We start from the raw sequence: 57,671 nt of genomic DNA, 5'->3' as shown, positions 1-57,671 counted from the left end.
AACGGATGTTGCAAAAAATACAGGCGAACTATTGCAAGAAGCGGGTACTAAAACCACTCAAACGGTTTTAGCACATACCGAGAAATATCATGATGCCTATACCACTATCGACAAAATTGTAGATAGTTTCTGGGAACGTGTACCTTATATTTGCATTGCGATTACCGTTTTTATTATTTTTTGGCTACTGACCAAATTATTTAAATTCTTTGTGCGTAAGACTTTAGAAAATCGCTCTTATACTCGCCAAAATCTGGTTCTTGTTTTAAACCGTGTCGGCAGTACAACAATTTTATTCTTTGGTTTCTTAATTGCTCTCGTCATTATGATTCCAGGGTTCACGCCAGGCCAACTCATGAGTGCCTTAGGTATTGGTTCGGTCGCAATTGGTTTTGCGTTTAAAGATATTTTCCAAAACCTACTTTCAGGTATTTTGATTTTATTAAGCGAGCCATTCCGTATTGGTGATTCGATTGTAGTGAATTCGCTTGAAGGGACTGTTGAAGATATTCAGATTCGTGCAACCTTCTTACGCTCGCCAGATGGCCGTCGTATTGTTATTCCAAACGCAACTGTTTATACAAGTGCCTTAACGGTAAATACAGCCTATCAACAACGACGCTGCGAGTTTGTGGTTGGAATTGGCTATGACGACGATGAGCAAAAAGCGAAACAAATTATTTTAGATATTCTCAATAATGACCGAAATGTACTCAGTCAGCCTGCTTTCTCGGTTAACGTGACAGCTCTAGCCGACTTCTCAGTTAACCTTACGGTACGCTGGTGGATTAATACCACTGAGACAGATATTTCGTCATCTACAAGCACTATTCAAGCCGAAGTAAAACAAGCCTTCAATGCAAATGGCATTAATATTCCTTACCCTATTCAGGAATTAAAAATGGCTGCAAATCATTTGCCATTGAATGCGGAGAACTCAGCTAAATAAACGCCCTAAAATATAAGAAATAGACGTTTCTGTTCTTAAAATACGGTTGCCTAAGCTCACAGCTTGGCAGCCGTTTTTTGTGAGTAAATCAACTTCATAGGGAATAAAGCCACCTTCGGGACCCACGACAATACTGCAAGCATGGTCAATGTTACTTGGCATACTCTGCTCAGCATAAGGATGAGCCACATAGGCAGGAGATGTTTCTGAAATTAGGGTTGGTAAAACGTCTTCGACAAAAGGTTTAAAACGTTTATAGATCTGAACTTCAGGAACGATGGTGTCGCCTGCTTGTTCAAGTCCAAGCGTAACGTATTGATCAATTTGCTGTAAAAAAGGAGTTTGCCAATAGCTTTTATCAACGCGATAACTATGAATTAGGCTTATCTTTTCGACACCTAAAGTCACACTATCCATAATTAAACGGCGTAAAACCTTAGGTCTTGGTAAAGCCACAATTAAATGAACTGGAAGTTTTGCTGGTACTGCTTCTTTAAGAATGGGGCGTACACCAACTTTTTGCTCATCAATCGAAATAATTTCTGTGACATAACGCGCACCATTACGAATACCAACTTTTAGATTCTGGCCGACCGTGATATCAAGATGTTCCCGTAAATGTTGTAACTGGCGCTTTGAATGAATCGACCAGATTTCTGACTGAGTATCTTCAGGTTCTAGTAAAACAATATTCATGGTTTTTCGGCCAAATACCGGTTAATCACCCCAATATGTTTTTGTAATGAACCTTGGTTACGCTGTAATACTTTATGCGCCTGTACCACTAACTGTTCAGTGGCTTCAGGTTCTGCCAGACAAGCCAACCAGATATCAACGACCTGCTGTGCATCTTGAGCAATCAGTACACCATTTTCATCAATGAACTCATCAACAATCGTTTGAAAGTTGAAATAACGAGGTCCAACCACTGTAGGTACATTTAAAACCATAGGTTCTAAAATATTATGTCCACCACCTGGCTCATTTAAAGAACCACCTACAAAACAAACCTGACTTAAGGCGTACCATAACCAAAGCTCACCCATGCTATCGGCCAAATAAACCTGTGTGCTGGCATGAATACTTTGTCCCATACTTCTTCGATGGGTAACTAAATTTAAATTTTGGCAAACTTCAAATACTTCATCGAAGCGTTCAGGATGGCGCGGTACAACTATACATACCAACTCACGATCTGAATTTAAATGAGGAGCCAGCGCCTCCAAAATTTGTTGTTCTTCGGGTGCATGTGTACTGGCAATCGTCACAACCTGACGATTTGCCAAATACCACTGCTGATGCAATTGGGCAGCTTGCTTAATAAAAGCCTCGGGCGCATGAATATCAAACTTAATATTTCCAACAACCTGACTTTTATGCTCGTCTAAACCAAGCTCGACATAACGCTGACGGGTTGCACTATCTTGTGCTAGTACCCAGTCGATTTGCTTTAACATACCAGCAGTTAAACCTGAGACTTTGCTATAACCTTTTGCTGACTTTTCAGATAAGCGAGCATTAAGCAACAAACAAGGCACATGCTGCAACTTGGCTTGATCGATTAAATTTGGCCAAAGCTCTGTTTCAACTAGTGCTAAAAGTCTCGGTTGGTATGACTCGAAAAATTGTTTTAAAAGCGGTTTTTGGTCTACAGGCAAATAAACCGCTTGGAATAAATCTAGATAGGGTTCTTTTAAAAAAAGTGACTTGGCACGAGCCTGACCTGTTTTTGTAGTATTGGTCACTAAAACTGGCTGGCCAAGTTTGAGATAGTGCTCAATGAGTGGCTGTGCAGCATTGGTTTCCCCGACTGAAACAGCATGAAACCAGATGGCTTTTACATTCTTCGGATCTTCAAACGGCCCAAATCTTTCCAGACATTCCTGATGATATAATTCCAGACTTTCTGCACGTCTTTTTATCCGCCAGCGATAAAACGGTTTTAATAAATGGAGTGCTGTGTTGTACCAAAATGGGGTCGCCAAGCGGTTTGCCTCAAATAGTCAAAATTTAAAAACTGGGGAAAATATAACATAGATAAAAAAAATGGCAGAGTTTCGATACCTAAACTCTACCATATACAAAAAAAGTCACTGACTGAACTCACAAAAGAGTAAGTTCAGCAAATAATAAATTTAAATAAAATAATGATTTTATGAAGCTTCTAAAGCAGGATAGTCCGTATAACCTTCAGCTCCTTTAGCATATAAAGTCGTTGGTTGAAGTTCATTTAATGGTAGACTTTGCTCTAAACGTTGTAATAGATCTGGGTTCGCAATATAAGCCTTACCAAAAGATACTGCATCTGCCTGACCTTCACGCAAAATACGTTTTGCTGATTCTGGTGTCAGGTTTTCGTTAGCAATCCATACACCATTAAATTTTTGACGTAATTGCGGACCAATACTATCTGCAGCTTCATATTCACGAGAGAAAATGAAAGCTACCTTACGTTGACTCAATTGCTCAACCACATAACCGAATGTTGCTAACGGGTTTTCATCACCCATATCATGAGAATCGCCACGCGGTGCAATATGTACACCTACTCGGCCAGCGCCCCACACTTCAATAAAGGCATCAACCACTTCTAATAATAAACGAGCGCGGTTTTCAACCGGACCACCATACTCATCATCACGTTGGTTGGTATTACTTTGAAGGAACTGGTCAATTAAATAACCATTTGCAGCATGTAATTCAACACCATCAAAACCAGCTGCTTTAGCTAGTTCTGCTGAATGCTTATATTGAGCTACAACTTCTTGAATTTCTTCAATAGAAAGCGCACGTGGTTTTACATATGGGCGCTTAGGACGTAATAAACTCACTTCACCCGCAGGTTGAATCGCACTTGGTGCAACAGGAATATCGCCATCCAAAAGTTCAGGATCTGATATACGGCCTACATGCCAAAGTTGAACTACAATTTTTGAACCTTGCGCATGAACTGCTTCAATAATCTTGTTCCACGCTTGTGCCTGCTCTTGTGACCATAGTCCAGGAGTGTCTGCATAACCCACAGTTTTTGAACCAATCACTGTTGCTTCAGTGAGAATAAGACCAGCATTTGCACGTTGCTGATAATATTCCACCATTAAGTCGTTTGGAACACGGCTTTCGCCACTACGTGCACGTGTTAATGGGGCCATTACCAGTCGATTTTTAATTTCAAAATCACCAACTGTTAAGGGAGTATTGAGTTCAGCCATGATCGCCTCGACTTACACTTTATTTGTTTTAAAGTGTTTGTTTTAAATGTTCGATATACTGCTGAATCAAAGCTTCGTTACGTGAAAAATAAGACCATTGTCCATATTTCTGGACCTGAATGAGACCGGCCTGCTGTAATACAGACAAATGATTGGACATTGTAGACTGAGCTACTTTACCCAAACGTTCAATATGACCTGCGCAAACCCCTTTTTCAAAACTACCACCACACTCTTCTACCGGTAAATAATGCGCAGGTTCTTTTAACCATTGCAGAATCTGCCGACGCAGAGGATTGGCTAGGGCTTTGCTAATTGCATCAATATCCATAGGCTCAACACGTCTTTTAAACGAACAAAGCTTTGTTCAGCATTTCGAAAACATAATATCGCATTTTCTCGATATTCATATCCATTTTTTTCGATATTCATATCGTATTTTTCCGATTAACTTCCGATCACTGAACTGCTTTGCCGTTTTAATCGCTAAAAATTTAAGAGTTTTAGAGAACTAAAAGTTCAAAAGACTCTTATAACCCCTGCTTTAAACTCGCTTCAATGAAACGATCAAGGTCACCATCAAGAACTGCACCAGTATTTGAGTTTTCAACACCTGTACGTAAGTCCTTAATACGAGAGTCATCAAGTACATAAGAACGAATTTGGCTACCCCAACCAATATCAGACTTCGAGTCTTCAAGCGCTTGAGCGGCTTCATTGCGTTTTTGCATTTCTAGTTCATACAATTTTGCACGTAACTGTTTCCATGCATGATCACGGTTCGCATGTTGTGAACGCTGGTTTTGACACGCAACCACAATACCAGATGGGATGTGTGTCAAACGAACTGCTGAATCTGTTTTGTTAATGTGCTGACCACCTGCACCAGATGCACGGTAAGTATCAGTACGAACATCAGAAGGATTAATATCAATTTCGATATTGTCATCAACTTCCGGTGAAATAAACACCGCAGAGAATGAAGTATGACGGCGGTTACCACTGTCGAATGGTGATTTACGCACTAAACGGTGTACACCAGATTCCGTACGTAACCAGCCATATGCATATTCACCTTCAACACGAATCGTGGCAGATTTAATCCCTGCTACGTCACCATCAGATACTTCCATAAGTTCTGCTTTAAAACCGTGACGTTCAATCCAGCGCATATACATACGTAATAACATTGAAGCCCAATCTTGTGCTTCTGTACCACCTGAACCTGCTTGAATCTCGACATAGCAAGGATTCGGATCCATTGGGTTGCTAAACATACGGCGGAATTCAAGTTTTGCTAATTCTTCTTCGGCAGCGCCAAGCTCAGATTGGACATCTACCAGCAAGCTTTCATCATCAGCTTCAACAGCTAAATCGAGCATTGCTTTGGCATCTTCAAGCTGTGTAGACAAGCCATCTAATACATTAATAACGTTTTCTAGTTCGCCCTTTTCTTTTGCCATTGCCTGAGCACGGTTTTGATCATTCCAGATCGCAGGGTCTTCTAACTCACGTAAAACTTCTTCTAAACGCTCTTTTTTCAGATCGTAGTCAAAGATACCCCCGTAGTGTTTGGCTACGATCAGTTAAGTCTTTCAATTGGTTTAGATAAGGATTAATTTCCACGCGAGTGTTCCCATAAAAACAGATAAACAGTCGAATATTTTATCATAGCTATGGTTATCTTCGAACCTGCTTTAATCTTTAACTCATATTTTCAATTTAAAAGTTTTTTATTTCTTTCAGAAGATTTTAAGCTTTACTCGTAACATCCCCATACAAAATTGGGTACTTTTCCAGCATTTTTGAGTTTCTACACAAAATCTCCTCAATTTTAATAAAATAAAACATTATGTTTTTATATTTAAAAATCAAATACTTAAATTAAATATATTTACAAAAAAAGCACATGGTTACAGTACGGTTACTTGTGCAAGATTGACGGTAAATGATTTTGCTCTAGACTAAAAGTTGTAACAAAACATTTATAAAATCGTTTTTAGAGGGGAGAGATTCCATGAAAAAACTAGCAATTGCATCAGCTCTTTTATCTGCGCTTGCAGTAAGTGGCGCAGCAAACGCTTACCAAGCTGAAGTTGGTGGTTCTTACACTTATCTTGATCCAGATAACGGCAGCAGCGTAAGCAAATTCGGTGTTGATGGGACTTATTATTTCAACCCTGTTCAAACACGTAATTCACCGCTTGCTGAAGCAGCATTCTTAAACCGTGCAAGCAACGTTAACGCACACGTTAACTATGGCGATAATAGCGGTACTAAAGATACTCAATATGGCGTAGGTGTTGAATATTATGTTCCTAACACTGACTTCTACCTTAGCGGTGATGTAGGTCGAAATGAGCGTGAAGTCGACAACACCAATATTGACAGCAAAGTAACTACTTATGCTGCTGAGGTAGGTTACTTACCAGCACCAGGTTTGTTGCTTGCTTTAGGTGTTAAAGGTTATGACGAAAAAGACGGTAAAGATGGCGCAGACCCTACCGTTCGTGCGAAATACGTAACTCAAGTTGGTCAACATGACGTAAACCTTGAAGCTTATGGCGCATTTGGTGACCTTGACGAATATAAAGTTCGTGGTGACTACTACATCGATAAAACTTTAAGTTTAGGTGTGGACTACTACAACAATGACTTAACTGATAAAGACGAATGGGGCATTAATGCTAAAAAATTCTTGAATCAGCAAGTAAGTCTTGAAGGTCGTATTGGTTTCGGTGATAACGACAACACTTATGGTGTTCGTGCAGCATACCGCTTCTAATCTTACCTAGATTAAAAAAAATCCGCTCAATTGAGCGGATTTTTTTTATTGATTTAAATGCACAATTCGCAGCTGTAAGCTCACATTGCCATTAAAAACATTACGGTCTATTTCATAGACCAAATGTACATGGTCACGCATTGGATCAAACTCGAAGCGGCCTGCTGCGTTAAAAGCAATTGCATCGAAACTGTATTGATCTATCGCTAGTCTAAGTTTTAAGTGTGTCTCTTTGAGCCAACGGAAATCGATAACTTTAAAATATCCTTCAAATTGAGGCAGTGGAAATTTTTGTCCCCACGGGCCTAACTGCTCAATCCAGTTTAAGGTATCTAACTGCAAAGCAGAGACAGGTAACTCACCATCGGTCCATAAAGTCGCTTGAAAGATTGATTCATCCATCGCAGCGACACAATCATTAAATACCGTTTTAAAGGCTTCAAAGTTTTCTTTACGTATAGTCAAGCCCGCTGCCGCCGCATGCCCACCAAAATGGCTCACCAATTCAGGATGTTGTTCGGCAACTTGTTCAATGGTATCTCGAATGTGGACACCATCAATTGAACGCGCTGAACCTTTAATATGAATACCATCTTCATCGGGTGCAAAAACAATTGTAGGCCGATGGAACTGTTCTTTTAGACGGCCCGCGACTATACCAATGACGCCTTGGTGCCAATTTTCTTCAAATAGAACAAGCGCCGCAGGAATATCTTGCTGTGAAAGTTGCAAATTATCTAAAGCAGATAAAGCTTGTTGCTTCATCTCCCCTTCAATTTGGCGGCGATCTATATTTAACTGATTTAATTGCTGAGCAATCGGATATGCAGTTTCCATCGTCTCTGCTAATAAACACTCGATTCCGATGCGCATGCTCTCCATGCGCCCTGCTGCATTAATGCGTGGCCCAAGCACAAATCCTAAATCTTGCGCACGTATTGAAGTTGCTTCACGACCAGCAATATCCAGTAAGGCTAAAATTCCAACTCGACACTGATGTTGCTGAATGCGTTTTACGCCCGCATCGACCAATATACGGTTGTTATAATCTAGAACAGCCACATCTGCATAAGTTCCCAAAGCGACTAAATCTAGATATTGAGTGACTTTGCTTGTGCTTTTGCCTTGTCTATTACGTAGACTCGCTAAATTGGCAAGCACATAGAAGGCAACACCAACACCGGCAAGTGCTTTACTTGGAAACTCACAGCCTAATTGATTTGGGTTCACCACCGCTTCAGCAAGCGGGGTTTCTTTAGTCGTTAAATGATGATCGGTAATAATTACTTGCATGCCTAAGGCATGTGCTGCATCAACACCAGCATGGCTGGAAATTCCATTATCTACTGTAATTAATAGATCGGGTTGATAAGTTTGATGAGCAAGCTCAGCAATGGCTGGAGTAAGACCATAACCATATTTAAATCGGTCTGGAACCAAATAGTCGACTTGTGCTCCCATGTCGCGAAGCACGAGCATCATTAAAGCTGTGCTGGTTGCGCCATCAGCATCATAGTCCCCCACAACCACAATTTTTTTCTGTTCATCAATGGTTTGATCCATTAATGCGACAGCAGCATCCAATCCTTTGAGCTCTGGAGCAAGCAGATTCTTAAGTTTTAGCTCTAGTTCTTGTTCAGACTGCACTCCACGTCTTGCCAAAATCTCGGCAATAAACGGAGGCACGCCCTGAAACTGTTCAGGGCGTGTCAATAAAGGTCTTTGTTTAATTTGTATTTTTGTCATTTAAGGCATCAGTCGGTGCAATGTCCATTGACCGTCGATTTTTTCATAACTCAAGCGGTCATGTAAACGATTTGGTCGCCCTTGCCAGAATTCATAATAGTCTGGTTGCAGACGATATCCGCCCCAAAATTCTGGCTTATCGAGTACTTCACGGCTTTGAACTTGTTGTTGCAAGTCTTGGAAACGCTGCTGTAACAACTCTCGACTTTCGATCTTTCCGCTTTGAGGCGTACTGATATGAGCTGCAATCTGGCTATCGCGTGGACGTTTATGGTAATAGTCAGTAGATTCCTGTTCAGGAATTTTTACTACATGCCCGCCCACACGTACCTGACGCTCTAGACTTGGCCAATAAAATAACAGCTCAGCATATGGATTTTCTGCCAAATCTGCCCCTTTCTGGCTGTCATAGTTGGTATAGAAATCATACCCTGCTTCTGTCGCACCACGTAACAATACAGTTCTGACATGCGGACGACCGTTAGCACTTGCTGTGGCCAACGACATCGCATATGGTTCGTGCAAGTTAGCAGCTAAGGCATGATTAAACCAACCTAAGAATTGCTCATGTGGATTGCTAGCTACTTGTGTCTCGTACAATTCACCTTGTTCATAGCTTAAGCGTAATTCACTTAAGTCTTTAATGACATCACTCATGCCATACACCTTATGCGACTTGTGCTTGTGAACGGACTGCATTTGCTAAATGTTCAGCCAAAGCATTCACTTCTTGTTCGTCATCACCTTCAACCATGACGCGAATGACCGGCTCAGTTCCAGACTTACGAACTAAAATACGTCCACGACCTTTAAGTTGCTCTTCTGCTTTATTGAACTCAGTCACTAATGCCGGAATAGAGTATGGATCAAGCATTTGTTCTAAACGTATATTTACAAGTACTTGCGGGAATAATTTAAAGCCCTGAACCAATTCATGGAGCGCTTTATTCTGCTCAACCATGACCGTTAACACTTGAAGTGCTGCAATAATCGCATCACCTGTTGTGCTCTTGTCTAACGTTAAAATATGACCAGATGGCTCACCACCTGTAACCCATCCATTTTCATCTAATGCTTGTAATACATAGCGGTCACCAACTTTTGCACGAACAAAGCCAACATTTGCTTTTTCAAGTGCCACTTCAAGTGCCATATTACTCATGACTGTACCAACAATACCTACTGGCTTATTTTTCGCCTGAGTCGCTAAAATATATAAGATATGGTCACCATCAATTAAGTTACCAAACTTATCAACCATTACGACACGGTCAGCATCACCATCAAAGGCAATTCCTAAATCGGCTTCTTGTTCAACCACTGCTTTTTGTAAGCTTTCTGGATGCGTAGAACCACAGTTTTCATTAATATTTAAACCATCTGGTTCGTTGTAGAGAGCCACAACTTTGGCACCTAACTCACGGAAAACTGAAGGCCCAACGCTATAAGCTGCACCATGTGCACAATCCACAACAATTTTTAAATTATTTAAATCGAAGTGATATGGGAATGTAGATTTACAAAATTCGATGTAACGGCCATTGGCATCGGTCACACGAACACTTTTACCTAAGTTTGCAGTGTCTTCAATAAATAAATCTTTTTCTAATTCTTTATTAATTTCTTCCTGCAATGAATCTGGTAATTTTTTACCTTCACTTGAGAAAAATTTAATCCCGTTATCAAAATATGGGTTATGTGATGCAGAAATAACAATGCCTGCATGGGCATGTAAGGCACGGGTAAGATGTGCAATTGCCGGTGTCGGTAATGGACCAAGCAAATGAACATATACACCAGCCGCATTTAACCCCGCCTGTAAAGCAGACTCTAAAATATAGCCAGATAAACGAGTATCTTTTCCTAATACCACAAGCGGTTTATTTTTTGGACTCGTTCGTTTTAATACCTTCCCTGCGGCAAACCCGAGTTTTAAAGCAAACTCTGGTGTAATCGGCATTTGCCCAAATTTTCCACGAATACCATCCGTTCCAAAATAACTCATAGCTTATCTCATTTTACGCCACTTCAGCCGTGGCTCATTTCATATATGGCCATTCTGCCATATCTCTTTTCATTAGATTTACTTTACACCAAAAACAAAAAGCCGTCAGTGTACTGACGGCTTTCTTGATTGATTTGGTTACCAAAATCTAACCAACACGATAGTTCGGAGCTTCTTTAGTAATCGTTACATCATGGACATGTGACTCAGACATACCCGCTGAAGTAATTTTCACAAATTTCGCATTTTGACGAAGATCTTCAATCACTGATGAACCCGTATAACCCATAGATGAACGTAAACCACCCATCATTTGATGAACAATGTTACCCATTGGGCCTTTATATGGAACACGACCTTCAATTCCTTCTGGTACTAACTTTTCAGCGCCTGCTTTTGAGTCTTGGAAGTAACGGTCAGCAGAACCTGTTGCTCCAGCCATTGCACCTAATGAGCCCATACCACGATATGCTTTGTAGTAACGGCCTTGGAAGAATTCAACTTCACCTGGTGCTTCTTCAGTACCCGCTAGAAGTGAACCAACCATGATTGTGCTTGCGCCCGCACCGATCGCTTTTGCCATATCGCCAGAGAAACGGATACCGCCATCTGCAATTAAAGGAATTTGATCTTTCAGTGCATTAGCAACGCTGTCAATCGCAGAAATTTGCGGCATACCAATACCTGCCACAATACGTGTCGTACAGATAGAACCAGGGCCAATACCTACTTTTACAGCATCTGCGCCTGCATCTAATAATGCTAATGCAGCATCACCAGTTGCGATATTACCGCCAATCACTTGTACTTGAGGGAAGTTTTGTTTTACCCAACGTACACGTTCAATAACACCAGCAGAGTGACCGTGTGCTGTATCAACAACAATAACGTCAACACCAGCTTCAACCAACGCTTCCACACGACTTGGTGTTTCAACGCCTGTACCTACCGCAGCACCAACACGTAAACGACCAAGATCATCTTTACAACTGTTTGGATAACTCTCAGCTTTACGGAAGTCAGTTACCGTAATTAAACCTTTGAGTTCGTTGTTTTCGCCAACAACCAAAACTTTTTCAATGCGATGCTTTTGCAATAATGCTTGAATATTTTCTTTAGACTCGCCTTCACGCACTGTAACCAAACGATCTTGGCCTGTCATGATGTTACTAACAGGTTGTTCCAAGTTAGTTTCAAAACGCGTATCACGGCCTGTCACAATACCAACAACCTTGCCGTCTTTAACAACAGGTACACCGCTAATGTTATTAGCGCCGGTAATTGCAATAAGTTCACGTACTGTAGTTTCTGGGGTTACAGTGATTGGATCTTTCACCATACCCGCTTCGAATTTTTTCACACGGCGTACTTCTGCAGCTTGAGCAGCAATATCCATGTTTTTGTGCAAAATCCCGATACCACCATTTTGCGCCATTGCAATCGCCATACGTGACTCAGTCACTGTATCCATTGCAGCTGAAACTAATGGGATATTTAAATGAATGCCGCGAGTTAAACGTGTCTTTAGAGAGACATCTTTTGGGAGAACAGTAGAGTAGGCAGGAAGTAATAAGACATCATCGAAGGTTAGCGCTTCTTGAACGATGGTCAGCATAACAATCTCACTGGTAAATTCCGTGAGCTATTATAAACAAATTTCAATGCAATTTTCATATTATCTTTGCCTTTTTCAGCAATAGATATTCACCTACTCTAAATATTTCTCACTTATTATCGTGTTAGCTCATATTTAACTCACCTGATCATAGTCATGATCATTTTCTGAATCTGCTGGGCTTACCTCAATTAAAGGGATCAACTGGTGGGCTAGGCGCGCTTTGTTACACTGTTCATCAGCAATCTGTACCTCTCTACAGGTAGAACTACGCACAGCATAGATAGAACAGCCCACCTCTTTACCAATTTCACCCGTCAAAGCCTGACATCGTGGCTGAGCCTGATTGGTTCCACGCATACACGAATAAACGGGTGTCAAAGGTTCAACGAGATGTTCATCTATGAACTCGGCCTCAGCCCAGTAAAATGAAACCCGAAAATGTGCACAACATGCCCCACAGCGAAGGCACTCATCTGGAGTCGCAACTTGAGATAACATTTTTATTCAAATTCTCGTCATCAAAAATTTTTCTGTGACGCAAAATCCTAAAAAAATTTCAAATTGGACTCAAGATATTGAACTTAATTTTTTTATGTTGGACAGCTGAAAATTTGTTCAGTCATTAAATCTACACCGCATGGCAAGGTCTCAATCCAGTCTAAAAACTGGTTAATCATTTCTTTGCCAATAAATGGAGTCCCATGCTGAGGCACAATCATCTCAATATCCATTTGACGAACCATGTTGACCCATAAACGGATGACTTTATTGGAACACATATAACGTTGGTGAAAAGCTTTCATTTTCAGCACATGGGCATCGAAATCTTTGAGAGGCTGACTTGCATCTTCAACAATAGAAGCCCCCATATCACCAGAAAATAAAATTTTGGCAACTGGATCATAAAACTGAAAATTACCCACCGAATGTAGAAAATGTGCCGGAACCATGACAAGCTTTGATTCACCCAATTGAATCACTTGACCACGATCTGGCAACTCAATGAGACGGTCTTCCCAATTTCCTTTCATACGCTCACTCATAAATGATGAATTTAAGTGAGGTAAAAATCGCGCCCATAATTTAGAGGCAACCACTTTAGCATCGGTATAAACCAACCAACGAGGCATTGAAGTAATAATATCTGGGTCTTGATGTGAAGCGATTACATAGTCCAGATTTTTAAGACGAGTATATTTATTAAGTTCCATCGTCAATGGAACATAGGTCAAGTCACCACCTGGATCAATAACAGCTGCCCTTTCATGATCAATAATTAAAAATTGATTGGCTTGTATGCCTTCCCCTTTCACCAAACTGGTAAAACTAATACATTTATGTACGCCATTATCAAATAGTATCTGCGATGTTGTTTTTTCAAACCCCATACAATTCCCCAAAAAAACTTTAAATATTAGATATTTTTATATCCCTACTAAAATAAAGGGATTCTAAAGCACTTGCAATGAATTGATTGATATTTCTCATAATATTTTAAAATTGATTTTACTTTTCTTATTCTATAAATGAATCATCAATAAATTGAGCAACCCTCTAGCATCTCCTTAAATAAACAGTATCGTGAAGTTTAACTACTTAAACACTCAATAAAAAACGCACTCTTAATGAATGCGTTTTTATATAAAGCGAAAAGTATTTTAGAAGAAATAATGTTGTACTAACGTAGAAACACCTACGATAAAGAAAATAGCTGCACCAATTTTATGAATGAGCGAGATAGATAAACGTTCAGCCAATTTATTACCAATAAATACAGCTGGTGCATTCGCGATCATCATCCCTAGTGTTGTACCCAGCATCACCCAGAAAATGCTGTCATAGCGTGCCGCTAAAGCGACAGTTGCAATTTGGGTTTTATCACCAATTTCTGCTAAGAAAAATAAAATAAAGGTTGCACCAAAAACACCAAATTTTTGCCATTTATTAATACTATCAGTCTCATCATCAAGCTTATCTGGAATAAGCATCCAGAACGCCATACCAATGAAACCAACAGCAAGTACCCAAACTAAAATTTCAGGACTGAGCACGGTCGTAATCCACTGCCCAAGCACAGCAGAAATACCATGGTTAATGAGTGTTGCTAAAAGAATCGCAATGAGAATAGGAATTGGCTTACGGAAACGCGCAGATAGTAAAAGTGCCAACAATTGAGTTTTATCACCCATTTCAGCGAGGGCAACAATCGAGGTAGAAATCAGAAATTCTTGCATGTCGGTTCTCTGGCTAGCATAAATGCCTATGACCTACCCCTCCTGCTAGCCAAATATCATAAAATGATTGCAGAGTGGTAAATCAAAGGTCTTGCCAACTCAGGAACGATGAGACGTTTAAGCTATGATGACCATGTTCTGTTGAACAATTATGTTGACCATCACCTATTCACATTTGCTGTGAATAGCGGCTACTCCCCAATGAAGTATGCGTTTATTATATTCAAGTCACTCTATTTTTCAAACATTCATGCAACAAATTTTACCCACGCCCACACCAATAAACGCGCAAGACCTAATAACACTGCAAAATAAGCACTTATATGAATGAAACCAATATGGCTACTGCTCGTTCCAGCCTGATATTCAAAGGGCAAAATCAAAGTAGCGACAAACACCTCAAAACCCATCACCACATAAGTCATCCATTCCCACGGGAAGTGTAAAATACTGACCCATACTCCCATCAATAAAAATACAATCAACAGTAAGGGCAACATAATTTTCAGGAAACCCAACATTTACTATTTCTCCTTTACCTGATAACGAGAAATTTCTCCTCACGCTCAATAAGCCTTGCTTAGCCTGTAGATTAACCCAAAATTTAATTAAAGAGATATCAAAAACAAAACCCCGCCGAAGCGAGGTTTTAGTCAATTATTTCAAAGCATTAGATTAATAAAGTACGAATATCTTTAAGAAGCTTCGTAAGTTTATTTGTAAAGCGAGCTGCATCTGCACCATTAATTACACGGTGGTCATAAGACAATGACAACGGCAACATTAAGCGCGGATCAAAGTCTTTACCATTCCATACTGGCTGCATTGTTGCAGGTGAAATACCTAAAATTGCAACTTGTGGCCAGTTCACAAGAGGTGTAAATGCTGTGCCACCTATTGCACCTAAGCTTGAAATGGTGAAATTCGCACCTTGCAAGTCTTTCGGTGATAATTTCTTATCACGCGCTTTTTGACCTAACACACCCAATTCAACTGCAATTTGCTTAATTGATTTTTGGTCTGGGTTACGAAGTACTGGCACAGTTAAACCATCAGGTGTTGCTACTGCAATTCCCATATGGATTTCATTGCGCAAGAGCACTGATTTACCGTCATCAGATAGATGACCTGCGAACTCACGCTCTTCTTTCAACAAATGCGCAACCGCTTTGATAATGAATGCCATAATCGTCAGGCTGATACCTTCTTTTTTGAAGTTGCCTTTCAGTTCATTACGCCAATCTTCTAACTCAGTAATATCAGCCAAATCAAACTGGGTGACTTGCGGAATAAAATTGTTCAGCGACAATTGCGGAATTGATACTTGCTGCAAACGCGTCAGTACTTTTTCTTCCACGCCACCAAATGCAGTAAAGTCAGGAAGCTTTGGCAAACCTGAAACCGCTGGTGCAGCCGCAGCAACTGGCGCCGCCGCTTGCGGTGCAGTTAAACGACTCTTCACATAAGCAAAGATATCTTCTTTAACAACACGGCCATGCTCACCAGAAGTTTTAACTTGTGACAAAATCACGCCAAGTTCACGAGCCAGCTTACGAACAGCAGGGCCTGCATATACTTTAGCATTTTCAGCTTCTTGCTCTTTTGTTAACTTATCAACACCAGATGTTGATGCTACAGGTGCAGACTGAGTCGCAGCAGGAGCTGCCGCTTTAGGTTCTGCTGTCTGTGGAGCCGGTGCAGCTTCTGCTTTTGCCGCTGGAGCTGCTGCAGGTGCTTGACCTTCAGCTTCAATTGTTGCAAGTAATACGCCTTGGGAAACCTGTTGGCCTGCTTGTAAGTGAATTGCTTTTACAACACCGGCAACAGTACTTGGAACTTCTACCGTTGCTTTATCAGATTCAACCACAACAAGGCTTTGGTCTACATCAACTTTATCGCCAACTTGTACTAAGATTTCAGCAACAACTGCTTTATCTACACCTAAGTCAGGAACATTGATATCAACTGGACCAGATTGAGTAGCAGCGGCCGCTACAGTTTCTTGCTTTGCAGCAACTGGTTCAGCGGCCGCAGCTGGAGCTGCTGTAGAAGCAGAAGCTTCTGCTTGCGCACTTGATGCAGACGTCGTTTTCACTTGAATAAGAACAACACCTTCTTTAACGGTATCGCCTTCTTTCACTTGAATACTTTCTACAGTACCAGCAACACTGCTTGGAACTTCTACAGTCGCCTTATCTGACTCTACAACAACAATACTTTGTTCAACATCAATTTGGTCACCCACTTTAACGAGGATTTCACCAACCAATGCTTTCTCAACGCCGATGTCAGGTACAGTCACGTCAACTGTTGCAGTTGATGTAGCGGCAGCTGGTTGAGCTGAAGCTTGAGTTTGTTGTGCAGGTGCTGGAGCAGCTGGTTTTTCAGCCGCAGGAGCCGGTGTTGGCTCTGGTGCTGCTTGTGCTGCACCTTCTGCTTCGATCTCAATCAAAGCAACACCTTCAGTTACATCATCACCTTGGTTAATCAAGATGCTTTTTACCACACCTGCTGAAGTGCTAGGCACTTCAACAGTTGCTTTATCAGACTCAAGCACAACGATACTGTCGTCAACTTCAACGCGGTCGCCAACTTTTACTAAAATTTCAGCGACGTTTGCTTTATCTACACCAATATCAGGGGTCTTAATTTGCATGCTTAGTTCCCCTCACCTGTTTGCGTTTCATTGTATTCAGCAACTGGCTGAACTTCCGGATGTGCTTGTGGAGCCCATGCAACCGGACGGTCAGTATCTAACTCAAAGTTAGAAATTGCATCTTTCACTAAACGTGCATCTACTTCACCTTCGTCAGCTAGTTTTTTCAACGTAGCAACAACGATATGTGCAGCATCAACACCAAAGAAACTACGTAAGTTCGCACGTGTATCTGAACGGCCATAACCATCTGTACCCAATGCAACAAATGGACGACCATCTGGAAGGTACGCACGAATTTGTTCGCTATAAGCACGCATATGGTCTGTAGCAGAAACTACGATACCTTCTGTACCACGTAACTGCTTAGATACCCAAGATTCTTTCACTTCTTCAGCAAGTGGGTGTAGGCGGTTGTATTCTTCACATGCCATACCATCACGAGACAACTCATTGAAGCTTGTTACACTCCAAACGTTTGAATGGATTTGGTATTCATCACGTAAGATTTTCGCAGCTTTAATCACTTCACGAAGAATTACACCTGAACCAAGTAATTGAACAGTTGCTTTTTCATCTTTTTCGAACAAGTACATACCACGTTTAATGCCTTCCTCAGCGCCTTCTGGCATTGCAGGATGCTCGTAGTTCTCGTTCATTACTGTTAAGTAATAGAACACACGTTCTTGGTTTACATACATACGTTTTAAACCGTCATGTACGATTACAGCTAACTCATAGCCAAAACATGGATCGTAAGATACGCAGTTTGGAATCGTGTTCGCCAAGATATGTGAATGACCATCTTGGTGCTGTAGACCTTCACCATTCAACGTTGTACGACCAGCAGTTGCACCTAACAAGAAACCTTGAGCTTGCGCATCACCAGCTGCCCATGCAATGTCACCAATACGTTGGAAACCAAACATTGAGTAGTACATGTACATTGGAATCATTGGCAAGTTATTCGTTGAATAACTTGTCGCTAACGCAGCCCATGCACTCATCGCACCAGCTTCGTTAATCCCTTCTTGAAGCATGTGACCGTCACTTGCTTCACGGTAATGCATTAACTGTTCTTGGTCTTCTGGAGTATATTTTTGACCGTGAGCAGCATAAATACCAAGCTGACGGAACATACCTTCTAAACCGAAAGTACGTGCTTCATCTGGAACGATTGGCACTACGCGATCTTTAATTGCTTTTTCTTTAAGTAAAGCTGCAATTAAACGCACCATTACCATCGTAGTAGATTGTTCTTTACCACCTGAACCGTTTAATACAGCATCAAATACAGATAATTCAGGAATCGCTAAAGTTTCACTCTCACGACGACGTGCAGGTAGGTAACCACCTAATGCTTCACGACGCGCCTTCATGTACTTCATTTCTGGAGAGTTTTCACTTGGGCGGTAGAATGGGAGCTCTTCTAACTTATCATCTGTAAATGGCAGGTTAAAACGGTCACGTACATATTTCAAAGAGTCAATCTGCATTTTCTTGATTTGGTGAGTTTTATTCACCGCTTCAATTTCTTCAGACAAACCGTAACCTTTAACAGTTTTCGCAAGAATAACTGTTGGTTGACCTTTAGCTTTCATTGCTTCTGCATATGCAGCAAAAACCTTGTACGGGTCATGACCACCACGGTTGAGATTATCGATGTCTTCATCGCTTAAATCTTTTACAAGTTCCGCAGCTTCCGGGTACTTGCCAAAGAATTTCTCACGTGTATATGCACCACCTTTTACTTGATAGCGTTGGTACTCACCATCAACAGTTTCTTCCATTACCGCTTTTAAAGCGCCTGTGCTGTCTTTTGCAAGTAGTGGATCCCAATGACGGCCCCATACCACTTTAATGACACGCCAGCCCGCCCCACGGAATAAAGATTCTAATTCTTGAATAATTTTACCGTTACCACGTACAGGACCATCTAGACGCTGTAAGTTACAGTTAACTACCCAAATGAGGTTATCTAGCTTTTCACGACCAGCAAGTGAAATTGCACCAGTACTTTCTGGCTCATCCATTTCACCATCGCCGAGATATGCCCAGACTTTACGATCTTCTTCTTTGATCAAGCCACGGTTCATCAAATATTTTTGAATGTGTGCTTGATAAATCGACATGATTGGACCAAGACCCATTGATACAGTTGGGAATTGCCAATAGTCCGGCATTAAATATGGATGTGGATAGCTTGGTAAACCGTTACCGCCAACTTCACGGCGGAAATTACTTAACTGTTCTTCAGTTAAACGTCCTTCGAGGAATGAACGTGCATAAATACCAGGAGCACAGTGTCCTTGGTAATAAATCATATCTCCGCCAAAGTTATCACTGTTTGCGCGGAAGAAATGGTTAAAACCTACGTCATATAATGTTGCACTTGATGCGAAACTCGCCAAGTGACCACCTAAATCATCACCTGTTTTATTCGCACGAAGTACCATTGCTAAGGCATTCCAACGAATCAATGCACGAATACGGCGTTCCATATCTTGGTCGCCTGGCATTGCAGGTTGTTCTTCAACAGAAATTGTATTTAAGTAAGGTGTATTGAGACGTTGAATTGGAACATGCTTAGCAATTGCTTGTTGGTAAAGTTTTTCCAACAAGAATGCCGCTCGCTCAGTTCCCATATGTTGTAAAACTGAATCGAATGCATCTTGCCATTCTTGGGTTTCTTGTGCGTCGGAGTCACCGTAAAACGCCATAATTCACCTGTTCCTTGTTCTCTAATCTACTTTGTATTTTTACCACGTTTTGCCCCTCTCAAGTTATTGCCACGGGTGAATGTGAGGGGGCTCTATTATTTTCTGAATGAATAGTCATTGACCGAGCATGAGTCAAAATAACAAAAAAACGCCAATATTGGCGTTTTTTTATACGATCATTGCGTTAAGAAAGGTTTATATTCATTTTCAGATTCACAAATTCAATAACCTTGATCTTTTAAGAAATGCAATTAAGGCAACATTGCTAAGTAAGTTGATGGATTCTTACGTTGACCATCTTTAACTACTTCATAGTGTAAATGGGGTCCAGTACAACGACCTGTACAACCCACATTAGCAATATGGTCACCAGCAGAAACCTGATCACCCACACGAACCATTAAACGTGAAGCATGTGCATAGCGTGTTAAATAACCATTACCATGGTTGATTTCAACATATTGGCCATAACCTGTACCCCAACCTGATTTAGTTACAATACCAGGGCCTGTTGCATAGATTGGTGTACCACTTGGCGCAGACATATCCAAACCACCGTGATGCTCTGCACGACCACCCATGGTACGGCCACCAAAGTTAGAAGAAACACGTACGCTATCAGGAAGAGGATGAGAAACTAGCCAAGAATAAGGATTTGAAGAAGAGGCATTGAAAGAGCTTTTAGCGGTCGTATGACCATATTTTTTTGCCAGTGAGTCATTGTTGAGCTCAACTGTTTTTGGGCGTAAAGTGACTGAAACTTTAGCACTTGCCGGAAGATCTAAATCATCAGGATGCGTATATGAACCTTGAGATAATGTTTTTGATAACTGTTCCAATCGATCTGAGTCAGTAGATTGGTTAATATTTTGATAATCTGCAAAAGCAACCGATGCTGCCGAAGCGGCAAGTGAAAACGCTAATAAAATACGACGCGTATGCATAAAAACCTCTTGAAACTGTTCTTACTCAAGTTCCTTATGATCTCTTCCTTGATATCGGTTGAAATGAACGCTTAAGATTAGGACAAGAAACCATTCGAGAACGATCAATGTCTAAACCCGATAACGTTTTTCAACAATCCGGAAAACACATAAAAACAGGAAACCTTACGTTTCTAACAACGCAAGTCGCGCAATGGCAAAGACTTACGAAAATAATCCAACCCTTATTGCCCCAACCGGAACAATGGCAGGTCGTGTGTTATCAAAATGGCACTTTAATTATTACTGGTGAAAATCAGGCAATGATTAGTCAACTCAGCTATTTACAGAGCCAATATATATCTAAATTATCTCAACTTGAAGGATTAAAAGACCTACAAAGAATTCAAGTTCGCCTAAGAAATAAAACTATTTCTACAGCGCCCCCATCTGAGCCTTCTAAATCCATCCCCCCGGAAACACAAGAAATGTTACGTAGTGCTGCCGACTTCGTGAGCGACCCTAAGCTTAGCCAAGCTTTACTACGTTTGGCAAGCAATAAAAAATGATGAGCTTTCTATTCCTTAATTAGAATCGTTTTTATTATGTGACTAAAATCACAATTTTTATTGTTACATTATAACGTAGCCAAATAAAGACAATGACTTATGTCACACTCACGTATGGAATTGGACAGTCTTTCTCGTCATTAAATGTTACAATTTCATAATTACTCGGATCACTTTGAACATTGCGTAATAGCTGATTATTTAAAGCATGTCCTGACTTATAACCATCAAACTTGGCAATAATTTGATGACCAAGTAAATACAAATCACCTACTGCATCTAAAATTTTGTGTCGGACAAACTCATCAGCAAATCGCAAACCTTCTTCGTTCACAACCCCTGTGTCATCTACACCAATGGCATTATCCAGACTTGCACCTAAAGCCAAATTATTTGCTTTGAGGTAATCTAAGTCTTTCATAAAGCCAAAAGTTCGTGCTTCACTGACCTCATACACAAACGTTTCGGTCGAAAAATCGATAGTCGCAGACTGATATTCTTTTGCAAAGGCAGGATGATCGAAATCAATCGTAAAGTTAAGTTGAAAACCATTATGTGGTCTAAAAATTGCTTTTTTATCATCAATTAAAGCTTCAACTGGCTTTAATATTCTTATAAATTTTTTCGGGGCATCTTGTTCACGCAGGCCGCCTTGCATGAGCAAGTAAATAAATGGTCCAGCACTACCGTCCATAATTGGAACTTCAGATGCAGACACTTCTACGATTAAATTATCAATACCTAAACCCGCAATCGCACTCATTACATGCTCAATTGTCCCGACCTTAATATCACCAGTGACAAGGTTTGAGCACATAAATGCTTCTTGAATGAGCAATGCATTAGCAGGAATATCGACTGGTGGATCCAAATCGATACGGCGAAATACAATACCTCCATCCACGGTATGTGGAATGAAATTGATCATCACTTTTTGACCGCTATGAAGACCTATTCCACTCGCTTTTACCACACGATTGAGAGTACGTTGTTTCACCATGCTTTGTAACTTCTTTTTTAAAACCGCTATACGTTAGCATATTTAGTCATTGATCAAAAATAAAAAAAGGCAGTGTTTATACACTGCCTTTTAATAGATTGGACGCTAAATTACTTACGTTGCTGATTTTTCAAGTAATCTTGAATACTCATTGGCGAAGAACGCGGTGATGAACTTGGTGCATTATTTACATCATTTTCAGCATTTTGACGTTTATTAATTGCAGGAACATCATCTTCATCTACAGATTGTGCAGATTGAGTTGCAGTATGGCTTACTGTATTACGCTTTCTTGGTTCTGCATCAGCTGCATTACGTGTTAAACCAGTAGCTATAACAGTTACACGTAATTCATCACGCGCATCTGGGTCAAATACCGTACCGTAGAAGATCTCACCTTCATCAAGGTCAACAATTTGGTTAACCACATCAGTAATGATTTCAGTTTCACGTAACGTGATGTCATCACCACCTGTAATGTTAATTAATACGCCTTTCGCATTAATAATATTCACATTATCAAGTAGTGGACTACGGATTGCCTGTTCAGCAGCTTGACGCGCACGGTCTTCACCACGGCCTAAACCAGCACCCATCATTGCATAACCACGAGTACTCATTGCAGTTTTCAAATCGGCGAAGTCAAGGTTAATGTGACCACGGTTAACAACAAGGTCAAAGATACTACGTACAGCGTTTAACAATACATCATCTGCCTTTTTATAGGCATCTTTCATTGAAATATCACCATACACGCTTAATAAACGTTGGTTAGGAATAATAATCAATGAATCAACATGTGCTTCAAGCGCTTCAATACCACGCTCAGCAGATTTTTGACGACGACGACCTTCAAAGTTAAATGGAGTTGTTACAACACCAACAGTCAAAATCCCCATTTCTTTAGCAACTTCGGCAACAACCGGAGCAGCACCAGTACCTGTACCACCACCCATACCAGCGGTTACAAATACCATGTCAGTTCCTTCAAGGTGCTGACGAATAATTTCACGGCTTTCTTCTGCGGCAACCTGACCTACTTCAGGGTTAGCACCAGCACCAAGACCACGCGTACTTTGCTCACCTAACTGAATTTTGAAAGGGGCATTCATACAGTCAAGTGCTTGTTTATCTGTATTGGCACAAACGAATTTAACACCCTGAATATCAGACTGTACCATGTGCTGAACGGCATTACCGCCACCGCCACCTACACCAAATACAGTGAAACGGGCTTGACCGTTGCCATCGTTTAGTTCATCTTCTATAAATTCAAATGAGGCCATGACCTTTAGGGTTCCTAATACATTATGGCAGTCACTTCAGCCCGTATACTGCCTTGATTTTCAAAAATAACTAATTTTAAGAATGCTGTGCAATACAAACCTTGTCAAGTACAGTGGTTTTCTCTTACAACTTCCTAACAATTCTACCAATAAATCCATACATCCTAAAAAATGGCTTTAAGTTTGCTATTAAACGCATTCCAGCCATTCACCATTCGTTCCCATACCGAACGGTCATTTCCCTCTTCAGGTTCCTCAACAGCTTCTTGTAATTCGCTTTGGCTAAACATAAGCAAACCAGCTGCTGTCGCATACATTGATCGGCGTAATGCAGCTTGATGCTGATCATCAGCATACACCTGTAACGGTGGATTACCTAAATGAGCAGACACACCTAGCATACGACGCGCTAAACTCACCATACCTTCAATCTGGCAAGCATCACCTGTCAATACAACGCCATGATATAGGCCATGGATTGCACCGCTTTGTTCGAGTTCTTCGCGAATTTGGCTGAAAATCTCTTCATAACGCGCAATAATAATTTCTGATAACTCAATACGACTAATCGTTTGAGGTCCATCAATACCCTGTACCTGAATCATATGGTCAGGCTTAACAGCACTTAGATCAACACAGCCATGCAGAATTTTAATGCGTTCAGCTTCTTCAGTGGTTGTTTGCAACACAGCAGCAATGTCACGTGTCACATGTTCACCACCACGCTGTAATGTACGTGCTAAAGCCAAACGGCCATCTAAATAAACTGCCAGGTTGGTAATACCTGCACCAATATCAACAAGACAAACGCCATATTCTTTTTCATCTTTCAGCAAACTTGCTTCAGCCGTAGCTAAGCAAGAGACCACCATTTTCTCTACACCAATGTTCGCACCTTTCATGGCACGATCAAGGTTTTGCATAGTGGCAATCGGCATCATCATGAGTTGATAGTGGCCAGTCATGCTATGAGCGGTCATATTGATTGGGTTTTGAACCCATTCAGCAGAGTCGCCTAACTCAAACCCTAACGGGACAGCACTTGCTAAATAGTAATCAGAAGTCACATGGCTTGCTTTTGCTAATTCTAATGCACGTACAACTTCATTGGTTGTAATCACATGTGCTGGATTAGCAACAGGTGTGCGTCCAGAAGCATAGAAACTTTGCAGCTCGGTACTCGGAATAGATACCCACGCACTATGAATGCGACATTCGGCCATATTTTCCGCTTCAGCAACGGCGTTTTTAATCGCAGCAATGACTTTATCGAGACTTACAATTTTTCCTTTGTTCATGCCTCGATTGCGAGCAGTTGCCATACCGATAACCTGAATGTTATCCGGCGCATGAATTTTTCCAATCAAAACTGAAACTTTATGCGTCCCAATGTCAATCGCAACAACTGAGGGAACAGCTTCACTCATCACTCATACCATTTCTTTGTTGTCTAATACCAGGCAAATTGCCTATTTTAAAGCCACGTATTATGGCTTTGCTTTTGCACCACCTGCAATGCTTGTGTCATCACTCGTTACAACAAACTGACCATTCACAATTTTAGGTGGGGTTGCATTCTTCCATTGAATAGATAATCCATTACGATATCGCAAATCAATGGCTGAGATTTTCGTCCACACAGGTTTTAGGTCAGATTGTGCCAAGTGACTTAAACGTTGCAATTTATTCATTGTTTGGTCTTGGTCAACAATAATTCGTAAACCAGAGTCAAACTGCATAAACCAAGTCATTCGCTCTGTTAGATATAACTCTTTTAAACGTAAATTAACAGGATGGAATAACTGATTAATTTCATTATAGCGTCGCATCATCATTTTAGACTGGCTTACCGGACCATGTAGCAGCGGAAGCTCAGGATGAAGTCTCGGTTCTGCCTCACTAAATACGTCACCACCATCGCTTAATAAGCGACCTGTTCCCCAACGGGCGATCGCATGTCGAGGCATCACACGAACACGAATACCATTTGGCCAGGCACGAGATACGACAACTCGGTCTACCCATGAAATTTCTAATGCTTTATCACGAATCTGCTCTAAGTCAGACGTAAAATAATTATCTTTTACAATCGGTTGCACATATCGCATCACTTGCTGATTCTCAACCGGAGTTGTTGAACCTACCACTTCAAGTTTTGCGACAGTTGCATCAGTAATAACTTTATATAGACCGTAAATTCCGGCTGCCAAGACTAAAAAGGCAATAACCAGCAACACCCATCCGCCAGCATTGGCAAGCTTTTGCTTGCGCGTAGGCGGTTTTTCATGAATGGAGGTAATCGCCGCACGTTTACGGCGCATGGAAGCCGGAAGTTGTGCCATATTTAAGCCGTACCTTCCAATGTTTGCTCAAGAATTGCAACACACAATTCATCAAAACTATAACCCACAGCTTTAGCTGCTTTTGGCACAAGCGAGTGGCTGGTCATACCTGGTACGGTATTTACTTCTAAAAGCCAGAAATTACCTTGCTCATCCTGCATTGCATCAATACGGCCCCAACCTTCTGCACCTACGGCTTGGAAAGCACGTAAACATAAGGCTTGTAAGTTTTTCTCTTCGGTTTCACTAAGACCGCAAGGAATACCATATTCGACATCATTACGTTGATATTTTGCTTCATAATCATAGAAAGCAACATCTGCTGGTGGCTGCAAACGAATAACAGGTAAAGGCTGACCATTTAAGAATGAAATCGTAAATTCACGACCCGTAATCCATTTTTCTGCCATCACTACAGCATCGTGCTGAGTTGCTTTTTCAATTGCTGCTGCAAAATCTTCAGCTTTCTCAACCTTACTCATGCCTACACTTGAACCTTCATGTACAGGCTTGATAATGACAGGTAAACCTAATTCAGCAATGACTGAATCTAGGTCAGTCTCTTTAGTAATAATGCGATACGGTGCTGTTGGTAAGTCACTGCCTTGCCAAATTTGTTTGGTTTTGACCTTGTCCATACCAATTGCAGAACCTTGCACACCTGTTCCTGTATAAGGAATGTTTAACCACTCAAGTGCGCCTTGGATTTGACCGTCTTCACCACCACGACCATGCAAAACAATGAATGCGCGGTCGTAATTTACAAGTTCAGTTATGCTACGGTCTTGCGGATCAAATGCCTCAGCCTGAACACCTGAACGTAACAAAGCGTCCAGAACTGCCTGACCACTATCTAAAGACACAGCACGCTCAGCCGATTTTCCACCAAGTAACACAGCAACTTTGCCGAATTTTGTAGCATTTGACACGTTTAAATCCTTAACCCGATAATTCAATATTTTTTGTTTATTTCACATACAAATGATGCTGTGCAAGTTCTACTGAAATTGCTCCCACGTTACCTGCACCTTGCGTTAATAACAAGTCATTTGGTTGTAACACATTTTGCATGATGTTTTGCAAATTACCGTCAACCGGATCAATCAAAATCGGCTCCACCTGACCACGCAAACGAATACTACGCGCCAAAGTACGGCTATCTGCACCAACAATTGGTTTTTCCCCAGCCGGATAAACTTCTAGTAATAATAATTGGTCGACTTGAGATAAAACTTCAATAAAGTCATCAAAACAATCACGAGTACGAGAGTAACGGTGTGGTTGGAAAAGCATTACTAAACGACGGTCAGGGTGACTCTGACGAGCAGCTTTAATTGTAGCTTCCACTTCTTTCGGGTGGTGTCCATAGTCATCAACTAATTTCACATTACCTTCACCAAGCTCAAATTCACCTTGTACTTGGAAACGACGTCCAACACCACTAAAGCCTTTTAATGCACGGCTAATTGCTTCATCTGAAACGCCTTCATCAGTAGCAACACCAATTGCAGCCAAAGCATTTAAAACATTATGTAAACCAGGCTGATTAATCGTTAGACGTAACGGTTCACGGCCCTTACGTAACACCGTAAAGTGCGAACGCATGCCATCTTGCTCTACATCAATCGCACGAATGTCATTATCTTCGTTAAAACCATAGGTAATAACCGGACGGCCTACACGCGGCAAAATCTCACGAACGTTTGCATCATCACCACAAACTACCGCTAAACCATAAAACGGTAAGTTATGTAGGAATTGTACAAACGTATCTTTTAATTTATCAAAGCTACCTTCATAAGTGTCCATATGGTCAGCATCGATGTTGGTTACAATCGCTGCCATTGGCTGTAAATAAAGGAAAGATGCATCTGATTCGTCAGCTTCAGCAACAATAAAACGGCTTTCACCAAGAGCGGCATTTACACCAGTACTGTTAAGTAAACCACCGATCACATAAGTTGGGTCAAGGTTTTCTTCAGCCAACATAGTGGTTAACAAACTCGTTGTTGTGGTTTTGCCATGTGTACCTGCTACCGCGATACCATGACGGTAACGCATAAGCTCACCGAGCATTTCTGCACGACGTACAATCGGAGTACGTTGTTCAATCGCTGCTTTAATTTCCGGATTTTCCGGATCAATTGCAGTTGAAACCACAAGCACATTGGCATTTTTAATATTTTCTGCTTCGTGTCCGATATAGACTTTAATGCCATTTTCTTCTAATTGTTGTGTAGTTTTAGAAGCTTTAATATCTGAACCGGAAATTTTATATCCTTGGTTAGCTAACACCTCAGCAATACCACACATACCTGCTCCGCCAATACCCACAAAATGAATGTGTTTGATACGGCGCATTTCAGGCACTTTAATCAATTTTTTTGCTTGGTTTGCAGCTGTTATTGGAGACATAGTAAATCCGATTACATTTTTTGAATAAGATCAACCACATGCTGAGTTGCATTTGGTTGGGCATGTTGACGCGCTTTCACTGCCATTTCTGTAAGTAATGGGCGGTTCATCAACGTGGTAAACAATTGATTTAAAACTTCTGGTGTCATGGTCGATTGCTGGCAAATTTTTGCAGCGCCGACATCGGCCAGAAATTTAGCATTTGCAGTTTGGTGGTCATCTACCGCGATTGGAAGCGGTACAAAAACTGCTGCAACACCAGCAGTTGCAACCTCTGTCACTGTTAATGCCCCAGCACGGCAAATAATCAGATCTGCTTCGCTATACGCTTTTGCCATATCTTCAATAAAAGGCAAAACCTGTACAGTTAAATTTGCTGGCGCATCTGTATACAAAGCTTGAGTTGCCTCAACTTGTTGCTGACCACACTGATGGAAAATATTCAGTGGAACTTGAAGTTGTTTTAATGCTGGAGGTAAACGTTCATTGAGTGCTTTTGCACCTAAAGAACCGCCTACAATTAAAATATTTAAGGGTTTACCCGCTTGCTCACGCTCATCGTAACGCCACTTTGGGCTTAAGATATCAGTGATCTCGCGACGTACCGGATTTCCAGTCGTTACCACTTTTTCGCTAGCAGGAAAAGTATTTGGAAATGCTTCACACACCACTTTAGCCACGCGTGATAACTGTGCATTGGTAAAACCAGCAACCGCATTTTGTTCATGAATAAGAACAGGAATACCTAATAAGCGCGCCGCCAAGCCACCAGGGCCTGCAACATAACCACCAAAGCCAGCTACCGCGTCAACTTTAAGCTGTTTCATATAGCGCATTGCGCTAAAAGTTGCTTTTAAAATTTTCAAAGGTGCAGCGAGTTTACGGATGACTCCATTTCCGCGCACACCTTGAATATCAATTTGATAAATTGGAATATTTTGATCTTTTAATAACCGATTTTCCATACCTGTTGGCGTGGCTAACCATGAAACCTGACAACCTTGTTGTTGAAGTTGTTTGGCTACGGCGAGGGCTGGAAAAACATGTCCACCAGTACCGGCAGCCATCATCATGACATGTTTAGGTTTGCTTTGCTGTGAATCTGTCACGGTCTAATTCTTCAACTTAAAAAACAATGGAAATTGTCATCTATTTTTGTAGCCGTTTATTTTAATCCTAAAGCTTCATTAACGAAAAGCGAATTTCACTCGTTTATAACAGAAAGATGTGCTTTTTTGAAAATATACCTACAAAGCGCTAGCGTATTTCATATTGTGGTTTTATTAATTCATATATTTTTAGGTGATTTCCCATTATTAACAGAGGAAATCACCTAAAGTAGCTATTTATGCAGGACAACCAGCTTCTAATACGTCAAATAGATCATCGGCAATTGAAGTACCAAATTGAGCATCAATTTCACGAATACAGGTTGGGCTGGTGACATTAATTTCAGTGACATAATTACCAATTACATCAAGTCCAACAAATACCAAACCTTTTTCACGCAAGAAAGGCCCAATTTTCGCTGCAATCAGCTTATCATTTTCAGTAAGCGGACGTGCTTGACCTAAACCACCAGCTGCCAAATTCCCGCGCACTTCACCATTTTGTGGAATACGAGCGAGACAGTAAGGAACAGGCTCACCATTCACCATTAGAATGCGTTTATCCCCTTCTACAATTTCAGGAATATAACGCTGTGCCATAATTGGACGAGTGCCTAGTTCTGTTAGCATTTCTAAGGTAGAACCAATATTTACACCATCTTGGTATAAACGGAAAATTCCCATCCCACCCATACCATCAAGTGGCTTAACAATTACATCGCCATGTTCTTTAATAAATTCACGAATTAAACTTTGCTGTGATGTCACAAGTGTAGGCACTTGTAGCTCTGGAAACTGCGTAGCAAAAAGTTTTTCATTGCAATCACGCAGTGATTGAGGCTTGTTAATAATCCATGCGCCTTCGCGCTCAGCTTGCTCAAGCACGTAAGTCGTGTAGACAAAATTCATATCAAATGGTGGGTCTTTACGCATGAGCACAACATCATAAGCCGCGATAGATTCTTTTTTCTTTTCACCTAGCTCATAGTAATGGCTGTAATCTTCAAAGACCTCTAAAGGAGAGATCAGGCCGTAAGCTTTACCTTGATCGATATATAAATCTTGCTGTAATGCATAACCCAATTCATGTCCACGACGGCTCGCCGCCCACAACATTGCCATGGTTGAATCCTTTTTAAGGTTTACGGTTTCAATCGGATCCATGACGACAAGTACACGCATGCTCAAGCTCTTCTTAAAATTTAAATTAGCATGAGTATAACTGAGATTTTTCACTGGTTTTTCTTAATTTCAGTAAAACAATACCTGTTATTTCTTGATCTGGAATTTAAATAAATTCAGTTAAACTATGACCATAAAATATTATTTTTAAAGGCTAAAGATGAAACTTTATCGCTATTTAACTGGTCCCGATGACTCTGCCTTTTGCGCACGAGTGACTAAAGCACTCAATCACGGCTGGGAATTATATGAAGCGCCAACCATGACTTTTAATGGTACTCAAGTGATTGTGGGGCAAGCCATTTGCAAAACAATTGATGAAAATTATGATCCAGAAATGGATATTTTAGATGTTCTCAAAAACAATGCTTAACTCCCCGGGTACTTTTAGCCATAAAGTACCCTCATCAAAACCCTATTCATAAATAAAACTAATCATTTCATTCAATCGAATTTTTAATAAATAAATTATATTTTAAAAATCAATTATTAAAAAACAATCAATGTAATTTTGCAGGCAATAGTTCTTTTATTCTAAATAATTAAATGATTATAATTATCATTTATACTTTGATTTTTGTTAACTGATTTTATTTTTATGTTAAGAATTTCTATATCATCTCCCCAAATTAAGCGTCTTTTCCCGCTGAGCTTACTCAGTTTAATGATTTTGAATATTCAAGGTGCCTATGCAGAAGACTTGACTGACTCATCATCGAAAGTGGCGGCTACCATGCCCACCATAAAAATTGAGGCCATGAGTGAGCTAGACCCGATTAAAAGCTATATCGACTATGACAAAGCCAATGTCACACGTAACGGTTTAGACAAAAAAGATATTCCTCAAACCATTGATACGATTGATGTTCAGAAATATAAAATTTATGGATCAAATGATTTAAGCGTTATGTTGCAAGGCACCCCTGGCGTATCAACCAGTTACGATATGCGCGGTGATGGCATCACGATTCGTGGTTTTGGTGCTGATACAGGCGATATTTACCGCGATGGCATACGTGAAAGCGGACAAGTACGTCGTAGTACAGCCAATATTGAACGTATTGAAATTTTAAAAGGCCCCGCTTCGGTTTTATATGGTCGTAGTGCTGGTGGCGGGGTTGTGAATATGGTGAGTAAGTTCGCCAATTTTGACTCTAAAAGTTCAGTTGGTACGTACGCAGGTTCTTATGATAACTACGGAACAACTGCCGACATCAATCAAGTCATTAATGACAATTTAGCAGTACGTTTGACTGGAGAATATGGTGAGTCAGGAAGCTTCCGCTCTGGTATTGAAAATAAAATTGAAATGTTTTCACCAAGTTTCACTCATAAAAATGATGATGGAACACTCACTTGGACCACACAATATACCTATGACAAATTAGGTCGTGTGCCTGATCGTGGGCCAACGCGTGATAATCTACCTGCAGGTACATCTATCAAAACAGGATTTGCCCAAGATGGCGATTATGTTGATGATATTTTGCAAGTGGTACGTACCGATGTGAATTATGAATATGCGCCTGACTGGAACTTCCACTGGGCAGCGAGTTACCGTCAAGCAGAACAAAACTTTGATCATTTTTATTTTGGGACTTATTGTGGGTTAGATGGTAAAGATTTAAAAGGTAAAACCTGTACAACAAAAAAAGGCTATATCAATCAAATTTACTACTGGCAACAAACTAGCAATAAGACCACGACCAATACATTTGATATTAAGGGCAAGTTTAAAACAGGCTCGCTTGAGCACCAAATTATGGTCGGTACAGACTGGACCTATGAACAACGAGAACCACGCCTAGCCAATAAGACTCAAAACGGTTCAGCTATTTATGGTTACGTTAATCCAATCACTGGTGAACGTGAATATAGTCGTGGTAATGGCCCTCTTTTAATTAGCCAACATAACTATAATGAAGGTACCACTTATGGTGTATTTGTTCAGGATTTAATTGGTCTAAATGACCAACTTAAACTCATGATGGGCCTACGTTATGATTACTTTGACTTTTCAACTACCAATAAACTTAATAATGATCATCGTAATGTAAAAGACAGTACTTTTAGTCCAAATGTGGGTTTAGTATGGCAACCTGTTCCAGAGCATAGCTTTTATACCTCTTACTCTAAGAGTTTTGCACCATTTGGCGGACAAATGGGTGTTAACCAAGTTACTGGAAACACCGATGTCACAAAAATGGATAAAGAGCCTCAATATAACGAGCAATATGAAGTTGGAGTAAAAAGTGAATGGTTAGATAATCGTTTAAATACACAATTTTCTGTCTTTAATATTCGTAAAAATAATATTCGCTATAAACCGAACCCTGACAGTGAACCAGAGGTATGGGCAACTGCTGGTCAACATCAATCTCGTGGTCTCGAATTTAGTTTTATTGGCCGTGTACTTGATAATGTCTTTGTTCGCGGTGGGTATGGCTATACCGATGCAAAAGTAAAAGAAGACAAACAAAATCCTGAACGTGAAGGCAACTATTTAGCAAACACATCTAAGAACACAGGTAATTTATTTGTTCGCTATTTACCAACCGAGCAGTGGTATACCGAGGTAGGTGTGACTTATGTTGGGTCGTATTATCCAAATATTAATAATCAAGTAAAAATGGAAGGCTTTAACCGTGTCGATGCAGCGATTGGCTACAGTGCCGACCCTTGGAATGTCACACTTGCGGTAAATAACCTAACCAATAAAGAGTACTGGCGTTCGGACAGTATGCCAGGCACACCACGTAATGTGTTATTGCGTTTAAATTATCAGTTTTAAGTAAGTATTAAAAAGGCATACCCCTATTTAGGGGTATGCCTTTTTATTTTTAGATACTGTTTTTGTGTCATCTTAAGGCTGGCGTAGCCCATAAAGATCAATTTTCCAAAGAACATTCTGCGTTGTAGCAACAAAGAGTACTGATTCAACGACTGCCAGACCAGCAGAATAATTACAGTGATGAATATATACCCAAGCAGTACTTTCACTAATATAGTCTGAATTTGTACGTAATAAGCGATTATCTGTAGTCGAAGCGAACAGGATATCACCATAAGCACTCATTGCATTGACAGTTGCATCCTGAACAAATGCGGTCATCGCTGTCCATGATGCCGTTGTTCTCGTTGCCGGAGTTCTCCACAGCGCCCCTACACTATCAACTGCGTAAAGCATTCCACCTGTAGCAGCTAATGCCTTGGTACCACCCGTAGGTCCTGTCCCTATTGAAGTCCAGTACTGCCCTACTGCTGAAGCAGGATACCACCAAAGTTGATTATCGGTTGTAACACAATAAAGTGTATCCCCAAGAGCGGCCATTGCAATAACATTATTTGCCTGAGCAATATCACGCCAAGCCACGTCTGCACCAATAGGATAGCGTTGTAAAAGCCTATTTAGGGTCGTAGCCATAAAAATTTTGCCATTTAATGCTGTAAGTGCAGTACAACCATTGGCACTCCCAATATTCTCCCAGTCCCATGTTATACGCTGTTTAAGACGGGCAAATACGTTACGTGTGATGGTAGTTACAACAGAATCACTTCCCAAAACAGATAACCAATCTGTTGTTCCCGCATTAAAAACTGTGCCATTGTGAGAAAATATACTCATTGTCGCGCGTCCAGGTTTGCCAGTCCAAGAGCGCAGATCTGCCGAGGCAAGTACAGTTGTAGTCAGTGGTGTATTTTGATCACCGGTAACACGTGGATAACCCTCTACTTCTTCTACATAAGCCGCAGCATCAACCTCATAGGTCATAAATGCTGTAGTTGTAGTTGCCGAGGAAACACCGTTGAACACCCAATGTCCTGGAAACCGAAGTGTATATGCTGTTGCTGTTCCACCATAAGCCCCATCAGCAAAACCACTACCAAGAAATGAATTTTGCGGCCGGTTTAATGGCGGCTCTGCCCATGCTACAGTTGTATCATAAGCATTTAAATTAGGATCATTACCAGCATATTTGTAGAAAACAACCATACGATTCCCTTGTTCTAACCTTACAGCTCGATAACAAGTATTCCCAGAGAGTACGATCACGTTACCACCATTAGCAATAAATTGCTCTGTCTGGTCTCTCATTGCTCGCGTCCAGTATTCATCATGTCCTGCAATGATCAAACAATCATAATTAGTGAGCAAAGTTGAGATACTATGAAGGTCCACACTCGAACAATATTCGATCGGTATCCCTTCTGTTTCAAGCCAGCGAATAAGTATGGACTCAGGCCCATTACTTGCAGGAGTGCCACCTGATCGATTAAAGGAAACTTTGCTCGCACGAGTTCCCGCCCCACCACTATTATAATCATATAAACTCTTACCACCCGCTGCATTATAAGCAGTTGGCGTTAAAAACGAGATTTGTAAAAGAACTTTTGAAACCGCTGCTTGAGTGGCTGGTCGAATCACAAAAGTAAGTACGTCCTGTCCCGAATAAGCTAGCCTATATAGCCCAGGAGGCCAATTCGAAGGGATATTAAACGTTACTGAAACTGGCCATCCGAATCCTTCCCATGGGTTTGTTGCAGGAAGTGATCGGGTAAAAAGAGTTGTAGAGAGTGTTGATGATACTGTAGTTGTTCCTATACGCTCTACGGTTAAACTGGTTATCCCAGGTGAATCAGTACTGAGATAAAAACTTATTGAACTTCCTGGTAAAGCGGAAGTTGCTGATGAATATCCTGAAACTGCCATATCTCCACCTCGTATCCTTATGAAATGAAAAACTGGAAAATTTTCTACATCTTTTAAAGCTTTTATATATAAATGAGCTGATTTCTAGCATTCGTCAAGATCAATAACTTAGGACAATTTTTTAAAAATAAAAATTATTAAATTTTATTATTCATCAGTAATTTATATATTTTACCAAAAAGAAAAAAAACACTTCAAATTATCAATTTTAAGTCTTAAATATTGATATATGTTTCATATGAATTTTATAATAAAAATGGACCAAAAAATAAAAAATCAAAAGGTTATTTAGTAATAAAAATCAAATTATTAGTTAATAGTTTATGTTCTTTAACAGAGAAACAAATATTTCGTAGGGTTTTTACTGCATTATTCATATTTCATTTAAGAAAAATTAATAATGAAAAAGGAAGCTTTACGCTTCCTCTTTAAATTATTAAAAATCAAATTCCATATTTCTCGCGGTAAGCTTGCATATTGGCTAAAGCTTCTTTTTCGTCTTTTCCATCTAAATAATCCATTAAGTCCTTCATGGTAATGAGGGCATGCACAGGTATTTCTAATTCTTTTTGAACTTCTTGAATTGCAGAAAGCTCACCTTGGCCACGCTCCTGACGATCTAGCGCAACTAAAACACCCGCGATAGTTGCACCAGCATTTTTCAAAATCGTTACCACTTCACGAATCGCTGTACCAGCAGTAATTACGTCATCAATAATCCAGACTTTTTTACCTTCAACCGCAGCACCAACTAAAACACCACCTTCACCATGATCTTTCGCTTCTTTACGGTTAAAGCCCCATGGCACACTCTTATTATGTGTTTGCGACAAAGCAACAGCAGTCGCTGCTACAAAAGGGATACCCTTGTACGCTGGTCCAAAAATCACATCAACATTTTCGCATTGTGTTAATTTATCGGCATAGCCTTGTGCTAAAAGAGATAAAGCTTCACCATCGTTGAGTAGGCCTGCATTAAAAAAATAAGGACTCACGCGTCCAGATTTTAAAGTAAACTCACCAAATTTAAGCACACCACGTGATAATGCGAGTTCGATAAATGCTTGCGGGTTAAATGACACAGGCGTTGTCATGAGGTGCTCCAAATTCACAATTGAGGTTAAATTTTCGCATGATACCAAAGGATCAGTATCCAAGTGATGTAAAAATTCTTCGAGTCGTTTCCATTAACGTAAATGGCTTACGTTCTTCAGTAACGAAAGGCTTACTTGAATGGTTAGAACAATCCGATGCCGATGTCGTATGCATGCAGGAAAGCCGCATTACCCATGAACAATGGACTGAAAAGTTTAGACCCGAAGGATGGCATACCCATCTTTTTCCAGCAGAGCGTGCAGGTTACGCAGGTACCGCAATTTATAGCCGCTTACCCTTTGTCTCTATTAAAGATGGTTTAGGGTTCGAGTTGGCCGATAGCCAAGGCCGCTTCATTTCTGCCGAATTCGATTTAGGTTTGTCACATCCCGTACATATTGCATCATTATACTTACCTTCGGGCTCAAGTGGTGAAGAAGCGCAGGCACGTAAAGATTTATTTTTAGGTGAATACGCCAAAATCTTGAAACAATGGCGTGATGAGAATAAGTCCATCATTATTTGTGGCGATTACAACATCGTTCATAAACGAATTGATATTAAAAACTGGTCTGGCAACCAAAAGTCGTCTGGCTGTTTACCACATGAGCGTGCATGGCTTGATCATATTTATGATGAACTTGGCTATGTAGACACCTTCCGTGTGGTAAGAACAGAAGCCGAATTATATTCATGGTGGTCAAATCGCGGCCAAGCGCGTGCGAAAAATGTAGGTTGGCGTATTGATTACCAAGCCTGTTCACCAGACTGGAAAGCACGCACAGCAAATGCATGGGTCTTTAAAGATCAATGGTTTAGCGACCATGCCCCTGTGATTATCGACTATAAAATTCAAGAATAAGTGAACAAGTGTTCACTTGCATTGTCGTTTTTGCTTACAACACATGTCGTTTTTGAGTATTTTTCTTACACACGTTTAACGGCATTATAGCCCCACGGCACAGGGAAGCAGTCAGGATGACGCAAAAGGATAGGACGCCGTAGGAAGATAAAATAAACTTAGATTAAGTTTATTTGCAAGGATGTGACAATGGACGTTGAAATGAGACCCGCATGATCAGGATGATTAAATGCGGGTTTTCTCTTTTCTATCTCTTATTTTTTGCGCTAAGTTCTTTTAGTTTTTTCATTTCTTCTTATTGAACTCATTATTACCTTGTCTTATGACAGTAACATGACATTTCTTATTGTTTTAATCATTATTTTTCATTTGTTTTAAAAGTATCTGTATAAGGTAGTGCTCAAATGCGTTTTGGGTTAGGCTGTGTGTTCTTTCTTTTTGACATGGTCCGATAAAATGTTAAAAATTTATGGTATTAAAAACTGCAACTCAATGAAAAAAGCTTTTGATGCCTTACAAGCAAAAGGTTTGAGTTACGAGTTTCACGATTATAAAAAACAAGGGATTGATACCGAAACCCTAAAAATCTGGTTAAAAGAAATTGGACAAGATACCGTTCTCAACAAGAAAGGCACCACGTGGAGAAAACTATCTGAAGATGAACAGACTCGTGCATTAAGCAGTGAAGATCATCTTATTGAAGCTTTGATTGCTCAACCAAGCTTAATTAAACGACCAGTTCTACAGACCTCTAAAGGTTTTCTGGTCGGTTTTGATGAAACTGCTTATCAAAACTTAAATGCATAAAAAAACGAGCCAAATGGCTCGTTTTTTTATTTAAACTTTTAGTTCGCACGAATCCAAGTTTGGTTGCGACCCAATGCTGAAACACCAATATAGCCACGCAATTTAAGCTTTTTGCCGCCATCAGCCAACTCACCTTTTAATTTGTAAGTTTTGCCAGATTTCGGGTCTAAAATTGTACCGTTTTCATAACTGGTACCACCTACATTTTTTAGATTATGTACAATGGTCACACCTTTAAGCGGTTTGTTTTTGTACGGGCCTTCACATTTTGTACAAGAGTTTTCTTCACCTGGTGTCAAAATGTTTTGAATGGTTGCAGTTAAGGTTCCATCCTTCTGTTCCGTAAACTTTACTACGGCTTTGGGCTTATTGGTTTGGTCATCAATCGTTTTCCATACCGTTCCGTTTAGTGGGTCAGCCGCATTGGCAAATGCAGCCATACCAACAAGTCCTAAAGCTAAAGCAATCTTTTTCATTTTTGTAATATCCTTGGGTCTTTCAAGACTTCAGTATTCAAAACTCGCAACGATATTGCAATTTTTGAATGTGACTGTTTCGTGTAACCTTGTAACCTTGAAAAATAAAATTTATAGGGAAACAAGTTATTAACATAAGCGGATACTATATGAATATACCAAGCGTTTTAAAATATTATTTAACAGAAACATTTCTTAAAACAGCAATTCGCAAACCAAGCCAGTTGAATTTACCTCCAACTGCCCTGCGTCCTATGCTTGAACAACTTTGCCGAGCATTTCCAAAACAAAAAAATGTAACTGTTCGTCCGATCCGACTTGCGGGTGTCAAAGGTGAAGAGATTAAAGCTCAGGATTCAGCAACCCAGCTTATTTTTCACATTCACGGCGGCGCTTTTTTTCTTGGCAGTGTCAAAACACATCATGCATTTATGACGGATTTAGCTGCCCGTACTCAAATGCAAATTATTCATGTGGACTATCCGCTTGCTCCCGAGCATCCATATCCTGAAGCGATCGAAGCATTATATGACGTATATCAATCTTTATTAGTTCAGGGTATCCAACCCAAAGATATTATTTTATCGGGTGACTCATGTGGGGCCAATTTAGCTTTGGCACTTTGCTTACGCTTAAAAGAACAACCTGAACTCATGCCAAGCGGTCTGATTTTATTGTCACCTTTTTTAGACTTAACCCTAACCAGCGAGTCTTTAAGATTTAACCAAAAACATGATGCCCTACTTTCTCTTGAAGCCCTCCAAATTGGTATTCAACATTATATTGGCAATTATATTGCAGCAGATGACCCGCGTGTTTCGCCCATTTTTGATAACTTAGAAGGTTTACCGCCAACATTAGTTCAGGTCGGTTCAAAAGAAATTTTATTAGACGATGCAAAACGCTTTAGAGAAAAAGCTGAAGAAGCGGGTGTCGAAGTACATTTTAAGCTTTACACAGGTATGTGGCATAACTTTCAAATGTTTAATGCGTGGTTCGATGAGGCAAAACATGCAATGGCAGATATTGCTGAATTTGCTCATGAACTTGATAAAACTTAATTAAAATAAATGAAGTGATGAGTGTGAAATACTTCTCACTTCATATTATTTATAAAAACCTTAATCTTAAGGTTTAATGAATAAATCATGATATGTTTAGGTTATGAATCATTCCAACTCTCCCACTTTAGGATGATCTAAAAAAGACATCTCTATTTAGGAGTTCCTTTATTATTATGAAAATTCGTTTAATCACTCATCCTATAAATAAAATAAAACAGGTGGTTCTCGAATTCATCCATAACAATCATATTATTAACTGGACGCCCTTACAAAAAAGCGCACTGATGCTTGTACTCGCCTGCGCAATGAATTTCAGTTGGATTTTATGGAAAGGCTATATTTTAATAACGCCCAGTATTTGGCAATGGGCAAACTTGCCTTTAGTAGAGTCACAGCTCTGGCTGAATTTATTGACTTTATTTTTATTAGCATTACTGATTATTCCGTGTTATCGCTACAAAGACCAAGACTGGGCACAAAGAATTATTCCTCTTATTAGCGTACAAGTCTTTATGCTCATGCTGTGCCATGATGGATATTTAATTGGTAGCATCAGCCCTGCCACAATGGTCGGTTATGTCGGCACCATTGGTGTAGGTCTGGTTTTATTTGAAAGAAAAATTGTTTATAGCGCTTTTATACCAGCAACAATTATTTTAGCCGTATGTACTTATTTAAGTATGAATGGGGTTATACCCTACGCTCCACTATTTAACTTCACGGCAATCCGACATGCTCAAACCAATCCTTTTTGGTTAGGGAGTATGCTGTTTTTTATTATGCCGATTTTAGTCGCCTGTTTTATTTTATTTGAAATATTGCTGACCCAATGGCGCCAACGAGAAACTTATATTCAACGTTTAAGCCAAATCGACCCCTTAACTAATGTATTAAATAGACGTAGTTTAAATACCCATCTGGAAGCACTTCACGAACAACAATTCGATTATGCTTTAGTACTTCTCGACATAGATCATTTTAAAAAAATTAATGATGTATATGGACATCATCAGGGCGATCAGGTCCTGATTAAAATTGCTCAATGTCTTTCTGAGAACTTACGTAATGAAGACATTATTGGTCGATTTGGTGGAGAGGAATTTATTTTAGTACTTCCGCATACTGATATTATTCAAGCGGAAAAAATTGCAGAGCGTTGCCGGCTTGCCTTACAAGAGTTATCTATTTTCAACAATCAAAATATCCAGATTCATGTAAGTGCAAGCTTTGGAATTAGCTGTTCCGCTTTTGCAAACGATCCATACCTCGTCATTCGGCAGGCAGATGAAGCGCTTTATGCGGTAAAAGCTTCAGGGCGCAATCAAGTGCGCACTTTTCACCAATTACCACATATAGAGTCCATTTAACTATTTAGCTTTCGATAAGCTTGCAAGCTGTTGCAATAGCTCTTGTTGGCTAAATGCACCAGTTAAACGTAAAGAACGAATTTCTTGTTGATGCTTATTTAAAAACAGATAAGTCGGTGGCCCAAGAATATTCCACTGCTTGAGTAGAGCTTCATGTGACTGGTCATAATGACTCAAATCAAGCTTAATGAGATAGTACGGCGCAAGAGCTGACTGAACTTCTGGTGCTTTTAAAATACGATGCTCAATAGGCTGGCAAGCCACACACCAATCTGCATAGACATCAACCACAATAGCCCGATCAGTAGGGGCTGCTGCTAAAATTTTTTGAAAGTCCGCAGCTGTTTTCGCAACGTGCCATTCAGCCATGTGCTCGGAACTTTGCAAACTGCGATTTTGAATATGCTGATACTGGTTATAGGCAACAAACGGAGTAACCAATAAAAGTAGGAGTGCATAGAGCCACTGTAACTGCCCTTTTTTCCAAAAGAACTGATAAAGTGCGTAGGCAATAAAAGCCAGCCCTAGCAATAAACTAAGCACTTGCATGCCCCAATCTGGCAATAAAGGGCGAATAAAATAAAGACTTAATCCCAACATCAGAAAAGCAAAAATCACTTTAATCTGATGCATCCAGTCGCCTGCTTTAGGTAAAAATCTTGCACCTAAAACACTCGCGATGAGTAAAGGAATTCCCATTCCAAAGCCTAGACAAAATAAAAGCAAAGCACCTTGCCATTGGTTTTGAGTTTGAGAAATAAATAATAAAGTTCCAGCCAAAGGTGCGGTCATACATGGACCAACCAAGAGCGCAGAAACCACGCCCATAACACCCGCACCAACCAAAGTACCGCCTTGTTGCATAGACTGAATACGATCAAGTCGATTTAACCATGTTTGCGGTAAACGAAGCTCAAACAGTCCAAACAGGTTCAATGCAAAAACTACAAACAGTAAACTAAACGCGATAAGCGTAGCAGGCTGTTGTAGCCAACGTTGGAAATTTAGCCCTGCTGAAGAAGCGATTAAACCTAGACCCGCATAAACCAATGCCATACTACATACAAAGGTAAGCGCAATCGTCCACGCTTTTAAGCCTTTATGCTCTCGAATAATTAATGAAGTTAAAATCGGCAGCATTGGTAAAGAGCATGGCGTGAATGCGAGCAGCATGCCTAAGCCTAAAAATAATAAAACACCATACCAAAGCGAGTGTTCAATGAGTTTCGCCGACCAGATCTGATCTTCTGCAATTTGTGGAGTAGTCGCGTCTGTTTTAGTTTCTGAACTTGTTTGATTAGTTAAAGTTTCTTGAGACGCTGCTTGTGTATTTGCCAAATCTAATAAGCGTTTCGGCGCTGTTCCTGCTTGGTTTTGCACACCAACCAAACCATCTGCATCGGTTTGAAACTCAATGGTTTGTGGCGGATAACAAATACGGTCTTTGGCACAGCCCTGCCAAGTTACAGTGTAGTGCTCTGAAGGCTTGGTCTTAATTTGAAAATTGACTTGATGATAATAAACCTGACTTTGCCCATAGTTTTCATCATATTGAGAAACGGCTTTAGGTAAATTTAAAGCTAAAGGTTGAGTACCCTGCTGTACAGTAAATTTATGCTGATACAAATAATAATTCGGCTGAATCTGCCACGATAATTTCGCAGTATGCGATTGTGGCGACTCAACCGAAAATGAAAAAGCCTGTTCTGGTGAAAGTAGCTTATCTTCTGCAAAAACAAACTGGCTCAATACAAAACTAGCAGCTGCTAGAAAATAAATAATTCCCTGAGAAATAAGCTTTTTCATTAACATCAATCAAGTTGGTTTTATCAGAATAAGAATGCCATACCCAAGCCACCATGGTAGCCTTTATCTTGACCCTCTAAATCGACACCTACACTTGCATCAAGTTGAGTACGTTTATTAACTGCATACACTAAGCCTGTACCTAAACCATATTGGTAGTCTTGGCTTTCAGCTTTACGGTAAACAAATTCAGAATAACCAGAAAGCTTGCCGGCAATTTTATAGTTGATTGTTGGAATGGCCGTTACAGCCCAGTTGCTGTTTTGCACTTCGTAACGCATCGTAATTGCAGTATTGATCAAATCATCATACTGGTACGCTACTGCTGAGCTCAGGCTATAAATGTCGTCATGTGCGGTAAACTCATCATTACCCGTTGCAATGAGCGCTTGAGCCAACACAGCCATTGTTAAATTTTCATCATTTAAATCAATCGCTTTTTTTAAGCCGATGCTTACATCACCTAAACCAGAAGTATCTGTTTTTTTACCAGCACGTTTGGTTTGAGTCCAACCCGGACCTTGCCAACCTAATTGTAATTCTAAGTCTTTAGCCAAACCTGTACGGAATAACATATCGCCATGTACAGTTACGGTTTTTTCTTTCACGCCATCAACAGTTGATTCTGTATAAGTTGCACTTGGTAAACCTTGTTCCCAAGCTAACTGCCCCACTGGAGTAATACCTGTTCCAAAGCCTGAACCTGGACGGTCAAACGAGAACTCTGCGGCAAAAGTACTTCCTGCAGCAACAGTGGTCAGAGCAAAAGTTAAAATTTGAAATGTTCTCATTCTATATTCCAATCAAGTAGTTAGTTCTTTTGACATTTTTGCTCCATGATGGCGCAATAACTCTAGTGTTTCACGCTCTTCTTGAAGCGCTTCTGACCAATCTATTTCATCAAAATCACAATCAAAGAACAACTGACTGATTGAAGATAAAATGGTGAGTCCTTCTTCATCACGTGTGTTTGGATCAACTTTTTCATCAAGTAAACGTTGAACCGCTGGTGCGCATGCCGAACTTGCTGCATCCCATAGTGGGCCATAAAATTCTTCTGCATCCCAAAGATGAACATTTGCCTTAGCCTGAATTAAGGCTTCAAGGATATCGAGATAAACTTGTAATGATTGTTGCTTTTCTTCTTTTGATAAGGGAGTACCAGCTTCATAAGCTTCTGAGACGTCTTCCCACCATTTAAAAATTCCATCACAAATAATTGATACGGGTGGCCCTTGTTCCGGATCGATGAAATTCGGATCAAGCCCCTCAGCAAGTAATTTTTGTACTTGCGTAAGTTCTAATTCTTCTATGGCTTTAATTAAAGCCTGCTGCTGGGTGGTTAACATGACCATCTCTCAAAAATATATTAGCGCTATTATGCCTAATCTCTGATGAAGATTTTAGAGGTCAATGCTATTGCATTGCAAACCAAAAGTTGTGAAGAGTTTTTATCCGTCTTTTTATGCTCCATAAAAAAAGCCCCGAAGGGCTTTTTAGCATTTTTTTAAGCTTCATCATCAATGAGTTCTGGTTGACCACCTCTCGGGTGCTCTTTTTTCTCAAAGGTATGTTCAAGACTACGTTTTAATTTTTCAATCGCGCCATGAATTGAGGCATCAATATTTCCTGCTTTATGGTGCACTGCAACTGGTTTCAAGCCAGCAGGACGTGCTTCGATCATACAGTGGATATCTTTATCGCCACCTTTGTCCCCATTTTCATCACTAAAATGAACCGAGAAATGCGTAATACGTTCGCTATGACGTTGGAATTCTTGAGTAAGTTCTGCACGTACATAAGTAATTAAACGTTCACTATTATGGATGTTTTTATCTGTGCGGATTTCAATATTCATAAATACCATCCTCTCTTTCTTACTGTGGATCTTTTCTATGCAAAACTTTTTTATGTTGGCATGTTTTAAGCATGCATGAACTGACTTCAATTGTACATTTTGATGGTGTAATGGTTTGTTATCTCCTGACTTAAACGTACTGCTTTTAATTTATTTTGAAGATCTTCATACCTTCAATATCAGTCCATCTATAAAAATATGCAAGCTGATTTTTTAAATTTTTATGAAAAATTGAACAAAAGGAGAGCAATTGTGACCGAATCTTATCTATCTGGAGCAGAACTTATTGAGCAGATTCAAAAGTCTCCTTATTCACGTGATTTAATCGGTTATCACGGTCAGCCTCCACAGGTGAAATGGCCTAACAATGCTAAGGTTGCCGTGCAATTTGTCCTGAATTATGAAGAAGGTGGCGAAAAGCATATTGAGCATGGTGATGAGGGTTCAGAGCAGTTTTTATCAGAAATTATTGGTGCTGCAAGCTATCCAGCCAAGCATATGTCGATGGACTCTATGTACGAATATGGTTCACGTGCTGGTTTTTGGCGCATCCATAGTGAGTTCCAACGGCGCAAGCTTCCAATGACTATTTTCGGCGTTGCCATGGCGCTGGCTCGCAACCCATATATTGTCGAAGCGATTAAGCAAGCTGATTATGACGTGGTCTCGCATGGCTACCGCTGGCTTCACTATCAAGACACCGACATTGAAGTCGAAAAACAGCATATGAAACAAGCCTTATCAGTTTTAGAAAACTTGTTTGGAAATAAAACTATAGGTTGGTACACCGGGCGCGATAGTCCCAATACCCGTCAGTTACTCGCAGAGTTCCCACAAATACAATATGACTCAGATTATTATGGCGATGACCTGCCTTTTTGGACAACGCTGACCAATGCGGCTGGTGCATCACGTCCTCACTTAATTATTCCTTATACGCTCGAATGCAACGATATGAAATTCTGTTCACCGGGTGGATTTAATAGTTCAGAACAGTTTTTTCAATATTTAAAAGATAGTTTTGATGTGTTGTACGCAGAAGGTGAAACTGCACCAAAAATGATGTCGATTGGAATGCACTGCCGTATTTTAGGGCGTCCGGGTCGTTTTAAAGCCTTACAAAAATTCCTCGACTATATTGAAATGCATGATCGGGTCTGGGTGTGTCGCCGTCAGGATATTGCCGAACATTGGTATAAAAATCACATAACTCGATAGTTGGTTATTAATTTTGCAAATTCATTAGCGAAATATTAACCACTCTTGGCACTGTTATTGCTAAAACTCTATATCAACAACAATGAGTTTAGGAATAACAGTGTTTTTAGCCGAGTTTAATCAAGCCCCACCCGACCAACTAAAGACTCTGTTAAACAACTGCGTCCATATTCCTGCTTGGGCTGAAAAAATTATTTCAGAACGGCCCTACTCATCGACCTCAGTTCTTTTAGGGCATGCAGAACAATTAAGCCACACGTGGTCATGGCAAGAAATACAAACAGCTTTAGCCACCCATCCAAAAATTGGGGAACGACAGGCAAAAAAACAGCTTAATGCAAAAGAACAAAATTTTTCAGCTCAAGAGCAAGCTGGCATTTCCTTAGATGAACAAACACAACAAGCTCTGCTACAAGGCAATCTCGATTATGAACAGAAGTTTGGCTTTATTTTTTTAATTAAAGCAGCGGGCCTTAGTAGCAACGAGATTTTAAAAAAACTTAATCAACGTCTTCAAAACAACTTAGCTATAGAAAAAGTCATTGTACACGAGCAACTCGCAGCAATTGCTCTATTACGTCTATCTCAGGAAGTACACGCATGATCAGCACTCATATTTTAGATACAAATTTAGGTAAACCCGCTGCACAGGTAGAAGTGAAGTTGTTCCATGCAGCAACTCATGAACTGATTGCGACCGCAACCACCAACCTAGATGGGCGCGTGAGTGATTTTGGAATAAAAAACTTAGGTGAAGGTGCTTATCAACTTGAATTTGAAGTTGCGCCTTATTTTTCATCGCAGCAAGTCAAAACTTTTTTCCCACGTGTTTGTATACAATTTTTCATAGAAGACATCAATCAGCATTACCACATTCCATTACTCATCAGTCCGTTTGCTTACTCCACTTATCGCGGCAGTTAACTGAAATAAAATAGGAGAAAAATATGAATCATCGACAAAAGAATGCGATTTCTCCAGAGCATGAATATTTAGGAATTTCCAAAAGTTTTGCTTACGGTTTGCAGCATGTGCTTACCATGTATGGTGGCATTGTGGCTCCGCCCCTCATTATCGGAACAGCTGCTGGTTTAAGCTCGGCACAAGTGGGAATGCTCATTGCAGCCGCCCTATTTGTCGGCGGATTAGCAACACTCATACAGACCATCGGAACCAAATATCTAGGTGCAAAATTACCTCTGGTACAGGGTGTGTCTTTTGCGGGTGTGGCAACTATGGTGGCCATTATCACCACGGGCGGTGGTTTGCCTGCTGTCTATGGCGCGGTGATTGTAGCTTCTCTAATTGGACTTTGCCTTGCACCCTACTTTTCAAAAATCATTCGTTTTTTCCCACCTGTTGTGACGGGATGCGTTATCACAACTATTGGGCTATCGTTGTTACCCGTTGCAATTCGCTGGATGATGGGTGGCAACGATAAAGCACCGAACTGGGGAAGCGTCGAGAATATCTCTTTAGCTTTGCTGACTTTAGGCATTGTGATTGTTTTAAACATGCTGCCACAAGCCAGTATTCGTCGTTTATCCATATTATTAGCGATCGTGGCTGGTACCATACTGGCCTACTTCATGGGCTTTGGTGACTTCAGTCAGGTCAGCTCAGGTGCATGGCTGCAATTTCCACATTTATTTGCATTTGGTTTACCTACATTTGAACTGAGTGCCATTTTATCAATGTTGATTGTGACCTTAGTAATTATGACGGAAACCACAGCTGACATTATTGCTGTCGGAGACATTGTAGGAACTGAAGTCGATTCAAAACGTATTGCCAATGGCGTTCGTGCAGATATGTTCTCAAGTGCTATGGCACCGATCTTTGGTTCATTCATGCAAAGTGCTTTTGCACAAAATGTAGGGCTGGTAGCAATTACAGGTATCAAAAGCCGATTTGTTGTAGCAGCAGGTGGTGTCATTCTGATTATTTTAGGTCTACTACCTGTTATGGGTCGCCTTATTGCCGCAATTCCTATGCCTGTACTTGGTGGTGCAGGTTTGGTCTTGTTTGGGTCGGTTGCGGCGAGCGGAATCCGCACTTTGGCAAAAATTAATTATAACGATCAGAAAAATTTAATTATTGTCGCGACTGCTTTATCGGCAGGAATGATCCCAATTATTAACCATGAGTTTTATGCACATTTTCCAGTTTGGGTACAAACTTTGTTCCATTCAGGTATTAGTTCAACTTGTATTTTTGCTATCTTATTGAATTTATTATTTAATCATTTGCCTTCATTTCGTAGCTCATCTACCCCGCATTTAAGCCAAACCATAAACACTAGAAATACACATTAATAAATTAGTTTTTAGCGCCCCACTTCGGTGGGACTTTTTTTAACCGTTGATCAAATTTGGCTTCATTTTTGCTTAAGACCCTGTATCCTTAGCGTGCTTTATTTGGGGGGAGATCATTTAAATGCAATTAAAGCAACTTGCGGCTACTTGTGCCTTGTTATCTGCAACTGCCATGGTTCAGGCAAAACCAATTTGGCAAGATTTTAGCGTAACTGGTCTTTATGGTGAAAACTATGAAGTTGTAGACGCAAAAGAAACCACCATCACTTTGGAATATGCAGCAAAAGTTAAATATGCTGATGTGTTTTTCTTTATGGACCGCATGCGCGGTGAAGATGATCATAAAAGTACATATTTTGAGTTATCACCACGTTTAAGCTTGGGCGAAGTATCTGGCAAAAAATTGGCTTATGGTCCAATTAAAGATGTGCTCATTAGTACCACTTGGGAAAGTAACAGCGAAAATGGCAATAACTTCGATAACTTCTTATATGGTTTTGCTGTTGATTTAGATATTCCATATTTTAAATATGCGAATTTAAACTTCTACCGTGCAAACAATGAGAAAACTGACGACGATTATCAAATGACGTTCGTTTATGGTATTCCATTTAATATTGCATCTGAAGAATTCTTGGTTGATGGCTTCTTAGATTGGTCAACTGCTGAGGGCGACCATGCCAGCGAGTTAAACTGGACAACTCAATGGAAATGGAATGTAGGTAAACACATTTCTCCTGACACACGTCTATACCTCGGTATTGAGCACTCTGTGTGGAATAATAAATTTGGTTTACAAGGCCGAGACGAAAATAACGTCAGTGCTTTGGTTAAATACCACTTCTAAAATTTTTATTTAGAAGATTAAACAGCAAGGAAAAACGCCTTGCTGTTTTTGTTTTAGTCGAGTGGATTACCGACAATATTACTAATAATCCCCTGCATAATATGTCCGCCTTGTTCACGGCGTAATTCCGCATACCACGCTTGGGTAACTGTTTCATCTTTCATATGGGTCACATCACAACGTTTACGAGCACGAAGCACCAATTCATTGGCACGTTCATTACGTTTGTTTTGATAGCGACGTAAAGCATCCTCTAGTCCCAAAGTATTAATTTGCAAAGAACGCGCTAAATAAATCGCATCCTCCATGGCTTGGCAGCCACCTTGTCCAATATCAGGTGTCGTGCTGTGTGCAGCATCACCTAAAATCACTACTCGACCTTTATAAAACTGAGTAAACGGTTCAATGTCATGGATTTCTACCCGATTGGTCTTTTGTGGGTCTAAACGTTCAATGAGTTGCTGTACTGGTAAACACCAATCAGCAAAATATTGTTTTAAAAGTTTTTTATAGTCATCTCGATTATTGTCTAATCCTGCTGGCAAAGGTACATCTAAAAAGAAGTAAAACTTACCATTTGCAACGGGCATCAGAGACGCACGCTTGCCTTCCCCCACATAAGTCGTCCATTGCTGGGCTGGCGCTAAATCTTCAGAGATTTCAACCAAGCCATTCCAGTTCACATAACCTGCATAACGGCGCTGTACTTGATGACCCAGCACATAGGCACGAGTCAGTGAATGAGTACCATCCGCCCCAATTAATAAGTCAGCCTGCGTTGAACTACCATCTGCAAAATGCACCTCGACATAATCGGTCTTGTCTTCAAGGCTCACCATTTTTTTGCCTAGATAAATCTGGTCTCGACCAAACTCATCCATCAGCATATTTTGTAAATCGGCACGTGCAACAGGATAAGGTCTTTGGCCTACTTCTTCGATTAATGGCAGTAAACTGAATTGTGTCATCACATCTCCAGTTAAACCATCCACATAGGCCAAATCATCCATTTGTCCACCAAGTTTGGCGATTTTGTCAGTTAATCCCAGATAGTTCAGACATTTCACACCATTTGACCACAGCGAAATTGCCGCGCCGACAGGAAGAATTTTTTCAGTTTGTTCAAAAATGCGAACTTGGTGACCAAATTTCTTTAATGCAATGCCTGTGGTTAGACCTCCCATTCCCGCACCAATAATCACCACATTCATAACACTCTCCTATAGATATTCACCTATAGGGTGCTTATGCTAAAAACATGCCATCGTTCAAAATTTATTTAGCTTTTCCACAAAACTGGCATACACCATGCTTATATATTTACGTGTAAAACTCGTCTCAGCACACTCCGTGTTGGCGCAGTTTTAAATGAAAAATCATGTTTTTAACAAGAAATACGGATACTCCATTATGGCAACATTGCATGCTCCAGCTTTTGAACTTCCTGAGATTTTGAATACCAAAACCAATTTGGCCGATGCCCGAATTGGTGCACAAGTCATTGAGTGTTCAGATGATTTCTTTGCAGAAGCAAAACGTATGCTGCAATTTGAAGCACCTATTTTTGTTGAAGATAAATTTGATGATAACGGCAAATGGATGGATGGTTGGGAGACCCGTCGTAAGCGTCACGCGGGCTATGACTGGTGTATTGTAAAGCTAGGAGTAAGTGGAAAAATCACTGCACTTGATATCGATACCAGCTTTTTTACAGGAAATTATCCTGCATCTGCCTCATTAGAAGCGTGTTATGCACCAAATGGTGACCTTACAGGGGCAAAATGGGAAAATGTTTTAAGTAATACTGAACTCGGCCCAAGTCAGCATCATATTTTTATGGTCAATAATGATGCACTTTTCACCCATATACGCCTCAATATTTTCCCAGATGGTGGTGTTGCCCGTTTACGTGTTTATGGGGATGTTCATATTCAGGTGACTGATAGTGAGCAAACGCTTGATTTATTGGCCCTAGAAAATGGTGGTCGCGTAATTGCCTATAGTGATGCGCATTTTGGACATCCACGTAATTTGATTAACCCCGGTCGTGGCGTCAACATGGGCGATGGCTGGGAAACCAAACGCCGCCGTGCACCGGGTTATGACTGGTGTATTCTTGCACTGGGTAAAAGCGGAAAAATTGAAAAGCTTGAAATTGATACGGCGCACTTTAAAGGCAATTTCCCTGCCCAAGTATCCATACAAGCGGTTTACCTTGAAAATGCAACCGACGCTCAGTTAATTCCTCAAAGTATGTTTTGGTCTTACTTACTCGAAGCACAGCCTATGCAAATGGACCATATTCATGAATATGTGAATGAAATTTTACAGCATGAAAAGATCTCTCATATCCGTATTAACATGATTCCAGATGGCGGTATTAGCCGTGTTCGTTTATGGGGGAAAATTGCCAAGTCATGATCATAAATACTGTTCAAATTCAGCCCTTGACCATTGAGAACTTTCAGCCCTTCGGAGAAGTCATTTGTTGTGATGGGCATGATTTTTTTCATATTAATGATGCCCACACTGAGCGCTACCATGCACTCGTTGAAACTGAAATTGAGGGCGAAGCAAAAGCAGGGATCAGTATTTTCCGTAATATTAAGGCCAGCGTATTACCTCTGGAAATTTCAATGCTAGAGCGCCATCCAAAGGGTTCTCAGGCATTTATTCCATTACAGCAACAAAAGTTTTTAATTATTGTCGCGCCCGCTTTAGACGAGAATACTCCTGATATTTCAAAGCTCTGTGCTTTCGTTTCAAATGGAAAGCAAAGTATTAATTATCGGGCAGGTACATGGCATCATCCGTTGCTTACCTTTGAAGCGCCGAGTGATTTTGCGGTAGTAGATCAAATTGGAAGTGGTGCAAATTGTGATGTTTTTCAATTTCCACTCGCTATAAAAATTACGACTTAAATTAAAATAGACAGATCTGTCTATTTTTAATTTAATGGCCGAAATACCAATAGCAGCAACTGTTGTAATGATTACCTAAAATTTAGGTTTATATAAAAAATCCCCGTCTATTGAGCGGGGATTTTTTCACACCTTTTTAGACAGTGATATCAGCTAAGTTACCTTTCTGCTCAAGCCACTGCTTACGATCTGCCGATCGTTTTTTTGCAAGCAATTTATCGAGTAAACCTGCTGTTAGATGAACATCATCTAAATCAAGCTGTACCAAACGACGAGTGTTTGGATCCATCGTTGTTTCACGAAGCTGAATCGCGTTCATTTCACCCAATCCTTTGAATCGGGTAATTTGCGGATTACGATTGCCTTTAACATTTTTCAAAATGCCTTCAAGCTCATCATCATCAAGCGCGTAATAAACATCCTTACCAATGTCGATACGGAACAATGGCGGCATCGCCACAAATAAATGACCTTCTTCAACCAATGCTGGAAAATGCTTAACGAATAAAGCACAAAGCAAAGTCGCAATGTGTAAACCATCCGAGTCGGCATCGGCTAAAATACAGATTTTGCCATAGCGTAGTTCTGACAAATCATCACTGCCCGGATCTACACCAATGGCAATCGCAATGTCGTGAACTTCTTGAGAAGCGAGTACTTCATCTGAAGAGACTTCCCATGTGTTTAAAATTTTCCCACGAATTGGCATGATGGCCTGAAAGTTTTTATTACGCGCCTGCTTGGCACTACCACCCGCCGAGTCACCCTCGACAATGAATAGCTCACTTTCTTCACGCGTTTGGCCGACACAGTCTGCCAACTTACCCGGTAAAGCTGGGCCAGAAACAATCTTTTTACGCTCAACCTTTTTCGCGGCTTTTAAACGACGACCTGCTTTAGAAATCGCCATTTCTGCCAATTGCATAGCAATTTCAGCATGCTGATTTAGCCAGAGTGCAAAGGCATCTTTAGCAATATTTAAAACAATATTTGATGCTTCACGACTTGAAAGACGCTCTTTGGTTTGACCAGAGAATTGTGGTTCTTGGAACTTGAGCGACAAGATATAGTTCACGCCATCCCAAACATCTTCTGCCGAAAGTTTAAGATTACGCGGTAACAAGTTACGCAATTCACAGAACTCACGTAACGCCTCGGTCACGCCTGAACGTAAACCGTTCACATGCGTACCGCCTTGTGCGGTCGGAATCAGGTTGACGTAACTTTCTTGAACCTGCTCACCGCCTTCTACATTCCAGCAAATCGCAAATTCACAGGCTGCACGATCTGCTTGCCCACTGCTTACAAATGCAGGATTTGGCAAAATTTCGCGGTCTTGCAATTCATCCATCAAATAATCGACAAGGCCATTTTCAAATTGCCATTCGATTTTTTCATCGTTAATTTGATCGATATAAGTAATTTTTAAACCAGCTGCTAAAACAGCTTTCGCTTTTAAATTATGTTTGAGTGCTTTTAATGCAAATTTTGGATTATCAAAATATTTAGCTTCAGGCCAGAAACGTACCGTAGTTCCTGTCGCGCGTTTAGGTGCTTTACCTTCTAGCACTGCCAAAGGCGCAACAGGTTCACCTTGCTCAAAGGCCATCTGGTATAAATTACCCTGGCGCTGAACTTCGACCTCAACACGTGTTGATAAAGCGTTTACAACCGAAATCCCCACACCATGCAAACCACCTGAAAACTGGTAATTATCGGTACTGAACTTACCACCAGCATGTAGCTTGGTTAAAATGATTTCGATACCACTTTGGCCATATTCAGGATGAATATCGACTGGCATACCACGGCCATTATCTTCAACCGACAACGAACCATCTTTATAAACCGTGACACAGATTTTGTCGGCATGACCAGCTAATGCTTCATCGACAGCATTATCAATAACTTCTTGGGCTAAATGGTTTGGACGAGAAGTGTCGGTATACATCCCCGGACGACGACGAACAGGGTCTAAACCGGAAAGAACTTCAAGCGATTGAGCCGTATATTGTGTCACGTTGTACGTTTTCCTTATTTGATGGTGTGCGCAAAGAATTCGATCACTAAGGGTAATTTTTCTTCAAAATCTTCCATGGCATGATTGCCATGAGCATCCGTCAAAATCAATGAGGATGGTGTTGCAGCACTATAATAGCGTTGTGCTTGACGATAATCCAAAATTTCGTCGCCTTGTTGCAATAAGACGAGTATTTTGTCGGCATTTTCAGGTTGTTTCAGTTCCAGTTGTTCTAACTGTCGTAACTGAACATGATCAATTGACCATTGATCATTCACCTTATAAGGCATGCTTTCAACTTGAAATAACTTATCAAACAACTTCCATGGTTGCATAGCAGGGTTAATCAGTACAGCCGGAATATTATATTTCGCGACAAAATATGTCGCAAAAAACCCGCCGAGGCTACTGCCGACTAAAGCCACATCTTGTAAAGACTCTATCAGCTCTGAAACTTGCGCTACAACCTGATCTGGAGATCTATTTAAATCTGGCAAATGCACATTTATGCCCAATTCGCTACAATACTGCTTAAGGCTCAGCCCTTTAATCGAAGAAGAGCTGCTATTAAAGCCATGGAGGTAGATAATATTCATATATTTCCCTCTTAAATTGAGAATAAACTCACATTTTTGTTCTCAGTTTGTATATAAAAACACTATTGTCAGACAAGAAAAACGATTCAACTTACCATTCATCAGTATTTTAAAAACATGTGTTATTTAAACTACTAAGATGGAAACGTTAGCTGCCGTTCATAAAAAGTACAGCTTAAAACGTCGGTTATAACGTAAATGGGGAAAAGATATGCCGAGCTTAACACCGTTACATGAAACTTATTGTAAATGGGATCGTACGCCACCGAGTCAGGCCGACGTACTAGAAGGTTTAGCTCAACTGTTCAGCACCAGCTTAAATGGTGTACATGAATTAATACAAGTCATTAATATTGAAGTGTTAAAAAATGCTTTTGGTATTAGTGCCCAAAATGCGAATAATTTCCAAAAACGCCCTTCTGTGCAAAAGGTATATCAGTTTTCTTATGGTGCCTTACAAAAGTATGGACGTTATTTTTTAGCGCCCGGTTTGCGTCGTATTATTGAAAAATTCCCGACCCTTCACGAGAAACCATTAACACCAAGTCTTCATTTTTTGGTGGGCATTTTAAATGGTATTTTTGGAGACTATTTACTTAAACAACATAGTCCCCTTGCCTTACCCATGGTGCTATACGATCACTACGGTGCAATCCAACAAGGCGAACTTGCAGGACGTATTGTGATTTTGGTTCATGGTCTATGTATGAACCATCTGACTTGGTCAAATGCACACTATGGTGGCATTGGTGAGCGTCTGCTCGCGCAGCGTGATCACAACACCATGCTGTATTTAAACTACAACACAGGTCGCCGCATTTCAGCCAATGGCCGTAGTTTCTCTAACTTATTAGAAGATTTGGTACAACGTAATCCAAGAATTACCAGTATTGATATCATTGGTCATAGTATGGGTGGACTGGTTTCCCGTAGCGCACTGTTTTACGGCAAACAGAATATGTACCAATGGATTCATATGGTCGAGAACTTAGTCTGTATTGGTTCTCCACATCATGGTGCAGTACTTGAGCGCTTTGGCTTTGCTATACAAGATAAGCTCGGGGCATTCCCATTTGTTGGGTTACTGGGTCAACTGGTTAATATCCGTAGTAATGGTATTTTAGACCTACGCCACGGTAGCGTTCGTGACGATGACTGGGAATATATGGATGCCCGAATTGGCATGATGGATGACAACCGTGCTCCAGCTCCTCTACCTTCCCATATCAATACCTTTTTAGTGGCAGGAACACTCGAGTTTGAAAAGGTACGTAATAAAGCGCTTACCGTGATTGGCGACTATTTGGTGAGTGTGAAAAGTGCACTTGGCGAACATCCAAATCCACGTTTTCAGCTTAAAGTTCCAGACTCACATAAAGCCGTTTTTTATGGTTTAAATCACTTTGAAATTCAGTATCACTCGAGTGTTGCTGAACAGATTACTCGCTGGCTATATCCTCATGTGAATGATTATGTGCAAGACGGTATTCAAACTCATATTATTGATATGCCGAACTATACGCTTGAAGATTTAGAAGGAATTGTAGAGACGTAAAAAAGCTCAACTTTTGTTGGGCTTCTTCTAAATTGTATAGTTTACAATCATTTAAATCTGTCATAAGTTTTATATCTAGAAAGATTTTAAATCCTCGCAATTATTCTTTTTATTATTCACAAGCTTTCTTGATTATTTTATTAAAGTATAAACTATCACCATTTTTATCAACATCTGCTAACATTGCTACTAAATGTAGCTGTCCTTGCTCATCAAAATATGATCTTTCTTGAAATGAGTTATATATAGCAACATCGATTGGAACATTATTAAATTCTTTATTTTTTAAATCAACGATCATTTTTTTATTTTTATTAAACAATTTTCTAGCATAAATAAGATTCCGTTTAGAGTCACTTTCAATTAGACAATTATTATTTTTATCTAAAGCAATAAATTCTTTAGTCTGATCTTTTTCTGTTTTACTTATAAAAAAGTGATATTCACATGGTGAACCACAACTACCATAAACATGAAAAATATTTTCATTTACTTGGTCAACCGCAGGGTATCTCATGTCTCTTAAAATAAAATTAGTTTGATTATCAGTGTTTTTTACGATATCACAATACTCCTGATCATGCCCTTTACATTTCAATTCAACATTAAATGTATCTTTTGCATAGATGGTCGAACCAATAATAAATCCACAAAAGGTAAGAGCCAATATAGTTAGCTTCTTAATATTAAAAAGGTAAAATTTTATAATTTTATTTTTTAAATCTTTAAGTATGTTTATACTTTTCTCTACAACCATGAACACTAATCTCTTAATCATCAAAAGACTCAATTTTCCAACCAAAAATTAATTCTGATACTTTTTTTTAACACTTACACTAGGCCTAAAAGAAAATTAGTATTTCTATCAATTAAAGGCACTAAATAAATTATTTCTTATCACCACCACAAGGATTTTTTATTTTCTTTTTAACCAATATTTCCCCATAATCATTTGCAATTAAATTTAAACTACCATCAGGTGAGAAAAAACTCTCCTCCTTAAAATAACTATAATAATCAAACCTTTGTAATAACCCATTAAATTCTTTGGTTTTTAAATCGACAATTTTTCTAGGCTTATTTGTAAACAATTTTCTAGCATAAATAACTTTTTTCTGACTATCACTTTCAATTAAACAATTATTTTTATTATCAATAGCAATAAATTCGTCTGTGGCATCCTCTTTATTTTGACTATAGAAAAGCGTAACTAAACACGGAGACCCACAAGATGTTTTTACTTTATATAAGTTTTGGTTTATTTTTGAAATATTTAAAAGTTTGACACCTTTTATAACTATTTCATTCTGAGCATTTACAGTTCTCACAATGTCACAACTAGAATTATATTCATCCTTACACTTTGCAGAAACTACAAAAGTATCATCATTTGCATATATAT

The 57,671-nt window shown here is 40.1% G+C and carries 53 protein-coding genes and 1 riboswitch (1 of these 54 running past the window's edge); of the genes, 17 read left to right on the top strand and 36 right to left on the bottom strand.

The annotated features are described in order from the left end of the window. Positions 1-949: the 3' portion of a mechanosensitive ion channel family protein gene (locus ACH63V_RS06425; protein ID WP_004704965.1), read on the top strand. The gene continues 23 nt to the left of window position 1, outside the view; only the last 949 of its 972 coding nucleotides appear in the window; its start codon lies off the left edge, out of view; it ends in the stop codon at positions 947-949. Here the strand turns inward: ACH63V_RS06425 and ACH63V_RS06420 are convergent. The 5 genes from ACH63V_RS06420 to prfB all read right to left on the bottom strand — a co-directional run bounded on the left by ACH63V_RS06420 (position 938) and on the right by prfB (position 5,787). Continuing rightward, positions 938-1,645: a 16S rRNA (uracil(1498)-N(3))-methyltransferase gene (locus tag ACH63V_RS06420; RefSeq protein ID WP_396463023.1), complete on the bottom strand. Its 708-nt coding sequence runs from the start codon at positions 1,643-1,645 to the stop codon at positions 938-940. The genes ACH63V_RS06425 and ACH63V_RS06420 overlap by 12 nt on opposite strands. Continuing rightward, positions 1,642-2,934: a 3-deoxy-D-manno-octulosonic acid transferase gene (locus tag ACH63V_RS06415; protein ID WP_396463022.1), complete on the bottom strand. Its 1,293-nt coding sequence runs from the start codon at positions 2,932-2,934 to the stop codon at positions 1,642-1,644. Before ACH63V_RS06415 ends, ACH63V_RS06420 begins: the two co-directional genes overlap by 4 nt. Positions 2,935-3,102: 168 nt before the next feature. Next, the gene (locus ACH63V_RS06410; RefSeq protein WP_396463021.1) at positions 3,103-4,161 is read right to left on the bottom strand and encodes an alkene reductase; all 1,059 of its coding nucleotides are present in this window, start codon (positions 4,159-4,161) and stop codon (positions 3,103-3,105) included. 28 nt (positions 4,162-4,189) lie between these two features. Beyond that, complete coding sequence (locus ACH63V_RS06405; RefSeq protein ID WP_002053977.1) at positions 4,190-4,492, bottom strand: helix-turn-helix transcriptional regulator; 303 nt, start codon at positions 4,490-4,492, stop codon at positions 4,190-4,192. A gap of 199 nt (positions 4,493-4,691) precedes the next feature. After that, a protein-coding gene (prfB, locus tag ACH63V_RS06400) for a peptide chain release factor 2 (protein WP_099143691.1) occupies positions 4,692-5,787 on the bottom strand; the annotation gives its coding sequence in 2 pieces (ribosomal slippage) (positions 4,692-5,714 and positions 5,716-5,787; 1,095 coding nt in all). 391 nt (positions 5,788-6,178) lie between these two features. On the opposite strand from prfB, the gene ACH63V_RS06395 reads away from it, so the two are divergent. Next, the gene (locus tag ACH63V_RS06395; protein ID WP_311069944.1) at positions 6,179-6,946 is read left to right on the top strand and encodes a putative porin; all 768 of its coding nucleotides are present in this window, start codon (positions 6,179-6,181) and stop codon (positions 6,944-6,946) included. Positions 6,947-6,991: 45 nt separating this feature from the next. Here the strand turns inward: ACH63V_RS06395 and recJ are convergent, their stop codons facing one another. The 11 genes from recJ to ACH63V_RS06340 all read right to left on the bottom strand — a co-directional run bounded on the left by recJ (position 6,992) and on the right by ACH63V_RS06340 (position 20,869). Next, positions 6,992-8,692, bottom strand: coding sequence for a single-stranded-DNA-specific exonuclease RecJ (recJ, locus tag ACH63V_RS06390; protein ID WP_396463020.1), 1,701 nt, complete (start codon positions 8,690-8,692; stop codon positions 6,992-6,994). Continuing rightward, positions 8,693-9,349 (bottom strand): pyridoxamine 5'-phosphate oxidase, encoded by a 657-nt coding sequence (gene pdxH / locus ACH63V_RS06385; protein WP_039251890.1) that lies wholly within the window; start codon positions 9,347-9,349, stop codon positions 8,693-8,695. A gap of 10 nt (positions 9,350-9,359) precedes the next feature. Next, positions 9,360-10,697: a phosphoglucosamine mutase gene (gene glmM / locus ACH63V_RS06380; protein ID WP_396463019.1), complete on the bottom strand. Its 1,338-nt coding sequence runs from the start codon at positions 10,695-10,697 to the stop codon at positions 9,360-9,362. A 148-nt stretch (positions 10,698-10,845) separates the two neighbouring features. After that, on the bottom strand, positions 10,846-12,312 hold the full coding sequence (gene guaB, locus ACH63V_RS06375) for an IMP dehydrogenase (protein ID WP_311069946.1): 1,467 nt from the start codon (positions 12,310-12,312) through the stop codon (positions 10,846-10,848). Between the two features lie 135 nt (positions 12,313-12,447). Next, complete coding sequence (locus ACH63V_RS06370; RefSeq protein ID WP_396463018.1) at positions 12,448-12,813, bottom strand: YkgJ family cysteine cluster protein; 366 nt, start codon at positions 12,811-12,813, stop codon at positions 12,448-12,450. A gap of 92 nt (positions 12,814-12,905) precedes the next feature. Next, complete coding sequence (locus ACH63V_RS06365; RefSeq protein WP_263614816.1) at positions 12,906-13,703, bottom strand: MBL fold metallo-hydrolase; 798 nt, start codon at positions 13,701-13,703, stop codon at positions 12,906-12,908. Positions 13,704-13,973: 270 nt separating this feature from the next. Next, positions 13,974-14,549 carry a TMEM165/GDT1 family protein gene (locus tag ACH63V_RS06360; RefSeq protein WP_004711493.1) on the bottom strand — a complete coding sequence of 192 codons (576 nt, stop codon included), beginning with the start codon at positions 14,547-14,549 and terminating at the stop codon, positions 13,974-13,976. Positions 14,550-14,564: 15 nt separating this feature from the next. Next, a riboswitch (yybP-ykoY riboswitch) is annotated at positions 14,565-14,761 on the bottom strand. A gap of 36 nt (positions 14,762-14,797) precedes the next feature. Continuing rightward, the gene (locus ACH63V_RS06355) at positions 14,798-15,070 is read right to left on the bottom strand and encodes a hypothetical protein (protein WP_396463017.1); all 273 of its coding nucleotides are present in this window, start codon (positions 15,068-15,070) and stop codon (positions 14,798-14,800) included. A gap of 149 nt (positions 15,071-15,219) precedes the next feature. Beyond that, positions 15,220-17,205 (bottom strand): 2-oxo acid dehydrogenase subunit E2, encoded by a 1,986-nt coding sequence (locus ACH63V_RS06350; protein WP_396463016.1) that lies wholly within the window; start codon positions 17,203-17,205, stop codon positions 15,220-15,222. Positions 17,206-17,207: 2 nt separating this feature from the next. Next, the gene (gene aceE / locus ACH63V_RS06345; RefSeq protein WP_263614819.1) at positions 17,208-19,925 is read right to left on the bottom strand and encodes a pyruvate dehydrogenase (acetyl-transferring), homodimeric type; all 2,718 of its coding nucleotides are present in this window, start codon (positions 19,923-19,925) and stop codon (positions 17,208-17,210) included. A 251-nt stretch (positions 19,926-20,176) separates the two neighbouring features. Continuing rightward, a complete protein-coding gene (locus ACH63V_RS06340) occupies positions 20,177-20,869 on the bottom strand; it encodes a M23 family metallopeptidase (protein ID WP_263614820.1) in 693 nt (230 codons plus the stop codon). Positions 20,870-20,976: 107 nt separating this feature from the next. Here ACH63V_RS06340 and ACH63V_RS06335 point away from each other — a divergent pair, with 107 nt between their 5' ends. After that, entirely contained in the window at positions 20,977-21,417 is a 441-nt protein-coding gene (locus ACH63V_RS06335) for a DUF721 domain-containing protein (protein ID WP_263614821.1), read from the top strand. A gap of 97 nt (positions 21,418-21,514) precedes the next feature. On the opposite strand, the gene lpxC is transcribed toward ACH63V_RS06335, so the two are convergent. The 8 genes from lpxC to gshB all read right to left on the bottom strand — a co-directional run bounded on the left by lpxC (position 21,515) and on the right by gshB (position 30,751). Further along, the gene (gene lpxC, locus ACH63V_RS06330) at positions 21,515-22,417 is read right to left on the bottom strand and encodes a UDP-3-O-acyl-N-acetylglucosamine deacetylase (RefSeq protein WP_031982274.1); all 903 of its coding nucleotides are present in this window, start codon (positions 22,415-22,417) and stop codon (positions 21,515-21,517) included. A 110-nt stretch (positions 22,418-22,527) separates the two neighbouring features. After that, positions 22,528-23,703: a cell division protein FtsZ gene (gene ftsZ / locus ACH63V_RS06325; RefSeq protein WP_002053783.1), complete on the bottom strand. Its 1,176-nt coding sequence runs from the start codon at positions 23,701-23,703 to the stop codon at positions 22,528-22,530. Between the two features lie 164 nt (positions 23,704-23,867). Further along, entirely contained in the window at positions 23,868-25,130 is a 1,263-nt protein-coding gene (ftsA, locus tag ACH63V_RS06320; protein WP_002053865.1) for a cell division protein FtsA, read from the bottom strand. Between the two features lie 60 nt (positions 25,131-25,190). Continuing rightward, complete coding sequence (locus ACH63V_RS06315; RefSeq protein WP_002053744.1) at positions 25,191-26,045, bottom strand: cell division protein FtsQ/DivIB; 855 nt, start codon at positions 26,043-26,045, stop codon at positions 25,191-25,193. Between the two features lie 2 nt (positions 26,046-26,047). Beyond that, positions 26,048-26,974 carry a D-alanine--D-alanine ligase gene (locus ACH63V_RS06310; RefSeq protein WP_396463015.1) on the bottom strand — a complete coding sequence of 309 codons (927 nt, stop codon included), beginning with the start codon at positions 26,972-26,974 and terminating at the stop codon, positions 26,048-26,050. A gap of 37 nt (positions 26,975-27,011) precedes the next feature. After that, positions 27,012-28,460, bottom strand: coding sequence for a UDP-N-acetylmuramate--L-alanine ligase (gene murC, locus ACH63V_RS06305; protein WP_033855553.1), 1,449 nt, complete (start codon positions 28,458-28,460; stop codon positions 27,012-27,014). Between the two features lie 11 nt (positions 28,461-28,471). Beyond that, complete coding sequence (gene murG, locus ACH63V_RS06300; protein WP_396463014.1) at positions 28,472-29,569, bottom strand: undecaprenyldiphospho-muramoylpentapeptide beta-N-acetylglucosaminyltransferase; 1,098 nt, start codon at positions 29,567-29,569, stop codon at positions 28,472-28,474. A gap of 237 nt (positions 29,570-29,806) precedes the next feature. Further along, positions 29,807-30,751: a glutathione synthase gene (gshB, locus tag ACH63V_RS06295; protein ID WP_396463013.1), complete on the bottom strand. Its 945-nt coding sequence runs from the start codon at positions 30,749-30,751 to the stop codon at positions 29,807-29,809. A gap of 160 nt (positions 30,752-30,911) precedes the next feature. Here gshB and ACH63V_RS06290 point away from each other — a divergent pair, with 160 nt between their 5' ends. Then, positions 30,912-31,124 carry a DUF1737 domain-containing protein gene (locus ACH63V_RS06290; RefSeq protein WP_077163725.1) on the top strand — a complete coding sequence of 71 codons (213 nt, stop codon included), beginning with the start codon at positions 30,912-30,914 and terminating at the stop codon, positions 31,122-31,124. A 225-nt stretch (positions 31,125-31,349) separates the two neighbouring features. Beyond that, positions 31,350-33,542, top strand: coding sequence for a TonB-dependent receptor (locus ACH63V_RS06285; RefSeq protein ID WP_396463012.1), 2,193 nt, complete (start codon positions 31,350-31,352; stop codon positions 33,540-33,542). Between the two features lie 72 nt (positions 33,543-33,614). On the opposite strand, the gene ACH63V_RS06280 is transcribed toward ACH63V_RS06285, so the two are convergent. Both ACH63V_RS06280 and pyrE read right to left on the bottom strand, forming a co-directional pair. Further along, positions 33,615-35,462 carry a N,N-dimethylformamidase beta subunit family domain-containing protein gene (locus ACH63V_RS06280; RefSeq protein ID WP_396463011.1) on the bottom strand — a complete coding sequence of 616 codons (1,848 nt, stop codon included), beginning with the start codon at positions 35,460-35,462 and terminating at the stop codon, positions 33,615-33,617. Positions 35,463-35,905: 443 nt separating this feature from the next. Next, positions 35,906-36,556, bottom strand: a complete 651-nt coding sequence (gene pyrE, locus ACH63V_RS06275; RefSeq protein WP_159137701.1) for an orotate phosphoribosyltransferase — start codon at positions 36,554-36,556, stop codon at positions 35,906-35,908. Between the two features lie 38 nt (positions 36,557-36,594). Between pyrE and ACH63V_RS06270 the strand changes: the two genes are divergently transcribed. Both ACH63V_RS06270 and ACH63V_RS06265 read left to right on the top strand, forming a co-directional pair. Beyond that, a complete protein-coding gene (locus tag ACH63V_RS06270; RefSeq protein WP_263614827.1) occupies positions 36,595-37,419 on the top strand; it encodes an exodeoxyribonuclease III in 825 nt (274 codons plus the stop codon). 456 nt (positions 37,420-37,875) lie between these two features. Next, entirely contained in the window at positions 37,876-38,226 is a 351-nt protein-coding gene (locus tag ACH63V_RS06265; RefSeq protein WP_396463010.1) for an arsenate reductase, read from the top strand. Positions 38,227-38,264: 38 nt separating this feature from the next. Here the strand turns inward: ACH63V_RS06265 and ACH63V_RS06260 are convergent, their stop codons facing one another. After that, entirely contained in the window at positions 38,265-38,702 is a 438-nt protein-coding gene (locus ACH63V_RS06260) for a DUF2147 domain-containing protein (protein ID WP_348896527.1), read from the bottom strand. Positions 38,703-38,851: 149 nt separating this feature from the next. On the opposite strand from ACH63V_RS06260, the gene ACH63V_RS06255 reads away from it, so the two are divergent. Then, positions 38,852-39,763, top strand: a complete 912-nt coding sequence (locus ACH63V_RS06255; protein WP_396463009.1) for an alpha/beta hydrolase — start codon at positions 38,852-38,854, stop codon at positions 39,761-39,763. Positions 39,764-39,939: 176 nt separating this feature from the next. After that, complete coding sequence (locus ACH63V_RS06250; protein WP_263614831.1) at positions 39,940-41,133, top strand: sensor domain-containing diguanylate cyclase; 1,194 nt, start codon at positions 39,940-39,942, stop codon at positions 41,131-41,133. On the opposite strand, the gene dsbD is transcribed toward ACH63V_RS06250, so the two are convergent. The 4 genes from dsbD to ACH63V_RS06230 all read right to left on the bottom strand — a co-directional run bounded on the left by dsbD (position 41,134) and on the right by ACH63V_RS06230 (position 44,797). Continuing rightward, entirely contained in the window at positions 41,134-42,945 is a 1,812-nt protein-coding gene (gene dsbD, locus ACH63V_RS06245) for a protein-disulfide reductase DsbD (RefSeq protein WP_396463008.1), read from the bottom strand. Positions 42,946-42,962: 17 nt separating this feature from the next. Further along, a complete protein-coding gene (locus tag ACH63V_RS06240; RefSeq protein ID WP_263614833.1) occupies positions 42,963-43,730 on the bottom strand; it encodes a transporter in 768 nt (255 codons plus the stop codon). A gap of 12 nt (positions 43,731-43,742) precedes the next feature. Beyond that, positions 43,743-44,288 carry an ankyrin repeat domain-containing protein gene (locus ACH63V_RS06235; protein ID WP_263614834.1) on the bottom strand — a complete coding sequence of 182 codons (546 nt, stop codon included), beginning with the start codon at positions 44,286-44,288 and terminating at the stop codon, positions 43,743-43,745. A gap of 158 nt (positions 44,289-44,446) precedes the next feature. Then, a complete protein-coding gene (locus ACH63V_RS06230) occupies positions 44,447-44,797 on the bottom strand; it encodes an HPF/RaiA family ribosome-associated protein (RefSeq protein WP_263614835.1) in 351 nt (116 codons plus the stop codon). A 252-nt stretch (positions 44,798-45,049) separates the two neighbouring features. On the opposite strand from ACH63V_RS06230, the gene puuE reads away from it, so the two are divergent. From puuE to ACH63V_RS06205, 5 genes are all read left to right on the top strand, one after another. Next, complete coding sequence (gene puuE / locus ACH63V_RS06225) at positions 45,050-46,015, top strand: allantoinase PuuE (RefSeq protein WP_396463007.1); 966 nt, start codon at positions 45,050-45,052, stop codon at positions 46,013-46,015. Positions 46,016-46,115: 100 nt separating this feature from the next. Continuing rightward, positions 46,116-46,619 (top strand): 2-oxo-4-hydroxy-4-carboxy-5-ureidoimidazoline decarboxylase, encoded by a 504-nt coding sequence (gene uraD, locus ACH63V_RS06220; protein ID WP_009505325.1) that lies wholly within the window; start codon positions 46,116-46,118, stop codon positions 46,617-46,619. Further along, complete coding sequence (gene uraH, locus ACH63V_RS06215; protein ID WP_279985345.1) at positions 46,616-46,939, top strand: hydroxyisourate hydrolase; 324 nt, start codon at positions 46,616-46,618, stop codon at positions 46,937-46,939. The genes uraD and uraH overlap by 4 nt, the downstream gene beginning before the upstream one ends. Positions 46,940-46,962: 23 nt before the next feature. Further along, positions 46,963-48,330, top strand: a complete 1,368-nt coding sequence (locus ACH63V_RS06210; protein ID WP_396463006.1) for a nucleobase:cation symporter-2 family protein — start codon at positions 46,963-46,965, stop codon at positions 48,328-48,330. Between the two features lie 121 nt (positions 48,331-48,451). Next, complete coding sequence (locus ACH63V_RS06205; protein WP_263614839.1) at positions 48,452-49,177, top strand: outer membrane protein OmpK; 726 nt, start codon at positions 48,452-48,454, stop codon at positions 49,175-49,177. A 53-nt stretch (positions 49,178-49,230) separates the two neighbouring features. Here ACH63V_RS06205 and hpxO read toward each other — a convergent pair whose 3' ends face one another. Then, entirely contained in the window at positions 49,231-50,388 is a 1,158-nt protein-coding gene (gene hpxO / locus ACH63V_RS06200; protein WP_396463005.1) for an FAD-dependent urate hydroxylase HpxO, read from the bottom strand. A gap of 199 nt (positions 50,389-50,587) precedes the next feature. On the opposite strand from hpxO, the gene alc reads away from it, so the two are divergent. Next, positions 50,588-51,598: an allantoicase gene (gene alc, locus ACH63V_RS06195; protein WP_396463004.1), complete on the top strand. Its 1,011-nt coding sequence runs from the start codon at positions 50,588-50,590 to the stop codon at positions 51,596-51,598. Further along, on the top strand, positions 51,595-52,098 hold the full coding sequence (locus tag ACH63V_RS06190; protein WP_396463003.1) for an ureidoglycolate lyase: 504 nt from the start codon (positions 51,595-51,597) through the stop codon (positions 52,096-52,098). Before alc ends, ACH63V_RS06190 begins: the two co-directional genes overlap by 4 nt. A 136-nt stretch (positions 52,099-52,234) precedes the next feature. On the opposite strand, the gene parE is transcribed toward ACH63V_RS06190, so the two are convergent. Further along, complete coding sequence (gene parE / locus ACH63V_RS06185; RefSeq protein ID WP_396463002.1) at positions 52,235-54,118, bottom strand: DNA topoisomerase IV subunit B; 1,884 nt, start codon at positions 54,116-54,118, stop codon at positions 52,235-52,237. A gap of 14 nt (positions 54,119-54,132) precedes the next feature. Then, positions 54,133-54,714, bottom strand: coding sequence for a YqiA/YcfP family alpha/beta fold hydrolase (locus tag ACH63V_RS06180; protein ID WP_019458548.1), 582 nt, complete (start codon positions 54,712-54,714; stop codon positions 54,133-54,135). 211 nt (positions 54,715-54,925) lie between these two features. Between ACH63V_RS06180 and ACH63V_RS06175 the strand changes: the two genes are divergently transcribed. Continuing rightward, positions 54,926-56,269, top strand: a complete 1,344-nt coding sequence (locus ACH63V_RS06175) for an alpha/beta fold hydrolase (RefSeq protein WP_002054038.1) — start codon at positions 54,926-54,928, stop codon at positions 56,267-56,269. A 112-nt stretch (positions 56,270-56,381) separates the two neighbouring features. On the opposite strand, the gene ACH63V_RS06170 is transcribed toward ACH63V_RS06175, so the two are convergent. Both ACH63V_RS06170 and ACH63V_RS06165 read right to left on the bottom strand, forming a co-directional pair. Then, complete coding sequence (locus ACH63V_RS06170; RefSeq protein ID WP_396463001.1) at positions 56,382-57,026, bottom strand: hypothetical protein; 645 nt, start codon at positions 57,024-57,026, stop codon at positions 56,382-56,384. A gap of 130 nt (positions 57,027-57,156) precedes the next feature. Then, positions 57,157-57,669 carry a hypothetical protein gene (locus ACH63V_RS06165; RefSeq protein WP_396463000.1) on the bottom strand — a complete coding sequence of 171 codons (513 nt, stop codon included), beginning with the start codon at positions 57,667-57,669 and terminating at the stop codon, positions 57,157-57,159. Positions 57,670-57,671 lie beyond the last annotated feature (2 nt).

The sequence above is a fragment of the Acinetobacter sp. ABJ-A23_2 genome, assembly GCF_044538765.1.
Taxonomy (GTDB): domain Bacteria; phylum Pseudomonadota; class Gammaproteobacteria; order Pseudomonadales; family Moraxellaceae; genus Acinetobacter; species Acinetobacter nosocomialis_A.
Note: the sequence above shows the minus strand (reverse complement) of the source record. Positions and strands in the feature narration are given on the sequence as shown.

Coding starts and splice junctions, on each gene's coding strand:
- ACH63V_RS06395 (WP_311069944.1), top strand. CDS start 6,179: ATGAAAAAACTAGCAATTGCATCAGCTCTTTTATCTGCGCTTGCAGTA.
- ACH63V_RS06190 (WP_396463003.1), top strand. CDS start 51,595: ATGATCATAAATACTGTTCAAATTCAGCCCTTGACCATTGAGAACTTT.
- ACH63V_RS06170 (WP_396463001.1), bottom strand. CDS start 57,026: ATGGTTGTAGAGAAAAGTATAAACATACTTAAAGATTTAAAAAATAAA.
- ACH63V_RS06420 (WP_396463023.1), bottom strand. CDS start 1,645: ATGAATATTGTTTTACTAGAACCTGAAGATACTCAGTCAGAAATCTGG.
- guaB (WP_311069946.1), bottom strand. CDS start 12,312: ATGCTGACCATCGTTCAAGAAGCGCTAACCTTCGATGATGTCTTATTA.
- ftsA (WP_002053865.1), bottom strand. CDS start 25,130: ATGAGTGAAGCTGTTCCCTCAGTTGTTGCGATTGACATTGGGACGCAT.
- pyrE (WP_159137701.1), bottom strand. CDS start 36,556: ATGACAACGCCTGTGTCATTTAACCCGCAAGCATTTATCGAACTCGCA.
- ACH63V_RS06265 (WP_396463010.1), top strand. CDS start 37,876: ATGTTAAAAATTTATGGTATTAAAAACTGCAACTCAATGAAAAAAGCT.
- glmM (WP_396463019.1), bottom strand. CDS start 10,697: ATGAGTTATTTTGGAACGGATGGTATTCGTGGAAAATTTGGGCAAATG.
- ACH63V_RS06410 (WP_396463021.1), bottom strand. CDS start 4,161: ATGGCTGAACTCAATACTCCCTTAACAGTTGGTGATTTTGAAATTAAA.
- alc (WP_396463004.1), top strand. CDS start 50,588: ATGGCAACATTGCATGCTCCAGCTTTTGAACTTCCTGAGATTTTGAAT.
- ACH63V_RS06290 (WP_077163725.1), top strand. CDS start 30,912: ATGAAACTTTATCGCTATTTAACTGGTCCCGATGACTCTGCCTTTTGC.
- ACH63V_RS06360 (WP_004711493.1), bottom strand. CDS start 14,549: ATGCAAGAATTTCTGATTTCTACCTCGATTGTTGCCCTCGCTGAAATG.
- ACH63V_RS06210 (WP_396463006.1), top strand. CDS start 46,963: ATGAATCATCGACAAAAGAATGCGATTTCTCCAGAGCATGAATATTTA.
- ACH63V_RS06260 (WP_348896527.1), bottom strand. CDS start 38,702: ATGAAAAAGATTGCTTTAGCTTTAGGACTTGTTGGTATGGCTGCATTT.
- ACH63V_RS06335 (WP_263614821.1), top strand. CDS start 20,977: ATGTCTAAACCCGATAACGTTTTTCAACAATCCGGAAAACACATAAAA.
- ftsZ (WP_002053783.1), bottom strand. CDS start 23,703: ATGGCCTCATTTGAATTTATAGAAGATGAACTAAACGATGGCAACGGT.
- gshB (WP_396463013.1), bottom strand. CDS start 30,751: ATGCGTGTACTTGTCGTCATGGATCCGATTGAAACCGTAAACCTTAAA.
- dsbD (WP_396463008.1), bottom strand. CDS start 42,945: ATGTTAATGAAAAAGCTTATTTCTCAGGGAATTATTTATTTTCTAGCA.
- ACH63V_RS06250 (WP_263614831.1), top strand. CDS start 39,940: ATGAAAATTCGTTTAATCACTCATCCTATAAATAAAATAAAACAGGTG.
- ACH63V_RS06365 (WP_263614816.1), bottom strand. CDS start 13,703: ATGGGGTTTGAAAAAACAACATCGCAGATACTATTTGATAATGGCGTA.
- ACH63V_RS06280 (WP_396463011.1), bottom strand. CDS start 35,462: ATGGCAGTTTCAGGATATTCATCAGCAACTTCCGCTTTACCAGGAAGT.
- aceE (WP_263614819.1), bottom strand. CDS start 19,925: ATGGCGTTTTACGGTGACTCCGACGCACAAGAAACCCAAGAATGGCAA.
- ACH63V_RS06255 (WP_396463009.1), top strand. CDS start 38,852: ATGAATATACCAAGCGTTTTAAAATATTATTTAACAGAAACATTTCTT.
- ACH63V_RS06285 (WP_396463012.1), top strand. CDS start 31,350: ATGTTAAGAATTTCTATATCATCTCCCCAAATTAAGCGTCTTTTCCCG.
- ACH63V_RS06240 (WP_263614833.1), bottom strand. CDS start 43,730: ATGAGAACATTTCAAATTTTAACTTTTGCTCTGACCACTGTTGCTGCA.
- ACH63V_RS06370 (WP_396463018.1), bottom strand. CDS start 12,813: ATGTTATCTCAAGTTGCGACTCCAGATGAGTGCCTTCGCTGTGGGGCA.
- ACH63V_RS06175 (WP_002054038.1), top strand. CDS start 54,926: ATGCCGAGCTTAACACCGTTACATGAAACTTATTGTAAATGGGATCGT.
- hpxO (WP_396463005.1), bottom strand. CDS start 50,388: ATGAATGTGGTGATTATTGGTGCGGGAATGGGAGGTCTAACCACAGGC.
- ACH63V_RS06230 (WP_263614835.1), bottom strand. CDS start 44,797: ATGAATATTGAAATCCGCACAGATAAAAACATCCATAATAGTGAACGT.
- murC (WP_033855553.1), bottom strand. CDS start 28,460: ATGTCTCCAATAACAGCTGCAAACCAAGCAAAAAAATTGATTAAAGTG.
- lpxC (WP_031982274.1), bottom strand. CDS start 22,417: ATGGTGAAACAACGTACTCTCAATCGTGTGGTAAAAGCGAGTGGAATA.
- pdxH (WP_039251890.1), bottom strand. CDS start 9,349: ATGAGTGATGTCATTAAAGACTTAAGTGAATTACGCTTAAGCTATGAA.
- ACH63V_RS06350 (WP_396463016.1), bottom strand. CDS start 17,205: ATGCAAATTAAGACCCCTGATATTGGTGTAGATAAAGCAAACGTCGCT.
- ACH63V_RS06235 (WP_263614834.1), bottom strand. CDS start 44,288: ATGTTAACCACCCAGCAGCAGGCTTTAATTAAAGCCATAGAAGAATTA.
- recJ (WP_396463020.1), bottom strand. CDS start 8,692: ATGACAAAAATACAAATTAAACAAAGACCTTTATTGACACGCCCTGAA.
- ACH63V_RS06405 (WP_002053977.1), bottom strand. CDS start 4,492: ATGGATATTGATGCAATTAGCAAAGCCCTAGCCAATCCTCTGCGTCGG.
- ACH63V_RS06340 (WP_263614820.1), bottom strand. CDS start 20,869: ATGCATACGCGTCGTATTTTATTAGCGTTTTCACTTGCCGCTTCGGCA.
- ACH63V_RS06180 (WP_019458548.1), bottom strand. CDS start 54,714: ATGAATATTATCTACCTCCATGGCTTTAATAGCAGCTCTTCTTCGATT.
- ACH63V_RS06270 (WP_263614827.1), top strand. CDS start 36,595: ATGATACCAAAGGATCAGTATCCAAGTGATGTAAAAATTCTTCGAGTC.
- ACH63V_RS06355 (WP_396463017.1), bottom strand. CDS start 15,070: ATGTTGGGTTTCCTGAAAATTATGTTGCCCTTACTGTTGATTGTATTT.
- ACH63V_RS06315 (WP_002053744.1), bottom strand. CDS start 26,045: ATGGCACAACTTCCGGCTTCCATGCGCCGTAAACGTGCGGCGATTACC.
- ACH63V_RS06205 (WP_263614839.1), top strand. CDS start 48,452: ATGCAATTAAAGCAACTTGCGGCTACTTGTGCCTTGTTATCTGCAACT.
- uraH (WP_279985345.1), top strand. CDS start 46,616: ATGATCAGCACTCATATTTTAGATACAAATTTAGGTAAACCCGCTGCA.